The 57,671-nt window shown below is 39.2% G+C and carries 50 protein-coding genes, 4 pseudogenes and 1 riboswitch (2 of these 55 cut by a window edge); of the genes and pseudogenes, 30 read left to right on the top strand and 24 right to left on the bottom strand.

Annotated features, from left to right (window positions below):
• A protein-coding gene (locus KO530_RS13710; protein ID WP_216049004.1) for a DUF6731 family protein crosses the window boundary here: on the bottom strand, positions 1 to 600 show its 5' portion. The gene continues 255 nt to the left of window position 1, outside the view; the window shows 600 of its 855 coding nt (coding positions 1-600); it begins with the start codon at positions 598 to 600; its stop codon lies off the left edge, out of view.
• A gap of 279 nt (positions 601 to 879) precedes the next feature.
• Here KO530_RS13710 and KO530_RS13705 point away from each other — a divergent pair.
• Together KO530_RS13705 and KO530_RS13700 are read left to right on the top strand one after the other, a co-directional pair.
• Positions 880 to 1,329, top strand: a pseudogene (locus tag KO530_RS13705) (integrase core domain-containing protein); the annotation flags it as partial.
• 803 nt (positions 1,330 to 2,132) lie between these two features.
• On the top strand, positions 2,133 to 2,966 hold the full coding sequence (locus tag KO530_RS13700; protein WP_216049003.1) for a hypothetical protein: 834 nt from the start codon (positions 2,133 to 2,135) through the stop codon (positions 2,964 to 2,966).
• 472 nt (positions 2,967 to 3,438) lie between these two features.
• Here the strand turns inward: KO530_RS13700 and KO530_RS21995 are convergent, their stop codons facing one another.
• The 3 genes and pseudogenes from KO530_RS21995 to KO530_RS13685 form a co-directional block, all read right to left on the bottom strand.
• Complete coding sequence (locus KO530_RS21995) at positions 3,439 to 3,777, bottom strand: response regulator (RefSeq protein ID WP_289847905.1); 339 nt, start codon at positions 3,775 to 3,777, stop codon at positions 3,439 to 3,441.
• Between the two features lie 87 nt (positions 3,778 to 3,864).
• Positions 3,865 to 4,194: pseudogene (locus tag KO530_RS21990) on the bottom strand (ATP-binding protein); the annotation flags it as partial.
• A complete protein-coding gene (locus KO530_RS13685) occupies positions 4,175 to 4,771 on the bottom strand; it encodes a type I restriction-modification system subunit M N-terminal domain-containing protein (RefSeq protein ID WP_252729257.1) in 597 nt (198 codons plus the stop codon). The pseudogene KO530_RS21990 and the gene KO530_RS13685, both read right to left, overlap by 20 nt.
• Positions 4,772 to 5,086: 315 nt before the next feature.
• Here KO530_RS13685 and KO530_RS13680 point away from each other — a divergent pair, with 315 nt between their 5' ends.
• Complete coding sequence (locus KO530_RS13680; protein ID WP_216049001.1) at positions 5,087 to 5,920, top strand: HD domain-containing protein; 834 nt, start codon at positions 5,087 to 5,089, stop codon at positions 5,918 to 5,920.
• Positions 5,921 to 6,246: 326 nt separating this feature from the next.
• Here KO530_RS13680 and KO530_RS13675 read toward each other — a convergent pair whose 3' ends face one another.
• Entirely contained in the window at positions 6,247 to 6,483 is a 237-nt protein-coding gene (locus KO530_RS13675; RefSeq protein WP_216049000.1) for a hypothetical protein, read from the bottom strand.
• 233 nt (positions 6,484 to 6,716) lie between these two features.
• Between KO530_RS13675 and KO530_RS13670 the strand changes: the two genes are divergently transcribed.
• The 4 genes from KO530_RS13670 (at position 6,717) to KO530_RS13655 (ending at position 10,429) form a co-directional block, all read left to right on the top strand.
• Entirely contained in the window at positions 6,717 to 6,968 is a 252-nt protein-coding gene (locus tag KO530_RS13670; RefSeq protein WP_216048999.1) for a helix-turn-helix domain-containing protein, read from the top strand.
• Positions 6,969 to 7,433: 465 nt separating this feature from the next.
• The gene (locus KO530_RS13665) at positions 7,434 to 7,688 is read left to right on the top strand and encodes a hypothetical protein (RefSeq protein ID WP_216048998.1); all 255 of its coding nucleotides are present in this window, start codon (positions 7,434 to 7,436) and stop codon (positions 7,686 to 7,688) included.
• Positions 7,689 to 7,761: 73 nt separating this feature from the next.
• Positions 7,762 to 8,694, top strand: coding sequence for a hypothetical protein (locus tag KO530_RS13660; RefSeq protein ID WP_216048997.1), 933 nt, complete (start codon positions 7,762 to 7,764; stop codon positions 8,692 to 8,694).
• 304 nt (positions 8,695 to 8,998) lie between these two features.
• Positions 8,999 to 10,429: an IS1182 family transposase gene (locus KO530_RS13655; RefSeq protein ID WP_216048996.1), complete on the top strand. Its 1,431-nt coding sequence runs from the start codon at positions 8,999 to 9,001 to the stop codon at positions 10,427 to 10,429.
• Between the two features lie 365 nt (positions 10,430 to 10,794).
• Here the strand turns inward: KO530_RS13655 and KO530_RS13650 are convergent, their stop codons facing one another.
• Complete coding sequence (locus KO530_RS13650; protein ID WP_216048995.1) at positions 10,795 to 10,983, bottom strand: hypothetical protein; 189 nt, start codon at positions 10,981 to 10,983, stop codon at positions 10,795 to 10,797.
• Between the two features lie 268 nt (positions 10,984 to 11,251).
• Here KO530_RS13650 and KO530_RS13645 point away from each other — a divergent pair, with 268 nt between their 5' ends.
• The 5 genes from KO530_RS13645 to KO530_RS22140 all read left to right on the top strand — a co-directional run bounded on the left by KO530_RS13645 (position 11,252) and on the right by KO530_RS22140 (position 18,712).
• The gene (locus KO530_RS13645) at positions 11,252 to 12,943 is read left to right on the top strand and encodes an alpha-amylase family glycosyl hydrolase (RefSeq protein WP_216048994.1); all 1,692 of its coding nucleotides are present in this window, start codon (positions 11,252 to 11,254) and stop codon (positions 12,941 to 12,943) included.
• A 30-nt stretch (positions 12,944 to 12,973) separates the two neighbouring features.
• Positions 12,974 to 13,402, top strand: coding sequence for a hypothetical protein (locus tag KO530_RS13640; protein WP_216048993.1), 429 nt, complete (start codon positions 12,974 to 12,976; stop codon positions 13,400 to 13,402).
• A 5-nt stretch (positions 13,403 to 13,407) separates the two neighbouring features.
• A complete protein-coding gene (locus KO530_RS22145; RefSeq protein ID WP_216048992.1) occupies positions 13,408 to 17,958 on the top strand; it encodes an RHS repeat domain-containing protein in 4,551 nt (1,516 codons plus the stop codon).
• A gap of 9 nt (positions 17,959 to 17,967) precedes the next feature.
• The gene (locus tag KO530_RS13630; protein ID WP_216048991.1) at positions 17,968 to 18,318 is read left to right on the top strand and encodes a hypothetical protein; all 351 of its coding nucleotides are present in this window, start codon (positions 17,968 to 17,970) and stop codon (positions 18,316 to 18,318) included.
• Positions 18,319 to 18,577: 259 nt separating this feature from the next.
• Complete coding sequence (locus KO530_RS22140) at positions 18,578 to 18,712, top strand: hypothetical protein (RefSeq protein WP_289847895.1); 135 nt, start codon at positions 18,578 to 18,580, stop codon at positions 18,710 to 18,712.
• 1 nt (position 18,713) lies between these two features.
• On the opposite strand, the pseudogene KO530_RS13625 reads toward KO530_RS22140, so the two are convergent.
• The 5 genes and pseudogenes from KO530_RS13625 to KO530_RS13605 form a co-directional block, all read right to left on the bottom strand.
• Positions 18,714 to 19,685: pseudogene (locus KO530_RS13625) on the bottom strand (IS481 family transposase).
• Positions 19,686 to 19,748: 63 nt separating this feature from the next.
• Positions 19,749 to 20,234: a hypothetical protein gene (locus KO530_RS13620; protein WP_216048990.1), complete on the bottom strand. Its 486-nt coding sequence runs from the start codon at positions 20,232 to 20,234 to the stop codon at positions 19,749 to 19,751.
• Positions 20,231 to 22,312, bottom strand: a complete 2,082-nt coding sequence (locus KO530_RS13615; protein ID WP_216048989.1) for a tyrosine-type recombinase/integrase — start codon at positions 22,310 to 22,312, stop codon at positions 20,231 to 20,233. Before KO530_RS13615 ends, KO530_RS13620 begins: the two co-directional genes overlap by 4 nt.
• A complete protein-coding gene (locus KO530_RS13610) occupies positions 22,309 to 24,879 on the bottom strand; it encodes a hypothetical protein (RefSeq protein WP_303500493.1) in 2,571 nt (856 codons plus the stop codon). Before KO530_RS13610 ends, KO530_RS13615 begins: the two co-directional genes overlap by 4 nt.
• A 187-nt stretch (positions 24,880 to 25,066) precedes the next feature.
• A complete protein-coding gene (locus KO530_RS13605; protein ID WP_252729256.1) occupies positions 25,067 to 26,494 on the bottom strand; it encodes a tyrosine-type recombinase/integrase in 1,428 nt (475 codons plus the stop codon).
• A 144-nt stretch (positions 26,495 to 26,638) separates the two neighbouring features.
• Between KO530_RS13605 and KO530_RS13600 the strand changes: the two are divergent.
• A pseudogene (locus KO530_RS13600) lies at positions 26,639 to 26,887 on the top strand (PhoH family protein); the annotation flags it as partial.
• Positions 26,888 to 27,075: 188 nt separating this feature from the next.
• Here KO530_RS13600 and KO530_RS13595 read toward each other — a convergent pair.
• The 3 genes from KO530_RS13595 to KO530_RS13585 all read right to left on the bottom strand — a co-directional run bounded on the left by KO530_RS13595 (position 27,076) and on the right by KO530_RS13585 (position 31,378).
• The gene (locus KO530_RS13595; protein ID WP_216048985.1) at positions 27,076 to 28,029 is read right to left on the bottom strand and encodes a hypothetical protein; all 954 of its coding nucleotides are present in this window, start codon (positions 28,027 to 28,029) and stop codon (positions 27,076 to 27,078) included.
• Between the two features lie 81 nt (positions 28,030 to 28,110).
• On the bottom strand, positions 28,111 to 29,508 hold the full coding sequence (cysG, locus tag KO530_RS13590) for a siroheme synthase CysG (protein WP_216048984.1): 1,398 nt from the start codon (positions 29,506 to 29,508) through the stop codon (positions 28,111 to 28,113).
• Between the two features lie 142 nt (positions 29,509 to 29,650).
• Positions 29,651 to 31,378: a DEAD/DEAH box helicase gene (locus KO530_RS13585; protein WP_216048983.1), complete on the bottom strand. Its 1,728-nt coding sequence runs from the start codon at positions 31,376 to 31,378 to the stop codon at positions 29,651 to 29,653.
• Between the two features lie 320 nt (positions 31,379 to 31,698).
• On the opposite strand from KO530_RS13585, the gene prsT reads away from it, so the two are divergent.
• Positions 31,699 to 34,440 (top strand): XrtA/PEP-CTERM system TPR-repeat protein PrsT, encoded by a 2,742-nt coding sequence (gene prsT / locus KO530_RS13580; RefSeq protein WP_216048982.1) that lies wholly within the window; start codon positions 31,699 to 31,701, stop codon positions 34,438 to 34,440.
• 702 nt (positions 34,441 to 35,142) lie between these two features.
• Here prsT and KO530_RS13575 read toward each other — a convergent pair.
• Both KO530_RS13575 and tolC read right to left on the bottom strand, forming a co-directional pair.
• The gene (locus KO530_RS13575; RefSeq protein ID WP_216048981.1) at positions 35,143 to 35,985 is read right to left on the bottom strand and encodes an ion transporter; all 843 of its coding nucleotides are present in this window, start codon (positions 35,983 to 35,985) and stop codon (positions 35,143 to 35,145) included.
• A 125-nt stretch (positions 35,986 to 36,110) separates the two neighbouring features.
• The gene (tolC, locus tag KO530_RS13570; protein WP_216048980.1) at positions 36,111 to 37,448 is read right to left on the bottom strand and encodes an outer membrane channel protein TolC; all 1,338 of its coding nucleotides are present in this window, start codon (positions 37,446 to 37,448) and stop codon (positions 36,111 to 36,113) included.
• Between the two features lie 356 nt (positions 37,449 to 37,804).
• Here tolC and nudF point away from each other — a divergent pair, with 356 nt between their 5' ends.
• From nudF to KO530_RS13535, 7 genes are all read left to right on the top strand, one after another.
• Complete coding sequence (nudF, locus tag KO530_RS13565; protein ID WP_216048979.1) at positions 37,805 to 38,440, top strand: ADP-ribose diphosphatase; 636 nt, start codon at positions 37,805 to 37,807, stop codon at positions 38,438 to 38,440.
• Complete coding sequence (locus KO530_RS13560) at positions 38,427 to 38,873, top strand: DUF1249 domain-containing protein (protein WP_216048978.1); 447 nt, start codon at positions 38,427 to 38,429, stop codon at positions 38,871 to 38,873. Before nudF ends, KO530_RS13560 begins: the two co-directional genes overlap by 14 nt.
• Before the next feature lie 11 nt (positions 38,874 to 38,884).
• Entirely contained in the window at positions 38,885 to 39,640 is a 756-nt protein-coding gene (locus tag KO530_RS13555; RefSeq protein ID WP_216048977.1) for a metallophosphoesterase family protein, read from the top strand.
• Positions 39,641 to 40,216, top strand: a complete 576-nt coding sequence (locus KO530_RS13550) for a YqiA/YcfP family alpha/beta fold hydrolase (RefSeq protein WP_216048976.1) — start codon at positions 39,641 to 39,643, stop codon at positions 40,214 to 40,216.
• Between the two features lie 178 nt (positions 40,217 to 40,394).
• Positions 40,395 to 42,284, top strand: a complete 1,890-nt coding sequence (gene parE / locus KO530_RS13545) for a DNA topoisomerase IV subunit B (protein WP_216048975.1) — start codon at positions 40,395 to 40,397, stop codon at positions 42,282 to 42,284.
• A 47-nt stretch (positions 42,285 to 42,331) separates the two neighbouring features.
• Entirely contained in the window at positions 42,332 to 42,841 is a 510-nt protein-coding gene (locus KO530_RS13540; protein ID WP_216048974.1) for a pilus assembly FimT family protein, read from the top strand.
• Positions 42,842 to 42,969: 128 nt separating this feature from the next.
• Complete coding sequence (locus KO530_RS13535) at positions 42,970 to 44,289, top strand: hypothetical protein (protein ID WP_216048973.1); 1,320 nt, start codon at positions 42,970 to 42,972, stop codon at positions 44,287 to 44,289.
• Here the strand turns inward: KO530_RS13535 and KO530_RS13530 are convergent.
• Together KO530_RS13530 and KO530_RS13525 are read right to left on the bottom strand one after the other, a co-directional pair.
• A complete protein-coding gene (locus tag KO530_RS13530; RefSeq protein WP_216048972.1) occupies positions 44,284 to 44,619 on the bottom strand; it encodes a hypothetical protein in 336 nt (111 codons plus the stop codon). The genes KO530_RS13535 and KO530_RS13530 overlap by 6 nt on opposite strands.
• A gap of 190 nt (positions 44,620 to 44,809) precedes the next feature.
• On the bottom strand, positions 44,810 to 45,139 hold the full coding sequence (locus tag KO530_RS13525; RefSeq protein WP_216048971.1) for a hypothetical protein: 330 nt from the start codon (positions 45,137 to 45,139) through the stop codon (positions 44,810 to 44,812).
• A 122-nt stretch (positions 45,140 to 45,261) separates the two neighbouring features.
• Between KO530_RS13525 and KO530_RS13520 the strand changes: the two genes are divergently transcribed.
• The gene (locus KO530_RS13520) at positions 45,262 to 45,450 is read left to right on the top strand and encodes a hypothetical protein (protein WP_216048970.1); all 189 of its coding nucleotides are present in this window, start codon (positions 45,262 to 45,264) and stop codon (positions 45,448 to 45,450) included.
• Here the strand turns inward: KO530_RS13520 and epmB are convergent, their stop codons facing one another.
• Positions 45,451 to 46,476 carry an EF-P beta-lysylation protein EpmB gene (epmB, locus tag KO530_RS13515; RefSeq protein WP_216048969.1) on the bottom strand — a complete coding sequence of 342 codons (1,026 nt, stop codon included), beginning with the start codon at positions 46,474 to 46,476 and terminating at the stop codon, positions 45,451 to 45,453.
• 32 nt (positions 46,477 to 46,508) lie between these two features.
• Here epmB and efp point away from each other — a divergent pair, with 32 nt between their 5' ends.
• The 4 genes from efp (at position 46,509) to KO530_RS13495 (ending at position 49,937) form a co-directional block, all read left to right on the top strand.
• Positions 46,509 to 47,078 carry an elongation factor P gene (efp, locus tag KO530_RS13510; protein WP_216048968.1) on the top strand — a complete coding sequence of 190 codons (570 nt, stop codon included), beginning with the start codon at positions 46,509 to 46,511 and terminating at the stop codon, positions 47,076 to 47,078.
• Between the two features lie 52 nt (positions 47,079 to 47,130).
• Positions 47,131 to 48,108, top strand: coding sequence for an elongation factor P--(R)-beta-lysine ligase (gene epmA / locus KO530_RS13505; protein WP_216048967.1), 978 nt, complete (start codon positions 47,131 to 47,133; stop codon positions 48,106 to 48,108).
• Positions 48,109 to 48,282: 174 nt separating this feature from the next.
• Positions 48,283 to 49,422, top strand: a complete 1,140-nt coding sequence (locus KO530_RS13500; protein WP_216048966.1) for a GGDEF domain-containing protein — start codon at positions 48,283 to 48,285, stop codon at positions 49,420 to 49,422.
• Positions 49,419 to 49,937, top strand: coding sequence for a GNAT family N-acetyltransferase (locus KO530_RS13495; RefSeq protein ID WP_216048965.1), 519 nt, complete (start codon positions 49,419 to 49,421; stop codon positions 49,935 to 49,937). The genes KO530_RS13500 and KO530_RS13495 overlap by 4 nt, the downstream gene beginning before the upstream one ends.
• 23 nt (positions 49,938 to 49,960) lie before the next feature.
• Here KO530_RS13495 and KO530_RS13490 read toward each other — a convergent pair whose 3' ends face one another.
• Positions 49,961 to 50,560, bottom strand: coding sequence for a peptidylprolyl isomerase (locus tag KO530_RS13490; RefSeq protein WP_216048964.1), 600 nt, complete (start codon positions 50,558 to 50,560; stop codon positions 49,961 to 49,963).
• A gap of 12 nt (positions 50,561 to 50,572) precedes the next feature.
• The gene (locus KO530_RS13485) at positions 50,573 to 51,712 is read right to left on the bottom strand and encodes a methyltransferase (protein WP_216048963.1); all 1,140 of its coding nucleotides are present in this window, start codon (positions 51,710 to 51,712) and stop codon (positions 50,573 to 50,575) included.
• 24 nt (positions 51,713 to 51,736) lie between these two features.
• Between KO530_RS13485 and KO530_RS13480 the strand changes: the two genes are divergently transcribed.
• Positions 51,737 to 52,357 carry an alpha-ketoglutarate-dependent dioxygenase AlkB family protein gene (locus tag KO530_RS13480; RefSeq protein WP_216049205.1) on the top strand — a complete coding sequence of 207 codons (621 nt, stop codon included), beginning with the start codon at positions 51,737 to 51,739 and terminating at the stop codon, positions 52,355 to 52,357.
• Positions 52,358 to 52,497: 140 nt separating this feature from the next.
• Positions 52,498 to 52,821 carry a BolA family protein gene (locus KO530_RS13475; protein WP_216048962.1) on the top strand — a complete coding sequence of 108 codons (324 nt, stop codon included), beginning with the start codon at positions 52,498 to 52,500 and terminating at the stop codon, positions 52,819 to 52,821.
• Between the two features lie 67 nt (positions 52,822 to 52,888).
• On the opposite strand, the gene KO530_RS13470 is transcribed toward KO530_RS13475, so the two are convergent.
• The 3 genes from KO530_RS13470 to KO530_RS13460 are packed head-to-tail and all read right to left on the bottom strand — an operon-like array spanning position 52,889 to position 55,660.
• Entirely contained in the window at positions 52,889 to 53,797 is a 909-nt protein-coding gene (locus KO530_RS13470; RefSeq protein ID WP_252729255.1) for a cobalamin-binding protein, read from the bottom strand.
• 2 nt (positions 53,798 to 53,799) lie between these two features.
• Entirely contained in the window at positions 53,800 to 54,828 is a 1,029-nt protein-coding gene (locus KO530_RS13465; protein WP_216048961.1) for a FecCD family ABC transporter permease, read from the bottom strand.
• Positions 54,821 to 55,660: an ABC transporter ATP-binding protein gene (locus tag KO530_RS13460; RefSeq protein ID WP_252729254.1), complete on the bottom strand. Its 840-nt coding sequence runs from the start codon at positions 55,658 to 55,660 to the stop codon at positions 54,821 to 54,823. The genes KO530_RS13465 and KO530_RS13460 overlap by 8 nt, the downstream gene beginning before the upstream one ends.
• A 127-nt stretch (positions 55,661 to 55,787) precedes the next feature.
• A riboswitch (cobalamin riboswitch) is annotated at positions 55,788 to 55,940 on the bottom strand.
• Between the two features lie 113 nt (positions 55,941 to 56,053).
• On the opposite strand from KO530_RS13460, the gene KO530_RS13455 reads away from it, so the two are divergent.
• On the top strand, positions 56,054 to 56,593 hold the full coding sequence (locus KO530_RS13455) for a TRAP transporter small permease subunit (protein WP_252729253.1): 540 nt from the start codon (positions 56,054 to 56,056) through the stop codon (positions 56,591 to 56,593).
• Positions 56,593 to 57,671, top strand: partial view of a TRAP transporter large permease gene (locus tag KO530_RS13450; protein WP_216048960.1) — the 5' portion only. It continues 280 nt past the right edge of the window; 1,079 of the gene's 1,359 nt are visible here — the first part of the coding sequence; the start codon lies at positions 56,593 to 56,595; the stop codon falls past the right edge of the window. The genes KO530_RS13455 and KO530_RS13450 overlap by 1 nt, the downstream gene beginning before the upstream one ends.

Here is a 57,671-nt window from a genome sequence, read left to right as displayed (position 1 = left end):
AAAATCTAAAGCAAGTTGCATGTTGCTCTCTAGGTATGGAGCACAACTTAAATCTCGAATTAACTGGGGGGCATTTTCAGATACATCTGAAAGTGACGATGTTCCTATTTTAAAATGCAGACTACTGTAATCACTTATTTCAGTTAATTTTGAAAACTCTTTTTCTTTTGGAATAAGCTCTAATTTAATTTTACTTGATCTATTATTACTGAACTGTTCCAACAATGACGTTCCAACGCTTTTCAAGCTAACACTTGGCCCCGACGTAAAGCCGATAACAAGCTTTAAATTTGGTACTATTTTAAAAAAATATGGGTCACCAATAATACCTTGGTTTATCGCTATGGAGGAAATCTTACCATCGCTTGTGGCTTTTGTTTGCCATGTATTCCTTTCACGAACTACTGTTACTGGAAAAACATTTAGCTTGGTAGAGTTAAATGCTTTTACTAAGTGCTTCTTATTTCGAATGTTGATAATCCGAGTTTGATTATCGTTACTTTGATTAGCTTGGTAATTGGAAATAAACTCACTAAAAAAAGAGTTCTCAGCTTCAATTGAGAAAAACCTGACAGTAATGCTCTTTTTTAATTTGTTCATAATAATCCGTTATGTAATCAAATGTATTTAAATGCTTTGTACTATTGTAAGAGAATTTCTCATATTTATAAGAAAAAGTCCATAACAACTGTTTTAACATACAGTGTGTCATTATTGTAAACCTAACTTTAACTAATACTAAATAGGGTTAGCCTAAAGAAAGTAACTTTGCTCTATATTGTGGCATATATGTGACCAGTATATTTATGTTATCTCAGCCTACGGCTACAATCAGGGAAACTTTCTTTAAATGTGATCGATAAAAGGGAGGGTTACAGTACAGCTGCAAACACATTAGACTTTATTGACGCAGTGGTTGAAGAGATGACGTTTCCAAACAGATCGAGGTAGAGAGTTTTTTGCTGAGAAAGTTCAGAATCAAATGATGACACTAGGTATTAATTTCGTCCAAATAAACCGGCATCGCCACACTTAAATGGAAAGGTCGAGCGTTCGCAAAAAACGGATAGAGCCGAATTCTACGCAACTGTAGATATTGATTCTGATTACTTGGATAATCAACTCTCTGAATGGCAGCACTACTACAAGTGGAATCGTCCACACGGCGTGCATAAAGGTAAAACGCCAATGGAAAAGTATTTCATAGTCTCAAACGGAACACCTTTCTCAGATGAAGTTTTAGATAACTATGAAATTAGTAATGAAAAGATTCAGGATGCCAATTACAAACTAGATTTAGAGATCTCAAGATTGAAACGATCTCTATGAATCACACATTTTAGCTTTATCAAGTCGAAATGGACAACAAGCGGTGAAACAGATGCAAGGCATTATTACCGCTCTTAGCGAACATAATTATCGATCCTTTGGACAAAGATTTAAAGAAATGCGTTAGCAAATTTGCCCGCTATGCGGATGACTTGACTCTACTTGTGAACACGCCCCTGAGGGCATAAACGCGTCCTTCATGTAATCAGCAAGCACCTGATTCAGCGTTTAAAATTGTGGTTGTGACCACGACCAAAATCCACATTGCTAGCACCCGCTGAACACGAGATAAAGCCTCTTATGATTGGCTGTTGCAGTGCTTTAAGCAATCATCGAAACCGCCAAAACAATTGGTTTAGTTGTTATTCGGTTACCTAATGCACCTGCTGTCGCAGCCTATCAACTTAGAAATCGATATTGAGCAATTCCTGCCATGGTACGTGAAAATAGATTAGAAGGTTATCGTAAAAGAGGTACTTTAACCGTGCATTCAGTTATCAGTTACCTCGCGTACCTCCATCACCGAAAAAGGCGAAATTTAAACTGCTGTTAACAATTATTCCTTGTGTGTGGATATTTATGCTCTAGTAAAAAGTTTTGATGTAGAAGTATTTTTATCATTCGCCAATTCATTTGCTCCAAAGGGTGTATAAAAATATTACCTTTTATCACTGGTTTTAACATGATAACATCCTCACCCGAAATTTTAGGGCGGGTTCTATTAGCTCGATAATAAGGCACAAGAACGTACCCAAATATAAAATTTCTAAAATGGAATATAAAATTATTTAATTGGAGTTGTAATGAAATATATAGTTGTAAGTTTAGTAGTTATCTGTAGTTTTTACTCAAAATTGAGCTTAAGTGAAAATTTATTTAGTTATTGTGACAGTTGCGTTTCGGAATATGATTTTGAAACAAAAGCTAGGTTCGATGCCATAGACCACGGAGGTTCTATGAACACCGTTACGGTGGTTAATCGTCCTGCTGCTCAGCATAAAAAGTATAGAGTTATAAATATAATTACTCAAGAGCCAGGGGTTCCACCTTCTGTTCATATTATAACTCTCGTACCTACCACTGACGAAATTCAAAAAGTAAGTACATTGTTAGATTTGTGGGGGGCAGCTAAAATTAGCGCTCTTGATGTAACAATCCCAAGCGAAATCGCAGATAGTGCCTATGATGTTGTTAAATCAAATAAATCTAATGATGTTATGGATTATGCAATTGAAAATCGCACATTTGAGGATTATCTAAATTATCAAATCTATCAAATAATGGATATGTTTTATTTAACTAAAGATTACCCTTATATATTAGATATTACTTTTTCAGATGGTAGTACTGCTAAAATAAGCTTTGATAAAATAAGCTTTAATGGTAGCTTATCGGGGGAGTTTATCGAGATGGTTGATAGTCAAAATAACACCATTAACCAGACATCTACAGCTGTCGCATCTGGTGCGCCAGTTGAATTGTCCGGTGAAACTAACGTAAACAATTACTTAGAAGCGATCAACAGACTAAACATTCCAGTCACGATTAATGGTGGTGGTACAGGAAGTGGTATCTCTATGACTTGTTCATCGAAAGAGACTGAAACTGGTCTTACCGTTACATGTAAAGTTCACTAAGGAGCAAATGATGGGATCTATTGGATATGTTCAAGTATTGTTCGTATTACTGATAATTTTTTTGCCTATAGTCCTTGTTCTAATTTCGAATAAACATTCAGGAACAAAAAAAGCTTTATGGCTTTTAGGGACACTACTTTTTAGCTGGATAGGTTACTTTCTTTTTTCAATAGTATTGGAAAATAAAAAGTCTCTAGACAAGTGATTTATATCCTGTAGTAGAACGAGTTGATATTTTTAAAGCCAGCACTTTATGCTGGCTTTTAATTTATAAGTGAACTGTCTAATAAGAACTCTATTGCGGGCATGACAACCTTTCCGGAATTATAGGTGTCTTGTTTGTAGATACTCAATGGACTGAAGATTTTGGCGAGTGTGTCGATTTTTACCAATCTACTAACGAAAAAAATTCCGACATTGCCTACATTCACTGTTTCTCGAATAATAGTCGAGGTAATAAAACTCAAAATGCCTACACCAAAGTTTTAAGTGGCATAAATAACGCCTCTAGGTCTATAGGTTTACCAATATGATAATCAAACCCAACAGCTAGATACTTTTTTATATCCTGAGAAGATACATTGGCAGTTAGAGACACTAATGGTACATCTTTAGAAATTCGCCGAATAAGCTGGCAAGCTTCGATCCCATCCATCACAGACATTTGAATATCCAAAAATACAATGTCAAATTGTCCATTTTGGAATAAATCGACTGCCTGTTGCCCATCATTTGTTATAACCAACTCTGCTTTGGTTGCTTCAAGCATAGCTTGAAATACCATTTGATTGATCTGATTATCCTCTGCCAATAATATTCGTTTATTGCTCAAATTAGGTAATTCAGATCTGAAAGCCTGTTCGTTATAAATTGTTGTTTCTGCCCGTTCTAGCGGTAACGTAACGGTAAATTCAACACCTAGTTTTAGTTCACTAGAGACGGTGATATTACCTTGCATCAAATTCACTAAATTTTTGCAAATAGACATACCTAATCCAGTGCCGCCAAACTTTCGTGTTATTGAGGTGTCTGCCTAAGAAAAGCGATCAAACAACGTATCAATGGTTTCCTGAGACATTCCAATACCCGTATCTTTCACTGTAAATTCTAAAGCTTTAGCTTCTACAGATATTCTAATTTCTACTCTACCGATTAAAGTAAACTTAATTGCGTTAGATACAAAGTTAACCAAAATTTGTTTAAAACGATTACCGTTGATAAGGTTCAATCACTTCTGTGATTAGCTTTACTAATGCTGAGGGCGTGAAGAACTCACCACCACCTTGACCTTCTGTTTTAGCAAACTCATTAAGGAAGTATTCGTAAATTCGACCGAAAATATCAGAACCAAGGCTGAAGTCGATGTCGTTAAAGTTTTTAAGCAAGCTTTTGAGTATATCGTTTTCAAAGCGAGTATAAGTTTTAGGCAGGGCATCTTTAATTGCTTCGTTATCTGCTTCAAGTGCTTTCATGGAGTTGTTAACATTAATACCGATGTTTGAACCTTCTGGTAATGCCAATAAATTAGAGTAGAGTGCATCATCCGGCACATACATAGCGCCTTCTGCTTGAATTTTTGATTTAATACCATGACCAAATAAAGCCCCACCTCGACGCCGTGAACTGTTTTGCTCTTCAATCATACTTTTTGCGAGTGAAAAACGATATTCAGCATACTTAAGGAAAATTAAGCCTAGTATTGGTCGGGAATACTCTTGCGCTATTAAGCCTGTGTTGGCTCGAAGTGAGTCAGTTGCTGACCATAATCGTTTTTCTAATTCTTCTATCTTTTTAAAATCTGCCATTTTTATAATCCTTCTTATAATTTCCTTTATATAAGGGGTGATTGATTTACATTTGTTAATGGTTACCAACAGCTAAATGTTCTGATAGAGAGTTTTTCTTTGATATTTTGTCAATCATTTATTTTAAAAGTGTATTAAATACAAATGGTTACGTTTATTTTTCATTGACCGCTTATTTTTCATGAATTAAGATTCGGCTAAGTAACGGTAATAATGATGATATGAACTCACACTCCTAATTCTCCTATTCGTACATCAGGCTTGGCTACTTAAGTTAGATTCAGCGTATTAATAGAAAGCTAGACGGGAGAAATCATGGGGTACGATACAAGTCTTAAGATAGCGTTAAAAAATATTAGCAACTGGATAGCGGCTAAATCTCTTTATTACAGTCCAGAGCGCAAGAAATATTTATACGGATTCTATGCCGGCCTAGGAAATTTTGACGTATATGAGTTGCCAAGCGAATATCAATGCTTAATTTCAAATAGCAGTCTTAAAGGCAATGAACTACATGCTGTTGTCTTATCAACATTACCTATTGAGCATACCACTACAGATGAGATGAAACCCTATGAGACACTAATTCGCTGTGTGTTCAGCGCTAAATTATACGGATATCAGCATTCCTGCTCTCTACATTCTGCGATTAAATTTGCCTCACTACATCATGCGAACCAAAAATGTAAGAGTACTGGCGAGCCATATGTAAACCACTTGATTGAAGTGGTGCAACTCATCCAGTTTTATGAATCAAATAGCAATGAAAATATGTTTATAGCGGCAGTTTTGCATAACATTTTAGAAGATACTGAGGTTACCAGTATTGGTCTAAAGTACCTATTTGGAAGCGAAGTTTCAAAAATAGTTCTAGAGCTGACGTGCAACTCAGCGGAAAATTCTGATGATAAAAAAATAGAATTACTTAATCAGATTTCCATAGGGAGTAATGCTGCGCAATCAATCAAATTAGCTGAAGTAATATCTAACGTATCTTCTATCCCTAGCCAGTGGTCGCTTGAACGGAAGTTAGCTTATATAGACTGGTGCAAAAAAGTAGCAAAAGTATGCTCATCTTCATCTAAGCGGCTATATGATCAATTTAATTTAAAAGTACAATTATTAGAAACTGCGGTAAACGACGAATAACAAATAGTTTTAAAATTAACACATGGGCTGACAGTGACAAACCCGCCTCCAAATAGCACGAACCCGAACATATATTGGAGCTTAGCTGCACAGCTAAAGTTGCTGTAGCGCGGGTGAATATTTATGATGCTTTGAAATATATTAATACTATTGCACTTGGCGGTGTTGCTTAAGCTAAACAGCTCTTGAAACTCGGCCGCTTGAGGCCGAGATATTTATTCCCCTCTCTTCATCTCGGATTAGAAAGCAATATCCTTGGCTGGCTTGCGGCAGAGTTTCCCTTAATGCCACAACATCTATAACGTAAATCGCTATCGGTATATGCTTCAACCCCGCTCTTCCTTAGACCTCATCTCAACCCAATTTTTCGTTAATTTATCAAAGTCCTCACCTGCGATTTCAATTGTCAATTGGGAAGTGGTTTTGCCTGAGTTAGATGTGTCAACCCTTATGGCCAAATCTGTTGGGTTTGAGATAGTAATATGCGCTGAATGCAGACCGGTATCGTCCAATGTTTTGAACATTGTATATTGGCTATTCTTATTTCTATCTTCATTGCTCATGAAAAACACCTCGTGTTTATAGTTTAGATGCTAGATATTCATTATCATATTTTGCTGATGGACAAATATTTCAAAATAGGACAGCTAACTTCTTCTATTCAGTAGACTTAGGAATTCTAATCTCATTATCATTTTGAAATAGGCCAGCTAAAATCTGACACAATACTTCAAATTTTCAATCCATTCGTCCCTAATTTCGGGACATCGTACCATGTCGTCATAATAGGGACAAGATGAAAAAGTCCACCAATGACCAAAGTTACACCCGATTGCTTTCTTGGCTTAAAAATGAGCGTATTAAGAAGGGCATGACTGCGCGTGAGTTAGGCTTACTATTAGACGAGCCTTTCCAAACAGTCAGTAAAATAGAAAAAGGACAGCGAAAACTTTTTGTATATGAATATGTGCAGTACTGTGAAGCGTTAGGCTTGGATCCAAAACATGGATTGAAACAACTTAAAAACGGATCGGAATCTGATAGGTGATCATTTAATAGGCTCATAACAATAGGCATTTTGATAGAGTTTTATGGATGAGTAAAAATAAAAGTTATATGGAAGAAACAGCAACTGATGCAGTCTCAGTCTCCCTTGGTAATCACAATGAACAAGTGTACTAGTGTGATTACCAAGGGAAACTGTCGGTCTAATTACCGAGCGACTTTGTCGTAGACAAGATGTCAGTTAGTAATTTTTCTTTCAATTTGTATGACCGTTTTGAGGACCGGCCGTTCGAGTTACCTAATTACTTTAAAGTATGCGATGTTTTTGGTTAGTATTCCAATTACGGAAGATTGGCGACTAAGGACACATGAGAACCAAGAATTTCACTGACGCGAAGTGACGCAAAAACCGATTTATTTGATTACATATAAATACTCTATAACATAAGACGTCTTCATAGCCACCTTGTCGACCATAGACTGCTTTTAAAATCAAAAAGGTTCAAACATGTACCCTAATTACTTGATTGATGACCACCACTTTAGTGCGGCGTTATCGTTGCTAAAAGCAAATATTAAAAGTGAGCAATTAGAAGCTGCGTTGCAACGAAGTACAGCTAAACATGATACTGTTAGGGTTTTGGATCAAATAATCGAAGGTCGACTATCTCTAGATGAGTCAGAGCATTTGCCATACAACGAATACCAAGTATTTATGTGTAGAATTTACCCACATCTGATGCAAATTTTTTTTTGGCGCTAAACTTCGTCACAGCCAGCTATCTCTAGCGGACTTACCAGAATTAACACATTTCTTTTCAGCCACCGACGTATACTTGTTAAATCTAGGTGTTTCTTCCACCAAATTTAATTTTTTTGAGCAAGATAATAAACCAATTGAAGAGCGCAAAAAGTCCATCCTCAAAAGCTATAGCCACCTAACAACAAGTCAGCATGAAAATCAAATAGAATTAGCCGTTTTAAAAGCAATACTCACGACAGAAAAAAAGGCCGTGATTGCACAATGTAACAAGACCGGCTTTTCATTTACATCAGTAATACAGCTACTAGAAAAATCTCTCACTTGTGATACTCCGATGGAATTGTATTTTAGTTCCAAAAATGAAGATTTGGAAATCTATAATAATGTCGTCAGTCCGCTCAAAGAGGCATTTTATATTGGTTTACGAACTAAGGATGCATCTGAGCTGGCAGAAAAAGTCATTCAAAAGAAATATACTCAATGGACTGACATAGAACATGCAGTCGTGACAAATGCCCGACATTCAAATATTGAAATACCCGCACACATGCTAAAGCGCGATCAGCTTGAGTTAATTGCATGCCCTCCCAATTCACATGAGGCTTTCCTTAATTGGTATACAAAAACCGCTCAAGAGAAAGACCTTCCCTCAATATCGCCTACAAATAAAACCAAAGTAAATGAGCTAGTATTGGTAACGAATTTATGCGACAACATTACACGCTTCCCATTGCCTGGGGGCGGGGCGATGTTGTTGAATGAAACAGAGAACAACAACTTTTCTGCCCATTTAATTGGAATGTTCTACGATAAGATGGATTTATCCGTAAAGCGCCAACAAGTTTTTAGGAAGACTATCAAAGCATCCATCGTTGGTACTTCGAAATCCACTGGCAATGCGATATTAACAATTGGCGTAATTGGCGTAATTGGTGTGATCGTAGTCATTGCGATGACATTGTTGTCAATTGTTTCGTCAATGGGGGGAGGGGTTCTTCGACCATGACCTCACTGCTATGGCTTAAATCATATCTTGGTAGAAAACTCAACTCTTGGTAAATCGTTACTTAACGTGAACTTCAACGGTCGGTATTGGTACTCAACCTTGACCGACGGAAGTGAGCGAATAGCGGTAATTGGTTTCGTTGTCTTTGAACGACGGCTTACGACCGAGACTGTGTGAAAACTCTGTCTTGATCATCTTTTGGTCTAAGCAGCTTTTTCATATGATCAATCAGTCTAGTTAAGCCGCCAAAACTGTTTTGTCATAGGGTAAAATTAGTAGTATCACAAACATCAAGTGCGCTGCTATGTCTCATCACATTCAAGACCAAGGACGACAACAAACGACTCTATTTCCTGAAGCACTAGACGATTTTGTCACTGATGATAACCCTGTTCGTGTTATCGATGTATTTGTGGATGAAATCGATTTGGTTGAACTAGGGTTTGAACGAGTACATGCCAAACGTACAGGTCGCCCCGGTTATCATCCTGCAACCTTACTTAAACTCTATATTTACGGCTATCTGAATCGCATTCAATCTTCCCGTAGACTCGAAAAAGAGTCACATCGGAATGTTGAGTTGATGTGGTTACTTGAGCGCTTAACACCCGATTTTAAAACTATCGCTGATTTTAGAAAAGATAATGGCAAAGCAGTTAAAGGGGTCTGCCGTCAGTTTATCGAGCTATGTCGCCAGATGAACATGTTTTCCGAGTCACTGATTGCCATTGATGGTAGCAAGTTTAAAGCCGTCAACAATAGATCAAGAAACTACACATCTAGCAAAGTAAAGTTTCATATCACGCGCGTTGAAAATAGTATTCAAGAGTATCTTGACGGATTAGATAAGCAAGACAAAGACAATCAGCAAACTGAAGAAAAAGCATCATCATCAAAAATTAAGTGGTTAAGAAAACGCTTGGCAGAACTCAAAAAAATGGAGGAAACCGTTCAAGAGCATCCAGATAAACAAGTATCACTTACCGACCCTGATTCTCGATTAATGAAGTTACATCATCTGAACAGGCAAGTTTGCTATAACGTGCAAAGCGCAGTAGATACCAAACATCATCTAATTGTCAGCCATGACATTGTTCAATCTACCGACATGGGGTATCTCACATTAGTCGCCAAACAAGTTCAGGAAGCACTCAATAAACAGGACATCACCGTTATCGCAGACAAAGGTTATTTTAGTCGAAACGATATCAAGTTATTGGACGATATTGGTGTCACCGCACTTATCCCCCAAAGCGATACATCGGGTGCCAAACTCAAAGGCATTTTTAATAAATCGTTATTCAAATATGACAAAGAAAAGGATATTTATATTTGCCCTGCGGGAGAAGAGTTACAAAATCGAATGCGGGTCTTTGATAGTGGCCTAGAGCAAGATGTTTACTTCAATCATATTGCCTGTCGCGATTGCACTATTCGAGCAAAATGCACTACAGCTAAACGTGACCCCAGACGAATGAGGCGATGGGTGCACGAAAAACTAATAGATACGATGCAAACGACATTAGATGAGTCACCAGAAACGACGGTTCTGCGTAAACAAACCGTCGAACACCCGTTTGGCACAATTAAAATGTGGATGGGGTCGACTCACTTTTTAATGAGAAGGTTAAAAAACGTCAAAACCGAGATGAGCCTGCATGTGTTGGCTTATAACCTTAGACGAATGATATCGATATTTGGCGTACCGACACTGATACAAGCAATGAAGGCATAATCGCGGCTTTTTTTACCGTTAAGTTGCCTAATTAAGCCCAACAACCTGCTCACCACTTATTTTATTTTCGTATCAGCTACAATTCTTGATAAACCTGAAACTTAAAAAAGAAACTGCACATTAGTTTTGCAAAAAGTGGGCTAGATCCGGCAAAGACGCAGTTGCTTTAGTGGTTTTCACACAGTCTGGACAAAGAGCGGACATTTAAACTTGCCTCTAGAGTCATATTCCTCAGAATAGTTTAATCGGTTGAACAGTAAGTTTAACTGTTGGAAAAAACGAACGTTCAACTCTTCGGTTTTGAAATTATGTTATAGTCCCTCTTTAGATGAATCAGTAGGATAATGTCTGTTTCACATGATTCACTAATCTAGCTGAGAGCCACGCACTCCAATATTCTCTTCAAACCATGCCCTGATTGGTTCGGGCAGAAAACTGATGTCTGCATCCAGGTAGTAATAGACTGCATATAGTTCGGCAAGATACTCCGCCGGTGACATCACGGCATAAGCGTCAGGCACATTTGCCAGCGTTTGGATAGCAGACTGGTCCACGACCACCAATTCCTTGTAATAAAAGTTGTAGGCGAAAGATCTACCATTCACTGTGCCCGGGTACCAAGCATGTGTAAATAATCACGTAAAGTTTGAATGGGTCAAAATACTTGAGAATAATTTGGTTTATCTATATTGCTCCTTCGGATTAATGGTGATATTTTGGCTCTACGGTAAACATTTGTACCGAAATAAATTTAGTTATTCATAGCACGAGGAAGTCTAACTAAATCAAGGATTTTAAAACGCAGTCGAATGGACTCACTTTATGACTAAGCTTTCTCTTACCTTATTATGTTTATCTTTTTGCGTGTCTTGCCAGCCAAATATCGATGTCGATTTGGCTAAAAAAGATGTATCCGTAGTTAAAAAACAGCCTTTAGACCCTTCTTGGAAGAATAATGTCATCTATCACGTCTGGGTAAGGTCATTCTTCGATACCAACAATGATGGAAACGGCGACCTAAAAGGAATTACTCAAAAAATCCCGTATATCAAATCACTCAATGTCACGTCTATTTTGTTGAGTCCAATATTCGCGAGTCCTTCTAATCACGGTTACGATGTTATTGATTACAAATCGATAAATTTCGATTTTGGCTCAATGGAAGACTTCGATAAGTTGTTGAGTGAAGCGCATGCCAATGGATTAAAAATAATCTTAGACATTCCGTTAAATCATACATCTGACCAGCATCCTTGGTTTGTGAATTCATATTCTAAGGATGGCAGTTACCAAGATTTTTATAGGTGGAACGGTGAATTACCTGAAGATTATGGGCAACCTTGGGATGAAACATCTCCTGCTACATCTGTCTGGCATACCAAAAAAGAACGTGATGGGTATTACTATGGATTATTTGGCTATGCCAGCCCAGATTTGAATTTTAAGAATGATGAGGTTAGACAGCAAGTAAAGGACATACTTCACTTCTGGATTAATAAAGGAGTAAATGGTTTTAGGATTGATGCAGCAAGGCATTTGGTTGAAGAAGGTTCCAACCCACTACAAGAGGATACAGCTTCGAATTTTGCACTTATTTCTGAATTGATTGGCTATATCAAAGATATCGACCCTCAAGTATTTGTCATTGGAGAAACTTTTGCTGATATTGAAACAAGCTCTCAGTATTTGAAGATTGAGAACGGGTTCGATGCAGTCTTTAACTTTGAGTTTTTTAATGGGATTAGAGACACATTAAGTGAGGAGACATTAAAATTAGAAAGCCAAATGCAAACAGGCTCTCTCATCAATCAATCTATTCAGAGCGATTATAAAATGCTTTTGGACTTTAAGCCCAAAGATAAGCAAATTTATACGTTTTTGAATAATCACGATGTCGTCAGATACAAAGGATTGACGGTAAACAATGATGGCGAAGAAAAAATAATCGCGGCCTTGAGCGTGTTTAGTCCGGTCAATATTTCTGTATATTATGGTGAAGAATTGGGTATCTCGCAACGCAATATAGGCGAGCATATATACAAGCGAGGGATCATGCTTTGGGACAAAACTCAGAACGCTGGTTTCAATTCTGGTCATACGCCTTGGATAGATGAAGTGACGCTTGACTGGAATAGAAGTTATCTTCCTTGGTTTGAAGACGCAGTAAATTTAGACAAAGATAAAGATGCTGATTCCCAACTTCAAGACACTAATTCTCTCTTACGTTTCTATCAAGCAGCTTTAGAAGTCAAAACTAATGATACCGTAATGTCTGCTGTTGAATCTGTTTCTATCGAAGACGATTCTGCTCGAGCCATTTATTTAAGATATGAAAACAAAACTGAGTTCAGATTGCTGCTGGCAAATCCCTATCCCAACCACGTTGTTGAAATCGAAATGGGTACTCACACTGGTAAATATGGACTTGAGCTAATCTCAGGCCAAGAAATTCAAATTCCGCAAACAATAAAATTGAATCATGGCGATGTCATGCTTCTGGATATAGCACGCTAAAAGTCAAGTAACCATGGAGCTGATATTACTATGACAAGTACAATTAAATTATTATTCTCACTATTAATCACTTTATCTTTTTTTCCCGTTAATGGGGCAGTGCTAGCACCAACCATTGATGACAATGGAACGGTTAAAATACAGTGGACCAATACAGCAGATGTTAGCCGTTGTTCAAATTTAAACAGTTACAAAATATCAGTTAGAAGAAACGGTCAGCTTATTTCTACTCTCTATCAGCGTTGGAGCTATATCAAGTATAAATACATCAATAATATTACTGTTCCTGCTACTTATCACTTCGGTGTTTTTTATCGTCAATGTACATCCCCGAGCTCCTCAAGTTGGCTATATGCTGGTCAAGCTAGGGTGGATATAGAAGAAATCGATCCAAATACTAAAGTTATTTTTATTCACACGGATTTGTTAGGCAGTCCTGTCGCTGAGACTTTGGAGTAATAACAGTGAAAATTAGCATCGTACAAACAAATACTTATAAGAATGCCATCTTTAAACCACTTTTAATTGCTTTGGCGCTCTCATTTTCTGTAGCGGTTAAAGCGGATGATCCAATAATACCACCAGACTCTTCAAGCGAAGAAGGGTTTGGATCCGTTTTCAAAAGCAGCTACAGCGACCTGCCTTCAGAATCAATTAGCATTCAGGATTTGAAATTAAGGCATACATTTGAAGTGGCTAGCATTCCTTTCTCAAATGGCTCGAAAGTGCAAGTTGGCTATGAAGTCAAAGGGTTCAGTGGTGGCATAGTTGAGCCATTTTTAATGCTGAATGGGCGTGATACGAGACTTCAACTAAGAGGCAGTTCTTCTACTGGAGGTTACTTCAGTTTGAGAGGATTTGGTTGTCTAGGTAACCTCAGCCAGCTTGGGTTAAGAAAAAGCTCAGTAGGTCAACCTCAATACTCAAAACCATTAGGATATAATACTGGAGATATGCCTCAAGGTTCTTTAGCACTGTTTAAAGATAATGGTGTTCTTACATGCGAATCTGCACTACCTGTTATAACCTATCCAGATGGAGTCAAGTTTAAATTTGGAGCTAAACAGTCTGCAAGTGGCACTTCAAACTATTTCACTTGGTCATTGGCAAGTGTATCTGATAAAGATGGGAATATTGTTGATTTTTCCTCTGGTACTTTACTTGCAAATGGTGTTGAAATTCAACGAGTCATTTCTAACGGTAGATTGGATAAATTAATTTTAAAGTCTAGCGAAAAAGACTATGAAACAACTTTCCACTACAACGCCAGGAAAGAAATAGAATCCATTACTGACCCAGATGGTAATATTACAAAATATACTCATACTGGACCTTTCACGGGAGCACCGACATCCATAGAAAGCATTACTTTTCCTTCAAAGTTAAAAGTTGAATACTCATATCAAGGATATTGGGAAGATAGTAGAAACAGCTTAACCGTTAGCAGCAAAACTATTTCCGGTCCAGATATAGCCACGCGACAGTTCACATATACATTGACATCGCCTGAACTTAATTACCCTGGATTTCAAGGACATCGTTCTGTTGTATATGAATACAATGTAGATGATCAGAGCAACGCTTTAACGCAGGTTAACTATATACACAGCAGTGCTGATTTTATGGGAGAAATATACAAACGAGAAGTGTACTTAGGGGAGCTTTTATCAACTGGGTGGGTGTTCAATTCTCGATGGGAAGAGGGAGCTTTGTTGGTCAAGAATGAGGTGCAATGGGACTCATACAAACTTGGCACTTCTGGTTGCCATAAACAGTTAAATTCTCCAAACTACAGTTCAACACCTCATTGCAGAGATGTGCGGAAAATAAAAGAATTCACTAGCTACAAAGCCGATAACGGTTACGATACTTATTTTAAAGAATACATTGATTACTCTTCTTACTTCGCAATATCTAAGTATAAAGAGACTTTTTCAAATAGCACTTCGCTTCCGTCAGATAGAATTGATGAGATCAGTAGCATTTCTGGAAACTCAAGATTCACTCTTAATCAATACCAGCACAATAAAGACCAATGGCTTCTTGATAAATTACAGCAAAGTAGTATCTCGGAAACTGATTCTGGATTTAAGGTCACTGATAAATATGTTTTAGACAACACAACTTTAAACACCAAAGAAGTATATAAAAATGGCTTTAAGACTAGTAGCTTTGAATATTTTAATTCAGGAAATAATAAAGGAGCACTTAAAAGCATCAAATCAAGTATAAATCGAATTAACAGTAGTGAACGCAGAGAAGTAAGTTATAGCGACGACTATAATGCTGATAAGCCATATGAATCAAAAACATATAATCGTACTAAAGAAGAATTTATTACTTCATATCAAGAGGCTGATAGCTTTGGGCGTGTGACTAAGAAAATTGATTATGATCAAGTAACTACGCACTTTACTTACGATAATCTTGGACGACTAATATCTAAAGACATTGCAAATGATAGTCTATTCAACAATTCATGGTTGGATTTGCTGACTGTTTGGGATGATGTTGCAAATACCAAAATTGTTTATTTGTGTACTCTAAACGCAACTAGGAATGCTTGCTCTGATTCTCCTAGTTTCAAAACAACTGAGTTTTATGACGCACTAGGAAGACTTGTATCTAGAAAAACTGAAGATCTATTGAGTTCAGATAGTAACACCAAAGTACGATATGAAAATTTTGAATACAACACTCGTAATCAGGTCACATTTTCATCTTTTGTGAGTTTCGATCCCAATGAAAACAAAGGGATCCGCACGGAGTATGATGTTTTAAATCGGAAACAGAAGGTTATAACTAGTGGGCAAGGCACTATAAGCTACGCATATCTTACTGGGAATGAAATACAAGTAAATGATGGCGAAAGTAACGTTACTACAACTACCTATCAAGCGTTCGGGAGCCCAAGCTTCGAACTCGCAACTAAAATAGCTTCACCCGAGGGAGTCACAACTGACATCGAAATAGATGTATTTGGGTTGACAAAAAGCGTCACACAGTCTGGTCATGGTAAGTCTTTTACCGAAACTCGAAAATACGATACATCAAATCAATTGTGTTTAATTCAAAGAGCTGATGTTGGAAACACAGTATTTAAATACAATCCTTTAGGTGAGCTTGTTTGGCAGAAGCACGGTGTAAGTGATAACCATTGCGTAGCTTCTGCTCCATCTGGTAGCACATATTTTGTTTATGATAACTTAGGTGACATGTACAAGATAAATTATCCAGGTTCTGATTTAGATGTAACATACGAACGAGACAACAGGGGCAATGTTACAACCCTGACTGCTGGAAACATTATTCAAGAGTATAGTTACAATAACCTTAATCTTCTTGAAGATGAAACTCTAACCATTGGAGCGGAGGGCACTTTAGAGGTCGATTACACGTACAATAATCTTACGCATATTGACAGTGTAACTTATCCTGACGGTACTCAAGTGAATTTCAAGCCCAATGGCTTTGGCTCACCAACTCAAGCAATAAGCCCTCAAATGCTTTTTGCAGAAGATGTTAAGTATCATGGCAATGGAATGATTCACACATTCACTTACGGAAATGGTGTTAAACATACAACGTCACTAAATTCTACCAGTTTATTGCCTAGAGAAATTAAAGACGTCAGAGGAAATGGAAACATTGTTAATCTTAGTTACACATATGATGATAACGGTAATCTAAAATCAATTACGGATCGACAAAATACCTCCTACAGTCTAACCAACTTGGCTTATGATGGTTTGGATAGAGTGACAGGTGTGACCGGTGGCTCCAGTATTGGTAACAGCAGTATCAGCTACGATGCACTTGGCAACATTAAAAATTACACTAGTAAGGGGCGCTCGCTAAACTACTCTTATCATAGTTCAAATAATCGCCTGACATCTGTCACTGGAACTGGCACCAATGGGAAATACGGCAATATCCAATATGATGATCGAGGGAACATTAAGCACAACGGTACATTTGGACTTACCTTTAATGCTGCCAATCAGTTGAGTTCTGCAAAAGGAAACAGTTACCTTTACGATGGTCACAACCGGCGAGTAAAACAAGTTGACGGAAATGGCACTCGATATTCTATGTATAGCCAAAGTGGGGTTTTATTATATCAAGAAAAAGAAACCTTCGTTGGAAATGGGACAAGCAATATATATCTAGGGAAAAAATTAATAGCAAAATATGGCGATGTAACACCACAACCTCTATCGAATAGTCGCCAACATTTTCGACCTTTCGGAGAAACTATAGAGACTCCTAAAGATGACATAGGTTATTCAGGCCATAAATTCGATACTGATTTAGGTTTAAGCTACATGCAAGCACGGTATTACGATCCTATGATAGGACGCTTTTATTCGAATGACCCAGTTGGATTTACAAACGTTCATACATTCAACCGTTATGCATATGCTAATAATAATCCATACAAATATGTCGATCCTGACGGCAAAGCGGCAGGGACTCTCAATAAGCTGTGGGAAAAGATGAAAGGAATTTTTACAGTCGGCCCTGTTGATGCTTATCAGGTAGGGATTGGAAAACACAAAGATTTCGCAGTATCTGTATCAAATCAATTTGTGAAATCCCATGGAAATGGTTTGACAAAAGCTCAAAAAGAGCGATTGAAAAATGGAATTCGCCATGTTGCTTGGCAAGCGAGTATTACTTTAGAAGAGGGATTGGAATCAGCAGTTGAGATTGGTAGGCTTCACGAGCTAGGTGAAACTGAAAGCAAGGACAGTAAAATAGATCAACACAATAACATAGTTGGCCAATCAATTGGACAGAACTCCAAAGACTTGGATGAAGTTGTAAGTTCAATTGCAACTGAATTAGCAACAGGTAGTATCATAACAACTTGGACCGATCCAAGAATCAATCAATCTTTACCGAATTTCGTTGGCTCAAATAATTCTTCTTATGGTGGTTCAGGAAGTGACAGTAGTGGTGGCAGCGATAGCAGTACAAGCAGTTGCAGTAGTGGTTCTTATCCTAATTGTTAGGTGATAAAAATGAAAATTCGATTCAAAACATTAGTAATTTTTTTAGTGACATTTATTATATCGAGTGGGTGTAGTGATTGGAAGCAAGAGAATATTGATGAAACAATTAATTTGGGAAATAAATTATCAATTACTTTAGAGAAATATAGAGAAACTGAAGGCAGTTATCCAATGAAACTTACTGACCTCACTCCAGCGTACTTGAAGAACATCCCTGAACCAATGGTCGGCGTAAAAAAATGGGATTATGTAAAAGAAACCGATGGCTTTTATCTTGGTGTTAATGGAGCAGACGAAGATTTAGATCCTGTACTTTATCGAACCAATACCAGTGAAGAGTGGTTTATGGACACAAGATAGCTACTAGAAGTATTTATTACTGGGAGCTCTAGGATTTACATACTTTTTGAAGTATACCACAAACCCGTAGTGATTCTGGTATCCGAGAAGGTAGTCTAAAAGCCAACGACCGCTTTACGTACAGGCTGTGTGAAAACTATTGATCACCTTTTGGTCTAAGTATGTGTTTAATATGAGCAATCGGTCTTAAGTATCGATCCTCAATTAGGGTGGTAATTGGTAAAATGAAACTATCAAAAAGCTGATAGGTTTCATATACATGTCGAGGTTTATCGAAGGCCAAAGCAGAACGCAAAGCACGATGTTTCCCGAAGTTCTGGATGACTATATCCATGAAGATAACCCAATTCGTGCCATCGATATGTTTATCAATTCTTTGGAGTTATCTGTGTGATTCATAGAGATCGTTTCAATCTCGCGATCTCTAAATCTAGCTTGTAATTGGCATCCTGAACCCTTTCATTCTTGACTTTATAGTTGTCTAAAACTTCATCTGAAAAAGGTGTTTCATTTGAGACAATGAAATACTTTTCCATTGGTGTTTTTCCCTTGTGAGCGCTATGTGGTCGGTTCCAATTGTAATAGTGCTGCCATTCAGACAGTTGGTTATCCAAATCTTTAGATTCGATATCTACAGTTGCATAAAATTCAGCTTTATCGGTTTTCTGAGACCGCTCAACCTTTCCATTGAGATGTGGTGAAGCTGGTTTGTTGGGACGGAACTTGATGCCCAAAGACATCATTTTTTTCTGAACCTTTTCAGCAAAAAACTCTCTGCCACGATCAGTTTGAAACCGCTGGATAGGAAACGGCATTTCTTCAACGACAGCATCAATAAAGTCTAACGTATTTGCAGCAGTGCGCCGCTTGTAAAGCCTCAGAACTCTATATCTAGTGCAATCGTCAACGGAAGTGTATTGATAAAGTCCAGGACCTATTTTACACGTATCCATTTGTACTCTATCGCCAGGCAGAGGTCGTTCATATCGAATGTAATCAACCTTTCGCCTAAATTTTTGAACGGGTTTAACTTAGTACTTCTTCAGAACTTTGTGAATTGTCGCGAGAGCTAGCGAAGTATTGTGAAGTCTAAACAGCTCACTTTGAAGCCTTCTAGCACCGAGGTTTCTCGTAGCCCGTAATTCTAAAATCAGTTTCGCAACCTTATCTGTAGTTTTAAGGTTTGGTGACGAATGAGGCCGTTTACTAAGACCAACCAGACCATCTTGTCCTAGCTCTTGATAGCGTCGCCACCATTTACGAAGAGTTGGTCTAGTGATACCACATTTACGGCAAACTAACCCCGCGTCACCTGAAGATTCAGGTAACTTTATCCAGACTAATTTTTGTTGAATTTCATCGTTCATAACACCCAAGTATAGTGAAAGGATGTCTATGAATCACACAAATTAAGTTCTGGTTCATAAAATTCATTCATTACGCTTCGTACTTGAAATTAATTCAATAATTTCTCCTGTAGATTCATCCATTCTTATTTCTCTCTGTTGCCCTGAGTGAACTAGTTGATTTTGTAAATCTGCATTTATTAGTTTTAGCTTATCTATCTCTGCATACATTTCTTGCAGTAATACCAGAAATTTCTCTATTTTTTTGTCATAAACTTTTGGATCAATATCACTTTTATGCTTTTCGTTTGCCAGTTTACTTTTGAGATTAGATACGTGGGCTTTGAGCTGCTGGATTAATTCATCCTTGTTAGTTTCTTCCTTTTTTTCCTCCCACCTTGTTTGAGCATCTTCGATCTCTACTCGTAAGTTTATCCATTTTTCTTCTATTTTCGACAGATTTGCAATATTCCTTTTTGCTCTAGTAGCAACAGCATTTTTGGTAATTTTGCTACCATCTGACTCCATTTCATCAAGGGCTCGTTTGATATCGTCGTAAGCGCTACTCATGCTCGTGCCCCTTTGTTATTCTTATATGCGTCATCAAGTACATAATCGGCTGCTGCTATGTTGTTTTTCCAGTGAATAGCAAATAGCTCGTACTCTTCTTGCTCCTCTTTGGATGATGCAGCATATGCCTCTAGTTTGTCAGTTGCCTCTTTTTTTATTATTTGCCAATTCACCTTATGGCGTTTACTGATTATTTTACTTCCGCAATAAACGCACCCACTAGGGATTCCCACTCCTTTTATCTTACAGCCTTCTCCTGCCGTACAGTAACCTGTAGGCAAGCCGCGAATGTTTTGAATATTTTTCACAAGGAATTTTTTCAGTTCTTCTATAGAACTGAAATGGATCTGCTTGATGACATTTGAATCTTTGTTTTGACTATCTGTAATTCCTATTATGAGATCTTTTGAAGTTTTATTAATTTGTTCACCAGCACCACCTTTCAAAGATTGTGACTCTGCTTCATCAATTAATTCTTCAGCTACACGCTCGATTAAAATCTCACTAAATTCTTCTGTAGTTTTAATTAAAGTTGTTGAAGCTAAAAATGCTCTTCGCGTGTATACGAATGTCATTAGACTAGTTAAATGTTTAAATTGATATCTAATGTCATCAAGCTCGCCTAACTTATTTGCTATGACAAAATACGCTAATGTATGTCGAAACATGTGGGCTGTTAGTCTTAGTGTTTCTCCTTCTTCGTAAGGAACTCCTCTTTTATCACCTCTAATTGCTTTATAGTTAGATTCAAGGCGCTCAAGCTCAGCTATGTCTTCATTATCTACTGTTAAATTAAAAAGCTCAGCGTGTTCGCTATTTTTGATTTCGAACTTTGTAAATCTTCCAGAGTTACTAAAGCTAACACTGCCGCTACTATGTGAAACACCAAAGAGTCGATTTTTCTTCAACCCCTCCTTTAAATTGTGGGCTTGACTGTTTTTAATATTGGCTCTGCATGAGGAAAGGACAGCTTGTGCTCGTTCTTGCATACCTATTACATATTTTTCATATAATTCAATAGACTCATATACTTCAGCGTTTGAAAACCACTCCATCTCGACCTTACTGTTGTCAGTTTTGGTCATTGTTGCCGTTAAGTAGTAAATATCACCTTTATGATTGGCACAACCAATCTTACAAGTGAGCGCCTCGTTATACCTCATACCTGTATAGGCTAGAATGTTGATATACGTGGCTAACTTTAAATATTCCAATTCTTCAGATAATTGAAAGAATTCTTCTTCATGAGGCAAGTTTCTGATGTGCTTTGCGATTAGCTCGAATGTGTCATTTTTTGGAGGAGGTTCTATCAAGCCTCCATGTAAACTCTCAATTAAACGTGCATTTAATTCGAGCCATCGGTCGATTTTTTCTTTCAAGCTTTCAACCACTTTGGCTGTAAACTTTAAAATATTCTTCATTACTTTAGTAGGAATGACAGGATGTGAGTATGTTACAGGTCTCGGATGATGAAGGTTATTTAAATGCTCAAGTACATTAAAGAAAATACTACACACTTTGGGACCAAATAACTTGAAGCTTCTTCTTACATCAAATAGCTTAGTAAATGAGTGACTTTGGTTATATAATGCTATCTTAGCAATTTCATATAGATAGTCTTTAATCAAGTTTCTGATAACTAAATCAGATTTAAATTCTAATTCATGAAAGGAGTGGTAACCTCTCTCTCTGATGAAATCAGCTATTAAGTTTAAATAGGTTACATCATTTTGGAGTGTAGACATTTTAAGGGGCTTCCCCCCTACGACATCACCATGTGTGAGCTTAAGTAGTGAATAAATACGAATTTGATACGTTAGTTCATCTTCACCGCTAAAAGTGACATTTCTTTGTGCTTCTTCATAACTATGCCATGTCTTATCACCAAAATGAACCGTGCCATGCTTGGCAATATTTAATGCTTTGTTTTCCCACAAAGGGATATTAATGAACTCGCTAGAGTCACTAACTTTAAGACCTTCCAATACTTGAGCTAAAGGTTTTATAGTGATGTGCCCTTTATGTGTTTTACCTACAGCATGGTCTAATAGTATTGTTTTAGTTATCTCTGTTGTCATAGCAAACCTGTGTCTTTCCAATGAGGGTGTAGACCCGCAGTTCTCAATAGATCTTTTCCATCAATGACTGCCTGTGCATTTAGCTTCGAAATATCATTTAGTACTTTATTTACTCGACTTTTTAATTGCTCGATGTTTTCCAATTGCTCAGTAATAGTGTCAAATGTTGCGGCAGAGTTTTCCATATCAGCAACAACAAAGTCCCGATATGACAATAGCTTCCATACATGCAGTGCGTCAGCAACACAGCGATAAAACGGACACCAAAGACATGCGTTAAAATCTGCACATGCTCGTTCGTCTGCTCCTCGCTGGTCTAATAATTTTCTGTTTTGCGATTCGAATGCTTTTACTGCTGATTCATCTTTAGAATTGACGCATACGCCATTAGGGACTTTTTTACCGTCGTCTGGTGGAGTCAGCAAAATAATTACATTGTCGGAAACATCGCGAACAAAATAGTCGGCCATTGTTTTTGTCGCTCTATTGATTGTCATTGCAACATCTTTGTTATCCTGCATTAAATAATGACGTAAGAATGTTTCATAAGAGTGTTTGCCTGCTTTTTGATACCACTTGAATTCTTTAGAGACCTTCCGATATATATAATTAAGACCTGTTTTTCTGACCTTTTGTGAATTAAACGAGATGTCACAACCGAGATTAGATAAAATCCTCGCTATATTCATTGAGAAACGACCAACTGTTAAAACTAGTACATCTTCTTTTCCAATACTATTTGTTTGGGGATATACAAAAACTCTTTGGGATAACTCCTGAATAGAGGGATGGTATGAGGTAGTTAGCTTTATCGCGGATTTAATGTCAAAAATAACAGGAGCAACTTTGTAACCAGTCAATACTCCTTCTTTTTCTAAGTCTTTATAATCTATCTTGAATTTATGCCATTGAGTTTGATAGTCAGCTCTGCGTTTAAACAAGCGAATAGCAGGTGTTTTGCTTAAATGTAGTGGCGCATCTAAGAAAAATAAGTCGTTAGTATCTAGTTCTAGGGTAGGGGTTAGGTTCCAGCCTGTTTTCAATATGACTTTTGCTGCATACAGCGTAACTTTATCTTTAGTTGCTAGTAAGGTGTCAGAAAGTCCTTTTTCGATAAAATAGGCTAGTTTGACGGCTTCTTTGTACGAGTATAGTTTGTCTTGATTTTGCGAAAGTTGGTTCTGGTGTTGTGCTCTTAACTCAGTGCTAACAGGAAAGCTGATTATTGTATCTAGACCATAAAAGGTCAGTAGCTTATCAACTGCACTCTGATAATGTTTAGCTAAAAAAATCGATAAATCGTCTTGTTTTGATTTTAGCTGGATACCTTCTCTTACAGCTTTTAATATTTCAAAATCATTTTCTACAAAAGCGTGAATCCCATTAGTTGCAATGAGTTTCATTTGTCCTTCAGTTAGTGATGACGAGGTGTATTTTAATACCGAAGCCATACTGCCTATGTAGCTCTTGAGAGTGCTAATATTTATGCTTTCACCATCAATGCGCTTTGTAAAAACGTCATGGTATTCGACTAGATTTTGATAAAATTTATGAGCATTATCATATACCCATTCATGTTTCTGCCATTCCGTAGTATTACTCTCTTTGAAGTAGTACCCCAATGAGTACGGCAATAAACTATCTTTAACAATTTTTTCGCCAGTTATGAAATGGTAAAGATCTAACGCAGCGTTTAGTACCAGTATAAACTGCCTTTTATTTTGAGTACTTTCCTCTTGGTATAGTTTACAAAGGTATTTAAATCCTTGATGGTCATTTGTTACTAGCCCTGAAATGCCATACTCACGGAGTAACTCGACTATTGGGTAAGCAACATTACCACTATTATGTAACCATCTTGGAAAAGTTAAAGTCACAGATCTAACTCTAAATTTTTGGGCTTCTGGAGTGTTTGCCAATTGGTTCTTCAAAAAAGCATCCACTTCTGCGCCAAAATTTGGGGATACTCTATGAGCGCACTTCATAACTTCGGCTTCAGTTCTAAGGTGATTACCTCTAACTATTCCCCATACGTCTGGTAATAAAAATTTTAAAAAAGTGCGGAAATTGTGATTGATTATAAATGGTGAAATAAATGCTCTATCTTGTAATATTTCTACCAAAGGTAGTTTGGCGCGTTCAGCTTCTTTAAGGCTATCGTGCTGAAAAAGGCTTATAATAGCCGCAGATGTTTTGAGAATGTTGTCTCTAATTGTAGAGTCTTTAATATTTAACTCAGGTAATACAAGATAATCTAGATATCCCTTTAGTGATTCACGAACCTCTTTAAACTGATGAAATTTTAGTGCGTGCAATTTGATAATATCAATTGAAATAGATTCATTAGTTAGCCTAAATGGGGCGTTGATTTTGTTGTTTTTAAGGTGAAATTGAGCGAGGTTTTCTAGAGCTTCTTCTATACGCGTAGCCCAAGTAGGTAACTTGACATTGTTTATTTCATTAACGCAGAAGTATTCTAATTCTTTCCAAGTTTCAAAGTCTAATAGAGCATTTAATCCCGAAGTTTGAATTGATGTCGCTGTATCAGCACTTACTTTATTTAGCACGAGTGGAAGAATGTGCTGTAAACTGACACAGGCATTCCGCAAGCGACTCATTGAAATTGCAGTGTCGTCTCCTGTGCTAATGTTGTTTGCTTTGTCATACGCTCTATTAAATAGCTCTTCTAACTGTTCGGCTAGAACAGTTGAGTAAGGGATGAACCTAGCTGGAATGCGATTGGATTTACGCTTTTTAATTTGCTGTAGCATTTTCAGCCTCACGCAATAGAAGTTCATCAACGTCACCGTAGATGTCTTGAACCCACTCAGACATTGCACCGTTTGAGTCGCCACCAACGCTCTTAGCAAAATCGATGTAACGCTTGGTGGTTTTGAAGCTCTCATGGCTCATCAATGTCATCAATATCTGCCGAATCGAACTTTCGGATTCACCCTTCTCTATTAGGTATTTGGCTATATAGGTTGCGAAAGTAGCGCGTAAATCATGAAATGTGCGCGATAGTATTTCTAATTCCCGCTCTCTTTGCTCTTTTCTGACAATGGATATAGTGTTTCCCGGTGTTTCTTCATTTATCCGTTCTCCTGAGCTATTCATAAACAAAGGGAGCGGATGTTCGCTATTGTTCATACCGTATGTGGTTTCGTGTTTTGTACGATGCTTCTTGTTCTCTGGCAGCAGAGTGTGAAGATATAAAAGCTTCATCAATACTCTGGCTATTGTCAGTCTTACAGGTTTATGCCCCTTGCGAACAATGTTTAATTTCGGGATGCGTTTTTTGTTTTCTATTTTGTCTGGATCAAAAATATCACTCTGGTCAATTGCAGAGACTTCAAAGGAACGTAATCCACCCAATAGCGCACACTGTAAGTAGATTTTGTAAGAATTCCTTTGTGCAGTAACTGTCTGTAATAGCTGTTTAAGTTCTTGCGGTGAGTATGGTTGAAGCTCTTTGTCAGGTGAATCTTCTTTTTGTTTTATTGTTCTAGGAATGCTCAGGTTACTGACCCATTCCCATAAACCACCTGAACGTGTTGTGCTAGTTGGTAATTGAAACAACGAGCTTTCACTAGGCTTAGCTTTGGATTTTATACGTACTTGCTTATATTCAAGTGAAAAAGGAAGGCTATCTATAGCGCCTCGTTTATGACTCCAAATATAAAATGTTTTTACAGCTCTTATTCGCTCTTGAGCCGTGTTGTAACTTAGCCGTTTGGTTTTATCATTAGTGGCTACTCGATCACATAAGTATTTGTGATAGCGCCAAACAGGCAATTGTGAAATATCATCGTCTACGGATTGTCTAGAGAGTGGGGCTGCTATGACTTCAAAGTAAGAAGCTCCATCTTTGACTAACCAGTCTAAAAAGGCTTTTAAATGCTTAGCTATACTATGAACAGTTTTTACGTCTAACTTTTTTCCCGGTTGACTTGCATAGTAAGCATCACTGAAAGCTTCGCTCTCTTTTATGTTCTTCTTGAGGCAGAAGTGACCTTCGAATCGGTGCATTAAGAACAAGTTCATTTCTTGGCATTCGGTAATACGATCTGGGTGATAAAGTAGAGAGAAATTAGGCTCTACTTTATCATGACGGTATGAATGAGTTCTGATGCCCTCTTCAGTGTTAATAGGTTGCCCAGATTGATCTAGGTGAAAAGACATCCCTTTTCCCAAATTGACCTCTGTTTTTATTATTTTAGATTTTGTTAGTACTACCATATCAATTCACCTCTAATAATATCTTATTTGTAAAAACTTTTTTAATCAAGTTTCTTAGGGGTATGATAGTAAGGTAGCACTTCGGGGGTGATTTTAGACGAATCACAGAACCTCACAGCTTCTCAACTAAAAACCATCATAACCCGATGCGGAGAGGGCACTAAGCTGATTTGCGGCGGAAACTTGGCGCAAATTGATAGTAATTACCTAAGTGCAGTTACTTCAGGATTAACTTATTTGGTGGAGAAATTCAAAGATTTCTCAGGTAGTGCAACTATCAACCTAGATGGCGTTGTGCGTAGCCGTTTGGCTGAATTTGCGGAAGAGAATTTATAGAACTAGTTTACTCAAACAGTCACTAGATTAATTAAAAAGAGATGTTTTCACATCTCTTTTTTTATTCGTTTTTATTTATCACGTTTACCTGCAACGTAAAGAGCCAAGTAAATCTCGTATTGGTATAGATTATTGGGTTTCAATAATAAGCCGAATGTGTGCTTGAGTGGTTTCTAACTGATTCACAGCTAAGGGATTGGCACAACTCGAAAAGTGCCATTTGCAATATGTCTGGCGGTGTCATCTGAAATTTTTCCAATGCTCACCATTGCAGGCCCTGTCGGTTCAATTAAAACATGTAGGGCACCACGAATATCGATGGCTTTTTCGTCTGGACGCTCGCCCAAGTTTACGGCTAGAAGAGCATGATTGGGCAGGTAGACCATTGCCATGCTGAGATCTGGCAGCAAAGAGCGCATCAAGGAGGCTGTTAATGTGGCTTTGCTATCGCAATCTCCTTTATTGTTATTGAGCACCTCTATCGGTGTGAAGAATCCCGCGCCGTTGGAATCTATGCGACTAGTCAATTCGTTGTAGGGAATTGTTTGAATCCAGCCTAGCATCAAGTTCACGTATGTTCGCGTGTCACTTCCTTGTTCTAATTGCTCGTATATAGCTTGAGCTGCGGGCAGTAAAATTTCTCTGCTTTCCTGGATATAACGAATATGGTCGGGAATGACGCCTTCTTGTCCCAAATGGTTGACGAAGCGAGTGTAGTGGTTTGCAAATAAATAATCATCAAATGCACTATCTTGCTTTTCAGACATAAGTGATTTCCACTTGTCTAGCATTTCTTGATATCGGCTAGTCACTTCAATCTCTAAACGATTACCGCGTTGCTGAATGAGGACGCGGGCTTCTTTAGGATCGACCCTTTGGGCCTGTTTCATCAGTTCAATGTAAACATAGCGCTGAGCAATTTCTGGTTTAAATACGGTTTGATTTTGATACTGATCTTGGGCTGCAGATTTGTCGAGTGAAAATTCCAACGTCTTAGTTTGGTTTGACTGGTCAATCCATTGATAGTTGAAAACGACGTTTTCTCCATCAGAAGATTGGTTAAATTGTAACTGTTGCGCGTCAACCGCAAATATCGAGGCTGCAGAAAATAATACACACAAACTTACTAATAATCGTTTCATTGGAATTCACCGTCTCTTTGTCTTAAGCATAGTAGCGAATTTCAGAGTTGAGGTTAAATTTATGGGCAACGAATTCTGAGATTATTTTGTTGTTTGTTCAGTAAGAAACCAATTTAGTTTGTCTCGCAGGGTAACTACTGTGCCAATAATGATAAGTGAAGGTGGTTTAATGTCAGCTGCTGCGGCAAGCTCTTGAATGGTAGCTAAACTGCCTGTCACAACTTTTTGTTTATCAGTGGTGGCAGATTGCACCATCGCTATTGGCATATCTTTGGGCATACCATGTTCAATGAGCTTGTCACGGATAATAGTTAGGCCAGTTATCCCCATATAAAAAACGATAGTTTGATTTTTTTGTACTAAAGCAGGCCAATCTAAATCAATAGTATTGTCTTTTAAATGGCCGGTTGCGAATACTACTGATTGCGCATGGTCGCGATGGGTTAACGGGATTCCTGCATAACTTGCCGCCCCTGTTGCTGCGGTGATCCCCGGCACCACTTGGAATGCAATATTACGACTCACTAGGGTCTCAATCTCTTCTCCACCACGTCCAAAAATAAAAGGGTCTCCGCCTTTGAGTCGAACCACTCGTTTTCCTTCTGCGGCTAAATCGGCAAGTAAAACGTTTATGTCTTGCTGGGGCAGAGTATGTTGGCTTTTAGCTTTCCCCACATAAATCTTTTCAGCATCTCGACGCACCAACTCTAGAACTTCTTTGGACACCAATCTATCGTAGACCACAACATCCGCTTTTTGCATTAACCGCAGGGCTTTGAAGGTAAGCAAATCTGGATCACCAGGACCCGCACCTACTAAGTAAACTTCACCATGGACTTTCTTTTGCTGGTGGTTTTCCAATGACTCGGCAAATAACGCCTCTGCTTTTTGTTGATTACCGTTAAACACCTGCTCTGCTACAGGACCATCAAGGATATCTTCCCAAAAAAACCTACGGGCAGTTACCGTCGATAATTTCTGCTTTACCAACTCTCTAAACTTTTCTGAAAATTGCCCTAAACGAGCTGTTTTTTGCGGGATGTAAGATTCTAACTTTTGGCGTAAATAGCGTAATAAAACCGGTGCAACGCCACCACTGCTCATGGCGATCACAATTGGCGAACGGTCGATAATCGACGGGGTGATAAACTTGCACAAAGGTGTGTTATCAACCACATTAACTAAAATATTGGCATCACTAGCCAGTTTATGAACTTGTTGGTTCACTTCGCTGCTATCGGTTGCCACAAAAATCAGGTCTCGCTGCGTAATATCGTCATGGCTAAATTCTCTTGAAATGACGGTGATTAAGCCTTGTTCTGCAAACTGCGCTACTGTGTTACACATCCAAGGTGCTACTACTGTAATTTTTGCTTCGCTTTTAAGTAGCAATTCTATTTTACGGGCAGCCACTTCCCCTGCTCCTACTACTAAGCAGTTTAACTTTTGAGTATCAATAAAAATGGGGAAATAACGCATATCGGTTGCCTATAGTAGTAGTTGAGAAATAGATTCTGCGTGAAAATCCATATAGAACAAAAGTATTAAAAGCTAATTGATAGTTCTTTTGGTTATTTAGAATTTGAATCAAAAAACCCGCCTTGTGAGCGGGTTTGATATTTTATCGTTTATCGAATTTCCGTGATTTACGTTTCGGTGGCTCTTCGCTCCACTCACGAATGGCTAAACGCTGTCCTGCTACACGTGTCTTTTCAAGTACACCAAAAGTGTTAGCCGGCATGCCTTTTGGCAAATCAACGGTACTGAAGTTATCAAATATTTCAATAGCACCAATATTTTTACTGCTAATATTTGCTTCGTTAGCTATAGCTCCAACGATATTACCAGGCTTGGCACCGTGTGTATGACCAACATCAATTCTATAACGTTGCATACCTTCATCGGGTTTGCTGCTGCGGCTACGTTTTGGTCCACGATCATCTCTTGAACCACGTTCTCTGCCGCCGCTACGAGGTGCTCTTTCCCGATCATTATAAGCAGGTTTTGCATTTAAGTCAGGGCGGTCGCCTTCTTTAAGAATTAATGGCTCATCACCTTGCGCAATTTTAGCTAAAGCGGCCATGATTTTCTCTGGAGCTGCTTCAGTTTCTTTTTGAATTGATTCAACAATTGGAATTAAGCTCTCAATTGAATCATCTTGAATGGCTTCGATTACGCTGGTTTTAAAACGAGATAGTCGAGTTTCATTGATTTCTGAAATCGATGGAATCGGCATCTGTTCAATGCTTTGTTTGGTTGCTTTCTCGATAGAGAACAACATGCGCTTTTCACGATGTGAAATAAATAAAATCGCATCGCCTTGGCGTCCCGCACGACCGGTACGACCAATTCTGTGTACGTAAGATTCGGTATCATAGGGAACATCGTAGTTGATAACGTGGCTGACACGCTCAACGTCCAATCCACGGGCTACTACGTCGGTGGCCACAAGAATATCAATTTTACCTTGTTTAAGGCGATCAACCGTTCTTTCTCGTGCGTTTTGCGCGATGTCACCATTTAATGGTTCAACATCGTAACCACGGGCTGATAATTTATCAGCTAATTCTACGGTAGCGGTTTTGGTACGTACGAAAATGATGACACCATCAAATTCTTCCACTTCCATGATACGGGTTAAGGCTTCTAACTTATGATGTCCAGCAACCTGACAAAAACGCTGTCTAATGGTACTTGCGGTACTCACTTTGGACGCAATTTTTACATGTTTAGGATTATTCAAATAACGTTCAGTTATTTTCTTAATTGGCGCTGGCATTGTCGCTGAGAAAAGCGCAGTTTGGCGAGTCGCTGGCGCGTGGCTTAAAATCCATTCCACGTCGTCAATGAATCCCATACGCAACATTTCATCGGCTTCATCTAGTACCAAGAAGCGTAATTTGTCTAGTTTAAGCGTGCCGCGTTTAATATGGTCAATAACACGCCCTGGCGTACCTACCACTACCTGAACGCCACGTTTTAACTGACGAATTTGATTGTCGTAAGATTGGCCACCATAGATAGGTAGAACGCGGATTTTTTTCGAAAAGCTAGCATACACTTGAAACGCTTCTGCTACTTGGATAGCTAATTCGCGGGTAGGCGCTAAAACTAATAGTTGAGTGTAATCTGCGTCAATGTCTAGATTGGCCAACATAGGAAGTGCAAACGCACCGGTTTTACCTGTACCTGTTTGTGCTTGGCCAAGAAGGTCATGCCCTTGTAATATTAACGGTATACTCTCAGCTTGAATTGGAGAAGGCTTTTCATAGCCCACTTTTTCAATCGCTTGCAAGAGTGCTTCAGGTAGATTAAGTTCTTTAAATGTTATATCTGTCGTACTGGTCATTCATGATCCCTGGTTACCGGATAAGTAATTAACTGACATCAGCTAATTACAGCTAAACAGGCAATCTTGAAAAGTGCCTAAAGGCCGGTATTGTTTAAAGGCGTAGTATATTAGATAACCTTATTTTAAGCCAACAAAGGTCTCATTTCAGGTGATATTTTTTGGTTTTTTAACTGGTAGTTAACGGTGAATTAACATAAGAGGCATAATTTTAATAAAATCAGTGTTAGTCTAGGCGTTTTTAAACAAAAACTTACTGTTAAAAAAATAACAAGCCTTGTAGCATAGAGCTAATTCGACATTAAGGAAGAGTTAACAATATGAGAACATTACTAATAGCATTTAGCGTTAGCCTCATTCTAGGATGCACTCAAAAAACAAGTGAGGAACACTTAACGTCCGCGCAAGAATTCGTTGAACAGAATAAATTTAATTCTGCAGTTATTGAACTGAAAAGTGCCGTTCAAGCTGACCCTAAAAATCCTAAAGCGCGTTTCGAACTTGGAAAAGTGTACTTAAGACAAAAACAATATGAAAGTGCAGAAAAAGAACTAAATCGAGCATTAGAATATGGTCAACCTGCTTCAGACGTCATTCCTTTATTATCTCAGGCCTATCAAAATTCCGGTGCTTATGCAGAATTGAGTGAAATTGACCACTCAGAAGCAGGGATGACACCTGAGCAAGAGATAGAAGTGGGCTTCTTTAAATTGCAGTCGCTGGCCCAATTAGGAAAAGAAGCAGATGCGAAATTATTATTAGAACAACTTAGTACCATTAACGCTGATACTGTTTATAGCGGATTAGTTGAAGTCTTTGGTTTAGTGTTAAATCAAAATATCGACGAAGCGATAAATAAAACCGATTCGTTGGCGCAAAAGTATCCTGAAAATGCCGATGTACTTAAGTTGCAAGGTCAATTGTATTTACGTACTCAACAGGCTGATAAAGCAGCTGAGGTATATGAAAAGTACTTAGCGTTATATCCAGAAGATACACAGATTGTATTTGTCTTAGCAAAACTTTTAGTTGATAACGGAAAAATTACCCAAGCAGAACCATACATTGATCAATTATTAGCGATCAACCAAGATAATGCCTTACTTAATCAATTGAAAAGCGTCGTCAGTGCAGCCAAAAACGAGCATGAAAACGCGCAAAAATATGCTGAAAAAGCAATTCAAAGTGGTCGCGGTGACCCAGTTTTGAGATTGATTGCAGGGCATGCGGCATACGTGCTCAAAGACTATGAAGCGGCGAATACTCACTTGTCTTATATTGCCAGTTCTTTGCCAGCTAACCATCCAGCGCTAAAAATGTTGGCGGCCAGTCAATTGGAGCTGGGGTTATCTGAAGATGCTAGCAATGTATTGGAAATGTTCAGTGAAGTGACCGAGCAAGATGCTAAGCTGTTTTCCAAAGCCGGATACGAGTTAATTCGTGCTGGCAATCTAATCGATGCCAAAGAAGTCGTTGCACGCTCAGCAGAGATAAGCCGTTCTGCGGAAGACCTAACTAGATTGGGCGTATTAAGACTCTCATTAAATGATGTCAGCGGCATCATAGACTTAGAAAATGCGCTTGAACAAAGTCCAGATATGGATGTAACAAGAGCAACCTTAGCAAATGCGTACCTTGCAACTCGACAATTCGATAAGGCACAAGAACTTGCTGACGAATGGATTGCCTCTAATCCAGAAGACTTTAAAGCCTATATGCTCGCCGGAGAACTGGCGATTAAGCAAAGTGATTTTGATAGTGCATTGGCTATGTATAAGAAGGCCGAAGCGCTAGATCCTGAAAATGGTTTGATAAAGCTAGCTATTGCCAACTTAGACATAGCCAAAGGTAATCGTGATTCCGGGCATGAAAAATTACTGGCTATTTTATCTAAGAAACCAAGCTTTATACCCGCTTTAGCATCCTATTACCTTTCTCATCGTCAATTGAAAGAAAGTGCCAAAGGTATGCAGCCGGCGTTAACAGCTCTACGAAATGAACCGCAAAATACAGACTTGAAGCTGGTAGTAGCTCGAATGTATTTAACTGAACAAGATTGGAATCAGGTTTTAACAACCCTTGAGAGTATCCCTGAGAATGATTCTATACCTTCATCTTTTTGGAATTTAAAAGGTAAAGCTTTGCTTGGAATTGGCGGTATAGCAGATGCCAATCAACATTATGATAAATGGCTTGCCAGTTATCCAAATAGTAGAGATGCCAACTTAGGTAAAATGCTATTGCTTGATGCCAAAGGAGATTTCGCCGAAGGTGCCAAACTAAGCAGTCGTTTTCTTGAAGCTCGTGATGATTTAAGTGTAGAGGTGTTGAGAACACATTTCTTAGTTATGTCCAGACAGTTTGAAGAAGCTAAGGCCGCGCTTGCAAAGTTACCAGAAGCCACTCAACAATTGCCTGTAGTCAAAGGCTTCAAAGCCCGCATTCAAATGTCCGACCAAGAATATGCCGATGCTCTGGTTAATTCTGAAGCCGTATATGAAGCAATACCCAATAGTCGAAATGCAGTGTTGCTTGCGGTGAATCTAGAACGACTTGATCAAAAATCTCAAGCGCTCGCGCTGCTGCAAAAACATGCTGAAAAGTATCCCAATGATATTGCGGTGAAAATGATGGTTGCAGAACGTCAAATAAGCGGTGATGAAGAAAAAGCCATCGCCACTTATGAGAAAACCTTAGAGTTAAACCCAAATAACTTTGTTGTACTGAATAACTTGGCTTATTTGTATGCGCAAAATGGACGTTTAAAAGAAGCCGAAAAATATGCGAAGCAGGCGGTTGAACAACATCCTAACAACCCTGATGCGGTGGACACCTTGGCGCAAGCTTTGATGAAACAGGAAAAGTATGAGGAAGCCTTAAAATATTATGACCGTGTGATAAATGATTCGATGGAGAATAACGAGATCTATCTTAATTATGTAGAAGTATTACTGGCAAGTGGTAACAACAGCTTAGCGAGAAGAAAGCTTGTGGAGCGCACTTTTACGGATGAAAATACCATCGCACGAGTCAAAAGCCTAAAAACGCAGTATGGAATTTAATGAGTGCAACATGCTCACCTCAATGAAGTGGCTGTGCGCTTGGTAAATTGAAATTAACAAATTGAGACATAAAAATGGGAGCGGACGCTCCCATTTTTATTTCGGTTCAGAAGGTTAGGAAAAAGTTCTAATCCTTTTTGAAATTCTTACACTTTTGGGAAATAGGAAAATTCACCACATTGTTCAATGGCACTGTGGGTTTTTGGTTTGAACTTTCCTTATTCAAATCTATACAAACTAACTTAAAAGACTTACCAGCCAAGTGCTTAAATGGTTCTGAGACTCTTTTAATACGCATAATTTTATTCCATTTGAGATTTTAACCGTGGTCAAATTAATTTCGGCCACTGGTACAATCATTGTTAGCTATCATTTTGGTTTCACTGCTTTAATTATTACTAAGCGAAAACAATGCCAGCTTTTAAAAATTGAATAATACAACTTTTACTGTCTTTACGGTTATTTAATTTACCTAATAGTTATGGTTAGCTATACTTTTGACGCTTAATCCCTTAAAAAACGTCCAAACGTCAATAATTTTTTGACGCTATACCTTTATAGTGCAATTAGAGCGGCTTTACTCTCATTTGAGATGAATAAATTAACAAAGCAGTGAGCATAAATGTTTACATTCGTGGGGGAAGTTGACCAATCCGCTGACTGCACTCTGCGCCTTTTGCCAACACAACGGATTGGTGATGTTCAGTTACCTTCTGATTTTACAGATATTTTTTGTTGATTGTTTTTATTAAGTTGTTGAATCTGCTCGTGAATGTCATTTAATTGTTTGGATAAGTCAGCAATTGTCGGTTCGCCTAACTCCAACATCTTATCATTTCGTGCTTTTTGGTTTTCCTGTTCCATGACATTAACCACAATACCTATCACCATGTTTAGGAAAGCAAAGGCACTTAAAAATATGAAGGTTAAATAAAATATCCAGCTAAGTGGATAAACCTCCATGGTTTCATACATCACGTCAGTCCAATCTTCAAACGTCATGACCCTAAATAGAGTTAACATGGAAATTGTAATATCACCCCATAGCACAGGGTTAATTTCTTCAAATAAGGTGCTTCCAATTGCTCCATAAATATAAAAGATTATAAACATTAATAACATGACATAGCCGAGTTGGGGCATGGCTTTGACCAATGATGTTAACAGTAGGCGCAGTTCAGGAATAATAGAAACCATTCTGAGCACCCTAAAAACCCTTACCAAACGGGCTATTATTGCCATGTCGGTGTTGTCTGCAGGAATAATACTTACCAATACAATTAAGGTGTCAAATATATTCCAAAGACTTTTAAAAAAGTCTCGTTTACGAGGTTCCGCAAAAAAACGAATGGTTATTTCAGCGAAAAAGAAAAAGGTAATAAACCAATCCAAAAAGGTGGTGACCGATATTAGAGTCGGTGACATTTCATAAGTTTTCGCGCCAACTAGTAAGGCCGAAAAAATAATTACCGAAATAACCACAAGTTCGAAAATTTTGTTAGACCGAATCTTTATAAATTTAGCTTTTATTGCAGACGCATTCATGTCAGTTGGAGTCCAAAGAAAGAGTTAAACAAAGCGCCGATATATTATCAAACAGCATGACAAGGTGAACATAAAAAATCCGCTAGCGGCAAAGCCGGTAACGGATTTTTTGCACGTTAATGGGGTTAAGAAGCGGGTCTTAACCCTCGGTTAATATCTTCTAAGTCTTGTTCTGTTAGGTTACCTGCAGAACGTTTCAAGGTCATTACTGCGGAGATGAAATCATAACGTGCGCTGGCAAGATTCCGACGCGCATCAAACAGGTTACGAGTGCTGTTAAGCACATCAACTATGGTGCGCGTACCTACGTCAAATCCTGCTTCAGTGGCTTGGAGCGCACTTTGTGCTGAAATAACCGCTTGTTCAAAAGCGCGAATCGTTGACGTTGCTGCCACTACATCATTATAAGAACTGCGAATAGAGCGAACAGTCGAACGATGGGTCAACTCTAAATTTTCACTGGCTGCAATGAAATTGTATTTTGCTTGGGCCGTTTGCGAGCTCACACTGCCACCTGAGTAAATAGGCACATTTAAGCTTAGGCCTATCGAATCATTGTCTCGTGCCGGTAAGTCAATACCAAGAACTTCGGTATCATCACTGCCAATTGAGGCCGTGAGGCTAACTGTTGGATAATGGCCAGCTCGAGCGTGTTTAATGTCATCTTTGGCTATTTCAGTTGCCAATTTACTCACCATTAAATCCAGATTCTTTTCTTCGGCGATGGAAAGCCAGCCATCTACTCGCTCTGGAATGGGTCTTGAAGCTGAAAAGCTTTCAGTATTGAGTACCGACAAGTTATCGTGATACTTGCCAGTGATTTCTCGCAATTCTTCTAATCTAAGTTCAACTAAATTTTCAGCCACAATTTCTTGTGCAACCGTATTATCGAAATTAGCTTGAGCTTCATGCACATCAGTAATTGCAGTTAATCCTACTTCAAAGCGTTGTTTAGTTTGTTCTAACTGACGTTCAATCGCGCGCTTTTCTGCTTGCACAAATTCTAAGCCATCTTTGGCACGAAGTACCGCCAAATAGGCAATCGTGGTTCTAACAATAAGCTCTTGTTTGGCCAATGCAAAAGTGGTGTCACTTTGCTGAGCAATTTTTTCTGCTCGATTTAGACCAACCCAATTCTTATGGTCATATACCGACAACGAAAGGTTGATATCCCAACCCAAATTGGTTGTGTCAGTGGTAATTATTGATGGCGACGAACTGTCGTTTGAATAATTAAGTGATTCCTGAGAACTTTTACTATAGCTAATAACACCAGAAACTTGAGGCAATAAGTTCGCCCGACTGATTGATATGCCTTCAAAGGCTGCGTCGCGATCAGCTTTCGCTTTATTGATCGTGGGATCTTGTTCCAGTGCGCGTTGATACACCTGATAAAGATCATCTGCATAGGCTTGAGTGGCCACGCTAAAGCCAATAAGCAGAGACAGAATTGATTTTTTCATTTGCTTTCCTATTTATGTTCCGTAGTGTATTGCATGATGCTAGTTTATTCGATTATTTTTATTTCGATTCAAAGTGTAAGTAAATCAAGCGTTAACCGAAATCGATAAGTGGTAACAGTATCCCTTGAAGTGTAACAGAATATGTTAGCTAGAACCTATGCTCTGTTGCCATTTTACTTCGCTTTTGTACTTTGCTAAGCAAGCTCGCGTATTTTCCCCAATGTTTTGTGCAAAATATCGGTACTTTCTTGGGAAGCAAAGCAGCAGCGAAATTAATAATGCTATTAGGCTATGGGATAGGTTGTATATCAAGGTAATTGAACTGATAAATTAGCAGATCTGTATTAAATTTGGGGATGAATAAATTGAAGCCTTTTCCAACGTTTACTAAAAACGATGTAAAACTAACTAAAACTGCACCACTTTATAGTGGCTTTTTCGAACTGATCGATTATCAATTTAGCCATCGTTTATTTGATGGCGGGTGGAGTAGTTCAGTTAAGCGTGAAGTGTTAGAGCGAGGACATGCCGTTGCTGTCTTATTGTTTGACCCAATTCTAGATGAATTTGTTTTTATCGAACAATTTCGTATTGGGGCTTATGCCACTAGTGAATCGCCATGGTTGATTGAGATTGTTGCTGGCATGATTGAGAAAGATGAAGCCATCGAAGAGGTATGTCGTCGTGAAGCTTTCGAAGAAGCGGGTGTTACCATAAAACGTCTACACAAAGCATTGAGTTACCTTTCAAGCCCCGGTGGGACCACAGAGCGGATTCATATTTATGTAGGTGAAGTGGACGCGTCAACTGCCCATGGTGTACACGGACTCGATCATGAAAGTGAAGATATTTTGGTACGTCGCGCGACTAAGTTAGAAGCAATTGATTGGCTAAACGAAGGGAAAATCGATAACGCTGCTACGCTTATCGCGTTACAATGGTTTCTTATTAACGAACAAAAAGTACGTAATACTTGGCATGAAAACACTTAGTCGACAACGCAAATATGTTCCAAACTTACCGTCATTGCTGGCGGTGTGTGAGGCTAATTATGCGCGTTTGCTGCGTTTGTTACCTGACTGTGACACTGTGACACTAAGTTATACTTTTGAAATTAACGATGGTTTGTATTATCGCGTAAAAATTATTGATAGTAGTCGTTATACCAGTACTGTTGAGTTAGCCCAGTTGGCGGATGGCGTGCCTGCTTTTTTACGTCCAGTGATGCAGATTCGGCTATATCATGACGCCAACGTAGCGGAAGTACTCAGTGCGCAACACATTGGCTCACTCAAACCCAGCTATGCCTACCCCAATACTAATATGCACCAGCCCAACGAAAAAGAAATGACCAACCGATTTCTTGCTGAATGGTTATCGTTTTGTTTGCGTCACGCTGAATCAATAGGCTCTTCAGAGATTTAGCGTAAATTATCATGGCAAAGATAGTCCAACTAAGTGATTGCCATTTGTTTAAAGACAAAAACAAATCTGGCTACAATAATATTAATCCCTACCAAACCCTCAAGTTATTGTTGTTACGGGTTGAGCAACTCAATCCCGACGGGATAATAGTAACCGGTGACATTTCAGGTGACGATAGCGAGCAAAGTTACCTGCACTTTTTGGATTTGATGGAACAGTTTAACCTATCCCACAACCTAAAAGTTATTGCTGGTAACCACGATCAAACTGGTTTATTTGATAGCCTGTTAGGCCAATTTGATTTAGCAAAGGGGCAACCTTGGCGACAAGACAACTGGGTTATTCATGGTTTAGACACTCGTCATCAAGGGACTTTGGGACAGGTTGGTGCTGCAGATTTACAAAGTTTGATAAATAAGTTGCAGAATCACCCTGACGATTTTCATATGATTGTTTGTCACCATCACCCGATTGAGTGTGGTGGTTGGATGGATAAACATGAATGGCTCAACCGTCACCAATTTGTTCATCAAATAAAGCAACTGCCGCAAGTGAAGTTAGTCGCATACGGACACATTCATAATGATATACAACAAAATCTGCATGGCTGTTGTTTTCAATCTAGTCCGTCTACTTGTTGGCAATTTGCGAATATGGCTGATTTTGCATTAAGCGAGGAAATGCCGGGTTTCAAGGTTTATCAATTGCATAACGATGGGACTTTCGATAATCAAACTATCCGCTTGCAACAGGAGCAATTAGGTTAAATGGAAAATGTACTAATTTATATTCACGGTTTTATGAGTTCGCCGCAATCTGTTAAAGCTCAACAAACTCTAGCTTATGTGCGTCAACACCATTCAGAATTGACAATGGAAGTACCGCAAGTACCCAACTATCCGCTAGATGCAGCTCAAATGTTGGAAGCCTTGGCACGCAAATATGAAGGTAAAAAGCTAGGTTTTATTGGCAGTTCTATGGGCGGGTTTATGTCCACTCATTTGGTTGAAATGTTTGGTGGCAAAGCCGTGCTGATCAATCCTGCGGTGCGTCCCTTTGAGTTATTGAAAGGATTTTTAGGCACTCATATCAATCCCTACACTGCTCAAGAATTTACCTTACAAGAACCGCATATTCAGCAGCTTGTTGATTTAAACACAACTGAATTAAAGGATCCGCAGGCGTATTGGGCACTATTGCAAACTAATGATGAAACCTTAGATTATCGTCAAGCAGAACAAAAATATGCGAATAGTCGCCTGACCATTGAACAGGGAGGCGATCATAGTTTCCAAAACTACGGCGATCATTTGCCAGAAATATTTGAATTTTTGCTGACATAACTTAATTCATCTGCCCCTAGTCTTTCTTTGTCTTATTGGGAGGAAAAATTGAATGTTATTTTTGCCTAAAGAAAAACACAATATGTTGATTGCTCAGTGCATCTTGAGTTGGTAACATCAGTAGCAGTACAGGTGTGACCAATCACCTCCTTTTGGCAACAAAAATCGAATAAAAAGCATGTCAAACCAATATAATTCTGATGCAATTGAAGTCCTTAACGGATTAGATCCAGTTAAACGTCGTCCGGGGATGTATACGGACACCACTCGCCCTAACCACCTTAGTCAGGAAGTTATCGATAACAGTGTCGATGAGGCCTTGGCTGGATTCGCCAGTAATATCAAAGTCACTTTGTTTGAAGACCAATCAGTGGAAGTGGTTGATGATGGTCGTGGTATGCCGGTGGATATTCACCCTGAAGAAGGGATTTCAGGTGTCGAGCTGATCATGACTAAATTGCATGCCGGTGGCAAATTTTCCAACAAGAACTATCAGTTCTCTGGTGGTTTGCATGGTGTGGGAATATCGGTTGTGAACGCATTATCTACCCGTGTAGAGGTAGTGATTCGACGAGACGGTAATGTTTACAGCATGGCGTTCGAAAATGGCGAAAAGGTCGAAGATCTCAAAATAGTGGATACCTGTGGTAAACGTAATACGGGAACTGGCCTAAAGTTCTGGCCTGATCCAGTGTATTTTGATTCCGCTAAATTTTCAGTTACCAAGTTATTGCATATTTTGCGTGCCAAAGCGGTTTTATGTCCAGGCCTTAAAATTAAGTTCGACAATAAAATCAGTAAAGAAAGCCATGAATGGCATTATGAGGACGGCTTACGGGACTATTTATACCAGTCAGTCAGTGAATATATCTCATTACCTGAAGATGCACCTTTCGTAGGTAAACTGGCAGGTAATCATGAAGCCGCAGATTGGGCGGTGATGTGGTTGCCAGAAGGTGGCGAGTTAGTGACTGAAAGTTACGTGAACCTGATTCCAACAGCGCAAGGAGGTACTCACGTAAACGGACTGCGACAGGGGCTGCTTGAATCCATGCGAGAGTTTTGTGAATACCGAAACTTATTGCCTCGTGGTGTGAAATTATCACCAGAAGATATCTGGGATAGATGTGCGTATATCTTGTCAACAAAAATGCAGGACCCGCAATTTGCTGGACAAACTAAAGAGCGATTGTCCTCTCGGCAAGCCGCAGCCTTTGTTTCAGGGGTGGTTAAAGATGCCTTTAGTTTGTGGCTGAATCAACATACTGACGTGGCAGAATTGCTGGCTGATATGTGTATTAACAATGCCCAACGTCGTTTACGTCAAAGTAAAAAGGTCGCTCGTAAAAAGGTCACTCAAGGGCCAGCGTTACCGGGTAAGTTAACCGACTGTACCAACCAAGATATTGAGCGCTCAGAATTGTTTTTAGTGGAAGGTGATTCCGCTGGTGGTTCAGCTAAGCAGGCTCGAGATCGGGTTTTCCAAGCTATCATGCCGCTGCGCGGGAAAATACTGAATAGCTGGGAAGTTGATTCTTCACAAGTGCTGGCATCCCAAGAGATCCACGACATTTCGGTTGCTTTAGGCATAGATCCAGACTCAGAAGATTTAAGTGGGCTACGTTACGGCAAAATTTGCATACTTGCCGACGCAGACTCCGATGGATTGCATATTGCAACACTACTGTGCGCTTTATTTGTGCGTCACTTTAGAACGCTAGTTAATCGCGGGCACGTATATGTTGCCATGCCGCCGTTGTTTAGAATAGATGTGGGTAAAGAAGTTTATTACGCCCTCGATGAAGGTGAGAAGCAGGGGATATTGGACCGTATCGAGGCTGAAAAGAAACGCGGTAAGGTTAATGTGCAACGATTTAAGGGGCTGGGTGAAATGAACCCTATGCAACTTAGAGAAACAACAATGGACCCCAATACTCGTCGTTTAGTCCAACTTACTGAAGGCGATGCTGGTCAAATGATGGAGCTAATGGATATGTTGCTTTCCAAAAAGCGCGCGCCAGATCGGAAGGTATGGTTGGAATCTAAAGGCAATATGGCTGAGGTTTAAGTAATCATAATTAGCTACAAAAAAGTGACAAATAGACAGGTGAATGTGTGAATTTAGTTCAACGTGGTTTTACGCTGATAGAGTTGATTTTAGTTATTGTGATATTAGGTATCCTAACGGTGTTTGCTGCACCAAAATTCGTCGGAATTTCAAGTGATGCAAAGATTTCGGTGCTAAATGGTATTGCTGGAAATATGCGTACCACCGTTCGTTTAGTGCAAAATAAAGCCAGAATCCAAGGGCTTGAAACGTCTACAGTGAATCCTGGTGATGGTCAATCAGAGCTGATTGTTGATTTTGGCTTTGCGGAGACTGAACTCTACTTTGGGAATCTTTGCCCGGAAGCCGAATCTGAATTAGGCGATTCTGTGGATTTCTTCGAATTCATGGATATTTCATCAGACGAAGATTTAGAAACGCGAACCACTAATCAATACGCATTAATAGGTTACGCTGTACCTAGTTCAGGTGTTCCTACTGACCAAGGTTGCTACGTGATCTATGATTCTTTTGCAGAGCCTGACTGTACTATAGAAGTCGTCGACATAGACTGTTAAAAAGTGACTTATAGTTCAGGCTTCAAGCAGAATACAGAGTTGGTTTCCCATCACATAAATTAAGTAAATCGGTAAAACAAGTATGAATTTTATCAGCTCGGTGTTGCAAGTTGTTTGGACGTCACCTTATGTCAAAAATCATTAAATTATGCAAAGTACTATTGCTAACTTTAGTTGCATGCTTAATTATTTTAACGGTGTTAATTGTTGAATCAAAGCCCATTGTCGTTGCTAACGCATCTGTACAAGTGGATGATGCAGACACCATAAATTTACTGCTTTCTCAAGCACGACAAGTCACTCGTAAGCGCTACATTCCCCAAACCATTGTTATTTCCAAAGCGCAAATGAACAGTATTGTAGGCTTTTTACAACGCGCTGTTCCGGAGTTCTCAGGGCAAATAGACACAAGTAAACAAAAGCTAGGCGTTAAATTTAGCTATAAAATTCCCATCAACTGGCTAACAGCTTATGTTAATTTCGAAGGTGAGTTAGTCCCAGCTCAGGGCATTAAAGTGGCTAATGTACATTTAGGTGATTTACCCATTTCAGGGGACTGGGCTATTTCGATGATGACGTTTATTATCAACCGCTGGACCAAAAGTGATTTGGGAGACTTGGCGTTAAATCAAGTCTCTGAAGTGACTGTTTCTGCTGATGAACTAAACGTTAGGCTAATTCCTATTCATGAGTTTTTGGTTAGTTTAAATGAAATTAAAAACGGTCTGTCAGGCAGCGGTGATGAGGAACTTAAACAAAGAGTTAGCTATTATTTGACGTATTTAGACGGATTGAGTTTTTCTCAACATCCAGCAGGGTTACAATTAGCAGATTACATCAATCCCTTATTCAAAAAAGTAAAGGTTAGAACGGCTAAGTCGTCAGCGGTACTAGAAAATGAATCGGCTTTACTAGCCCTAGCGATTTATGTAGGTCATCACCGCATGGCCAATTTTATTGGTGACGTGCAACCATATCAAAACAAAGTGGTTATGCCTTATTATCGGCCCCTTTTAAGAGGGCGTAGTGATTTAACTCAACATTTTGTTATTTCCGCAGCAATCAAAATTTTAACCCAACAGGGGATAAGCAATGCTGTGGGAGAGTTTAAGGAGTTGATGGATAGGGCTGAAGGGGGATCAGGTTTTAGCTTCGCTGATTTAGCCGCTGATTTGGCCGGTATTAAGTTGGCAGTTATGGCGATAGATCCCCAATATGCGGAAGCATTGCAAGATGCTTTGGCACAAGTCCAAAGTGAAGATCAGTTCTTCCCTATCATTGATAACTTACCCGAGGGATTGAGTAAGGACGTTTTCAGCCGGCAATATGGCAATGTCGAAAGTGAGGAATACAAGGAGGTTGTGCGCAGTATTAACCGGCAGATCGAAAATCTTCCCCTGTACCAAGATCTTACTATCAAAGAAAGTGACAGTAATAACCTGCTATAGAAGATCTTGAATAGAGCGGTAGACTTCTGTGGCTTTTTCGGTAGTCAGATTATTGCGAGCAGCTGAACCAACGCTACTGGAAACGCGAATAAATTCAGTACCAGAAAGTGCCTCGGTTTGGTTACTTTGACTGTTCATTTGGGCACTTTGGTTTCGTTCATTTTGTGTTTGCTCGTTTTGTTGTAAAATCCGAGCCTGAGCTGACAGTTCAACTTCAGGTTTGTTGGCATTCCCAATGCCAAATGCATTCACACTAGACTCTCTACCGTTAGCAGCACTAGAAAGAGATTTAGATAGATTATTCAGGCTGTTACCTGCTGTAATTTCCATACTCATACCTCCAAATATTAAACATGCAAAACATTTATGCTCAGTTTATTTAATTTGCTTTTTATTGGTGAGAGATCCCTTTATTTATTATGGTCTAATATGCTCAAAAAACAACCTATCTTGTTGGTTGTCAGTTACGCCATTTTGATAGGGGGCTCGGTGATTATTAAGCTATGGGAACAACCAGCACTTACAAGGTGGTTTTTAATTGGCTCAAGGTGCTCAATAATAATTCCATTTTTTTGACAATCTCAGGCAGCGAACTTTCAAATTGCGCTTGATCCGCGGTTTCCAAGCTGGCTACCTCAGCGGCGAGTTCTTTAACGTAGGGCATGAAACGTTTGCTTTGAACTGCAAAGCCGGCATCTTCAGCAAAGATATGATTAAACTTGCCTTTTCCAGATTGTTGCAATTTAGATAATGCTTCATCTGCATCTATCGACTTACGATAAATGAGCTGCATATTTTCGGTTAATTTTTCAAATAACGGGCGAAGTGTACTGTTCGATTGTGCGGACATGAAAAATGATCTCAATAAAGTGAAAAAAAATACTCAAGGAAGTTTTTTGTGGGCCGATAACGACCGTGGACGGGTAATTTTGCCTGTTTTTTTAAATTGCTACAAGCAATGAGGTAATTGGTATGGAACTTCAGGGTGTAAATACATCTGGAACTACCGGTGCGTCCCTTGAAACAAAAGCCTTGCAACTCGCGAAATCAAATCAAGAGACACAAGGCCAGGCGACGCTTCAGTTGTTGGAATCAGCGGCTGACGTACCAAAAGTTTCTTCAAATCCTGCACTTGGGTCGAACGTAAATACATTCGCCTAATTAAGGATGAAGATGTAAGTCTAGAGGTGTCTTGCCAGGTTGTCCGCCAATTTCTCTAACGAGTTTTGGGACAAGAAATCCTGGCAAGCGCTTTATCATTTCAGCCATGATTTCCCTTGCCTGATTTTCGCTCACATCAAAATGCGAAGCACCTTTTACTTTATCTAGCATGTGCAGATAATAGGGCATCACCCCTGCTTCAAATAGGCGTTCACTTAACCCTATTTGACTCTCCGCAGTGTCATTCACCCCTGCGAGCAAAACGGATTGATTCAACAGTGTTACCTGTTTTTCCCGGAGTAAATTTAATTTTGCAATCAAATTTGAGTCTATTTCATTAGCATGGTTAACATGCAGTACCATAATTACTTTTAAACGAGACTGTGAAATCCAACTGGTCAATTGAGAGTCTATTCTATTGGGAATCACCACGGGTAAACGTGTGTGTAATCTTAGTCGTGTAATATGGGGAATTTGTTCAATTTGATTGGTAAGCCAAGCCAAAAAGTCATCTTTAGCCATTAACGGATCACCACCGGAGTATATAATTTCATTTAATTTTGAATCTTGCGCAATATAATCCAAGGCTTCCAACCATCCTTGTTTATTTAAACTATTTTGCTGATATGGAAAATGCCGGCGAAAACAATAACGACAATTGACTGCACAGCCACCACGCACCATCAGCAGAGCTCTGGTTTGATATTTGTGTAGTATCCCTTGCTGTGGGGTTTCTTGCTCTTGCAACGGATCCACAGTGTATCTGGGGTCTTCAAGGAATTCCTCATATAATGGGAAGACCTGCTTAAACAACGGATCTTGGGGATCTCCTTTGCTCATTAAACGAGCAAAGTGTTGTGGGACACGCATGGGAAAAAGTGATCTAGCCTTAATATTTTCGATCTGTTTTTCCACTGGAATATCAAGATATTCCAGCAGTTTTTGCGGATCATTAAAACTAGTTGCCAGTTCTTTTTGCCAGTTACTCTCTACAGAGATGGATTTTTTAGGTATTATCAGCGCCAAACGAGTACTCAATCGATTAATTTAGAGGATTTATGGCTAATTACAGCACAAATGAATTCAAAGCGGGCTTAAAGATAATGCTCGACGGCGAACCTTGCAACGTTCTTGAGAACGAATATGTTAAACCAGGTAAAGGTCAGGCCTTTAACCGCGTTAAAATTCGTAAACTTATTTCCGGTAAAGTGTTAGAAAAAACATTCAGATCCGGTGATAGCGTCGAAGGTGCAGACGTAATGGACACGGAACTTACGTATTTGTATAACGATGGCGAATTCTATCATTTTATGAACAACGAAACTTTCGAACAGATTGCCGCTGACGAAAAAGCAGTTGGTGAAAATGTGAAATGGCTAGTCGAGAACGACAATTGCACAATCACCTTGTGGAATGGTAGCCCAATTGTTGTTACGCCTCCAAACTTCGTTGAACTAGAGATCACAGAAACTGATCCTGGTTTGAAAGGTGATACTGCAGGTACAGGTGGTAAACCAGCCACTTTGGTCACCGGTGCAGTAGTTAGGGTACCTTTGTTTGTACAAACTGGCGAAGTGATAAAAGTTGACACTCGCAGCGGTGAATACGTTTCACGGGCTCAAAAGTAGTCTACCTTTCTAGAGCCCAATCTCAATTGGGCTCGCAATTTATCTGGTTTTTATGAATTCATCAGTTAACTGGCGACCAACCGCGTCTATTCAAACTTTGAAAAAACGGGCTGAGATTAACGCTCAGATCCGCCAATTTTTTGCACAACGTAATGTATTAGAGGTGGAAACGCCTGCGTTAGCCCACGCCGGTGTCACTGATATACATTTGCACGCATTTAACACTCAATTCAATAGCCCTCTGAACCCAGAACCCGCAAATTTATTTTTGCAGACATCCCCAGAATTTGCCATGAAACGACTTTTGTGTGCAGGTAGCGGCTGTATCTTTCAATTGTGTAAATCTTTCCGCAATGAAGAGGCTGGCAAGCAGCATAATCCAGAATTTACCATGTTAGAGTGGTATCGAGTGGGTTTTAACCATTTGCAGTTAATCGACGAAGTCGATGCGCTATTACAACTCGTACTCAAAACAGAACCACTTGACAGGTTAAGCTATCAGCAGGCGTTTCTTACATACTGTGATATCGATCCCTTGACCTGCAGTTTAGCGGAGTTAAAACGCAAAGCAGAATATTTTGGCTTTGCTAATATCGCCCAAGTAGAGAATTCGAAAGATGTGTTGTTGCAACTGCTTTGTAGCCAAGTTGTCGAACCTAAAATTGGATGTTTAAGACCTGTGGCATTAACCCAGTTTCCCGCATCACAAGCTGCATTAGCGCGGTTGAATAAAGATGATCCACGAGTTGCTGAGCGTTTTGAAATTTATTTCAAAGGATTAGAACTTGCCAATGGGTACCATGAACTGGCCGATGTGAAGGAGCAACAAACACGATTTGAACGGGACAATCAAGCTCGTATACAAAATGGATTAGGAAAGATTTCTTTAGACCCGCACTTTATGGCTGCTATGGAAAGTGGTTTACCTGATTGTTCAGGCGTCGCGCTGGGAGTTGATAGGCTAATTATGCTTGCGTGTGAGCTCAATAATATTGAACAGGTAATGAGTTTTTCCATTAATAACGCCTGATTCAGGAATCTGAACTTATATTTAGTGGTTTGGATCGACAAAATACGTGGTATGGCATCCAATTTTTGTTAAACTAGAAGTGATGGATTTTTAATCGACGCACTAACAAGTATTGCTTTGTTTGTTCTCCAATAAAATGAAGTACACATAGGTTTCGATTTTACGAGTGGATTGATGTCACGACTTTTTCCCAAACCAAAACCTGCTTTTCTGGCAGATTATTTGGTTCACAGTAATTCCAATAACATTCAGTATGCCATTTACTTTTCTTGTTTGGCATCTGTGGTTTTCGGTATTCAATTATTAAATCACCTTCGCCTTGGTGGTGATATGCTCTTTGCCGCCAACATGCCATATACCCTGTTATATATGGTTTCTTTTGTTTTCGCAGCGTGTAATGTTTTGATGTTACGCAAGTTAAAAGCACTCCCTAGGTTGTCATCATTTGTCAACGCCATTGAAATTCTGTTTACTGTGTTTTTTGCCAGTGTAGGTGTTTTCTGGTCGCTACTGAGTGTCAATGATGGACATGGCATAGCGCCTTTTATTTTTATCATGATGCTACTGTGCTTTTCGCTGCAAGGGCACCTAAGTTATTTGTTGAGCATTCTCGGTTTTGCCTTTCTAGGGCTTATTATCGGATTGCTTGTAAATAGTCTAAGCCGTGATATTTGGTTCGATATAAGTCTCGGTTTTAGCAGTACGCTAGTGTGTTTTGCAGTGGCTCATTTAATTGAAAAAAGTAGATTGAAAAGCTTTGAAGAGATTTCTAAATTAAGCAGTACAAACCGGCAATTACGCACCCTTACTCAACAGGATCATCTGACTAAACTGCTTAATCGCAGAGCTATTGATAGTGCGCTAAAAAGGGAAATGGCCAGAAGTGAACGTTTTGATCATCCGTTGTCTCTGTTAATGATTGACGTGGATAACTTCAAACAAATTAATGATGGGTTTGGTCATGTTTTTGGTGACCAGATACTTATAGATATCTCAAGAAGCATCAAAAAACACGTCCGTGATGTTGATTATGTAGGAAGAATGGGCGGCGACGAATTTTTGGTTATCTTGATAGAGACTAATCCAAACAATGCGTTGCAAATTGCAGATAGAATGCGAAACGAAGTGCGGTCGATAAATAGCCAAATATTAGAATGTAATATTTCAATCAGTGTTGGTCTCACAGCTATGCAGGGGGAGAGTGTTGTCGCCTTGCTAGAAAAAGCCGACAAAGCACTATATTTAGCTAAAAAAGCCGGCAAAAATAAAGTCCGTAGTGTTTTCTCGCAAACCAATGAAATGACCAATTTATGAATTGTAAAGGTACCCTAGTTGCGCAGACAGAACGTTTAAATATACGCAAAGTCACTTTAGCAGAAGCTTTCTTCATATTAGAATTAGTGAATGATCCAGATTGGATTCGGCACATCGGTGACCGCAACATTCACAATCAAGCTGATGCCCGTGAATTCATTGAGAATGGCCCTTTTGTGTCTTATCAGCAAAATGGCTACGGTTTGTACGTATTCTGTGATAATCGAAAAAACCGGCCTATGGGAATTTGCGGTATGTTAAAAAGACCCTTCCTAGACCACCCTGACATTGGCTATGCAATTTTGCCCGCGTTTAGGCGCAGAGGCTTGACACTAGAAGCTTGTAACGGTGTATTACAAGCCGATTGTAAACGTTTAGGCTTAAAAACCGTGCACGCTATGATTTCAGCAGAAAATACACAGTCAATCAATCTAATTGAACGCTTGGGTTTTAAGTACACCAAGATCGTTCAACACCAAGCAGAAGACACTATGCTGTTTACCTATTCAAAATAGCGCTTAACTCTAAATTTGAATAACTACAGTGGTGGTAAAATTGTCACTTTGTTTAATATTACCGGTTCTATTGGTACATCGGCCCAACCTATAATGGCGTCATATTGGGTTTCTACCTGAGAAATAGCATCTAAAATATCTGTGCCTTCAGTGACATAACCAAATACGGCATACCCCCACTTCCTACCAGGATCTAAGCTCTCATTGTCACTGAGATTAAAATAAAATTGACGATTTGCCGAGTGAGGATCATTCGAACGCGCCATAGCTATGGTATAGGTTTGATTTTTTAGACCGTTTCCAGCTTCGTTGTAAATATCCGGAAACTTGGACAAATCTTTGAAGTCTTTATCATAACCTCCACCTTGCACAACAAAGTCGGCGATGACCCTGTGAAAGATAGTCCCTTCAAAGCTGCGCTTATCCACGTAGCGTAAAAAATTGTTCACTGTGATGGGGGCTCTAGATCTATCAAGCTCAACGACAAAGTCGCCCATGGTCGTATGCATCATCACTCTTGGGTAATAATTATCAGGTTGAATTTGTGAACCATCGTCTTTGGGTTTTGCGTGGGATAAAAACGTGACTAAGATGAATGTCAGCGTTAACAAACAGTTTTTCATGATAATTACTCTCTACTTCAACGAAGATAAAATACTAAATTTTTTGTCACTTGAAATAACATTATAGCCACCAAATAAGCGCTTTAATTTTTGCGGATATTCTAAATGCCTATTGCCGATTATCCGTAACTCACCACCCTTTTTGAGTTTTAAGTGCGCATCTTCAAACATTTGGGTCGCAATGTGATCAGTGATGGTATTCAGTTGATGAAACGGTGGATTACAAATTACCATATCAATTTGTGTTTGATTTTCCAATTGTTCAAGGCAGTTGCTAACGATAAAACGTGCTCGGTGCATCTGTGTCGGCAAGTTATTTTGCACATTGAGTTTAGCTGATGCGACAGCCATGTATGATTCATCTATAAAAATGACTTCTGCATTGTCATATCGTTTTAATATGCATAAGCCTAAAACGCCGTTTCCACAACCCAAATCAACTACGGTTTTAGCTGTACAATCCGGTAAATTATCAATTAATAAACGAGCGCCAATATCAATTTGTTGACGAGCAAACACATTTGCATGATTGTTAATGGTAAAAGGTTCTTGGTCCATTTTCCAAACAGTAGGATAGGGCGACGGCTTTTGCTGTAATCCAAGATTAGGTTCACAAAAGACTAAGCGAGCCTTTTTCTTCGCTAAGGATGTATGAGTTTTTCCGAGGTACTTTTCAAACAGTGATAAGGTCGATTTTTGTATCATCTTAGCTTTAGCTGCAGCCACTATTTTAGTTTTTGCTGAAACCACGCTTTGTAACTGAATTAACTGATGTTCTAGCAGCGCTAGCGTTTTGGGTATTTTGATGATTACCCAGTCTGGCTGTTGCGGCATTTGCGCTAAACTATCAATATAGGTGATCTGGGTATTGTCTAAGTTATTTAGACTAATATTTTGTTTACATGCCATCTGGGAAACTAGAGAATCACTCACATGGTGAATGTTGGCGTCGTGCAACCAGCAGCTTAGCGCGCCAAAATCATCATTCAGGATAACAATATTGGTTTGATCGATATTGTCTTGGTTTTGTTGAATATGATCGAGGATCAATTCGTCTGCGGCATCCCATGCTTGCCAACTAGGGTGAGTAAATCGCTTTGGATAGCGGTATAATTGCAGGGACTTTCCTAAAAAGTTAAAGCTAGTGTTCATTTCAGCAGGATTCACGTGAGTTATATGCAACAGGATTTATTTTCATCCCACCAAGCAGGCCTTACTCAAATGCCGATGAAAGATGCAGATGTGCATTATCAGGCAGATTTTTTGGAGCAGGACACTGCCACTGAATTGTATCAGAAATTACAGACTAAATTAGCTTGGCAACAAGATTCAATTCAAATCTATGGACGAACGGTGGCGATTCCGCGTTTACAGGCATGGTACGGAGATCAAGAGGCTACTTATCAGTATTCAGGTTTGAGCATGCAACCTAATCCTTGGATCAGCGAGTTGCAACAGCTTAAAAAGACTTTAGAGCAAGTTTGTGAAACCCATTTCAATTCTGTTTTGGCAAATTGGTATCGCAACGGGCAAGACAGCATGGGTTGGCATGCCGATAACGAAATAGAACTAGGTAGACAACCGATTATTGCCTCATTAACTTTAGGTCAAACCCGTGATTTCGATTTTAAACATATGCAAAGCGGTCAGAAAGTGAGATTTCCACTGCACAATGGCAGTTTGTTAATAATGGCTGGAAATACCCAACAATTTTGGCAACATAGCCTTCCTAAACGCAGTCAATTAATGGCAGGACGCATAAATCTGACATTTCGCAAGATATTTCAACAAATTTAGTCGTTATAAGAATAGCCGAGTCATCGACCGGAAATTATATCTATCAGACTCAATCACTTAGTCGAAAACATGAAAAAATAGTTTTTTAATTTTTCCCGAACAGGCTAAATTTATAGTTAGACACACAGAGGGACCACATCATGAATATCCAAAATAATATTGAAAAGAAGTTGCTGTCGCATTTCAATCCAGCACATTTGGAGGTTATCAACGAAAGCTTTATGCACAATGTACCTAATGGCGCTGAAACCCACTTTAAAGTGGTTTTGGTCACGCCTGAATTTGCTGGTAAGCGTTTAATTAATCGCCACAGAGCGGTAAACGCAGTCCTCAAAGAAGAGCTTGCGGAGCAAATACACGCTTTGGCGTTACATACTTACACTGGTGAAGAGTGGCAGAGTTTGTACGGTAACTCCCCCGATTCACCTAATTGTTTAGGCGGCTCGAAACAAGCGGCATCTTAATCTGAGATAACTTAAGGAGTGTCTCTTAATTATAGGAGCGCTCCATTTTCTAAAATTATGGATTACTTCAGCTTTGCTGCTGTTGATAGTATCTCCTAGCCAGTTGAATCTGCTCACAGATAACCTGAACTTCATCCAATACTCGTGTCGTCATTCGATATAGCCTGTCTGCATCAGGGCGAAATACAAAATCGTTTTTTACCGCCGGCAAAAAATCAAATTTCTGCCAATCATAAAGTCTACTTGCTAATTGTTTATTTGCTTTAGGTTGAATAATAACCTGCGGCATTTTACTAATTACTTGCTCTAGCGACACGGAAGGGTAGTCATTCGATAAATCAGCAAAGATGTTTTGTGCGCCGCAAATATTTAAGTGTTGCTGTGGCCATGCATTTCCCGCAATGGTTTGTAGTGGCGCTGACCATATTTCGAAAAAGACTGAAATTGGAATTTGATTGGCATATTGCTCGCGCAATTTTTTCAAGCCCATTACAAAGGTGTCGGCTCGCAACCGGGCTAACGTTTGTCTACCCGTCACTTCGCCAAACATGAGGAGTTCTTTAGCGACATCTTCTAATTGTTTGGGGTCAGAATAAATAACGGGAATGCCAAACTGTTCTAGTCTGGCTAAATCTTCCAGTGGGTTTCCACTTCTCCAAGCAATCACGATATCGGCTTTCAACTTCAATATTTTTTCGATTTGCAAACGACTATGATCTCCCACTCTGGGCAGTGTTTTAGCTTGCTCTGGATAGTCGGCATATGAACCAGTAGCTATTATTTGCTTGCCAGCACCTATGTCAAATAGCAGCTCTACAATATGTGGTGCCAAGGCTATTATTTTTAAATTTTGTTTATCCGTTTGTAATGACTGCTCAGTACCTTGCGACGCTAAACAAATCGAAGTAGAGAGTAGGGCGCAGGCTAAGGCAAAGAGCCCATAAATAAACCTGACTTTGATGATTTGAAAAGGCAACTTTAACGTCCTCGGTTTTTTTGTAGGGCAAATAAGAAAAATAGGCTGCCAATTGCGGAGGTGATAATCCCAATGGGGATTTCTTGGTTGTCGACTATCACTCTGGCGACAACATCGACCCAAATTAAAAAACTACCGCCAACTAGTACACAGCCAATTATTAAATTTCGGCTAGTTACCCCAAACCAACCTCGGACAATATGCGGGATCATTAATCCAACAAAACCAATTCCGCCGCAATAGGCCACTATGCATGAGGTGAGTGCTGCGCAAATGACTAAAACCATTAGACGCAATGAGTCTACTTTAATTCCTAATGTTTGTGCATTTTCATCACCTAACAACATTGCGTCTATGTGACGACCGAAAAGCCACAATAAAACAACACTAATAGTGACGATGGGGAGCATAATCCACACGAACCACATTTGTGCATTGGCTAAACTTCCGAGTAACCAAAAAATGACTTTATTGGCAGCAAAGGGCTCAGCCATGAATAATAAAAAATGACTTAAAGCGCTTAGCATAAACGAAACGGCCACACCGGCTAAGAGTAGATGTTCGGTGCGATTTCCAAATAATTTACGGGATAGTATCTGAACAATAGTGACAGCTAGAAAAGCCCCTAAAAAGGCAGCTAAAGGCAATGCATAAGTAAAGGGGATTTGCGCTAGAAAAGCAAAAGTTGAAGAGTATGAAGCTAAGCTACCATTGAATAGTAGGGTCGCAATACTTGCTCCTAACCCCGCTCCTGAAACCACTCCGAATAAATAGGGATCCGCCAATGGATTGCGATAGACATTTTGTAATGTTGCCCCGGCGACAGCTAAACCTGCTCCAACTAAAAAACCAACAAGCACGCGAGGTAGTCGAACTTGCCAAAATATAACGTCATCAACCTTAGCTGGGCAATTATTTAGCACAGATTGAAATACGGTGAGCACATCAAGGTTTGCTGCGCCAAAAAACAATCCACAGAAAATACTCAGTAAGCTGAGGCTGGTAAGAATCCCCCATTTACTCTTAGACATCGACTGAGCCTCTATTCTTCTCATAATCGTCAAAATCAATATCAGGAGGATAAAACTCGATTCTTATTTTATTCGCACTTGGCTTTTCAATAATTTGACAGGGGGTTTTGAAAACCTGCTGCAATCGCTGTTGGGTCAACACATCTTTAGGATAGCCAAAGGCTAATAACTGACCTTGAGCTAAAAGCGCGATTTTGTCACAGTAATCGGCCGCGTGATTTAAGTCGTGCAGGCTCATGACTATAGTGACTTTGTTTTGTTTCGCTATTTTGCGCAATAAGGATAATATTTGATGTTCATAATACACATCTAAGTGGTTTATCGGCTCATCTAACACAAACAGTCCCGCACCTTGAACTAACGCTCTGGCAATTTGCCCTCGCTGTTGTTCTCCCCCCGACAACGAACTAAATAGTTGATGACTTTTCTCCCTTAAACCAACCTGTGCGATTGCTTCAGTAACCCTTGCTTTTTGTTCTGAGGATACCTTGGAAAATATAGATTGATGAGGAAGTAAGCCCATACTAACTATTTGTTCAAGGTTTAGATTGAAAACACTCGCATTGAATTGATTCACTACTGCTATTTGTTTAGCTCGGGTAATTGCGGAAAGGTTTTCGAGCGCTTTTGAGTGCCAAAATACCTGTTGCTCAGAAGGATATTGACCAGAAATTAATTTTAGTAATGTGGTTTTACCCGCACCGTTTGGCCCTACCACAGCAATTAGCGCTCCCTCTTCTACCTGAAACCCAATATCAGATAATATTTGCGTATCAGCAATATAGTAATTGAGCTTATTCAGTTTGAGCATTGGTGTGACAGTCTTTCCCATTTTGTTTTATCGAAGGGATGTTAAGCGATGTAACAACCTATTCGATGTTTAAAATTATTGGTATTTAGGGAAATCGCAACGAAATGATTATGCAAGTCGATCGTGTATTCCCGCACGCTAGAAAAAAGGTATAAGTAAAGATGCGGCTGGTATCTGACTCTCAATCGGCAAGAATGCCAATTAATTACAGTTGCGGGTACAGTTTTGGATTTACACCAAATTCCCATTTTGTTTTCACTGAAGCGCAGGAAATAAAACTACCCTGTGCGTAACTTGGAGTGAAAAACCGAATCTATTATATAGCCAAAATATAGCAATCTTTGTCCTTGTGCCCTAGCGTTATTTGCTAAAAAAACGTTTAATATCGTACAAATAGAATAATAAGACAGGTATATGGGAATGTTTAACGCCGCTTCGCTATCGCGGACCATTGACGTTATTAACGATAATATATGCAAATTAGTTAGCTGGTTTACTTTGTTTATGGCGTTAATCACATTGCTTATCGTGATATTAAGGTATGGCTTCGATATTGGCTGGATTGCGATGCAAGAATCTGTAATGTATTTGCACGCTTGTGTGTTTTTATTAGGTAGTGCCCATACGTTGCGGGTTAATGAGCACGTCAGAGTCGACATATTTTACAGTCGATTCGATACCGTTAAAAAAGCTAAAATAGATACTTTTGGTACATTATTTTTTATGCTGCCGGTTAACTTATTTATTTTTATTATTTGTTGGGATTACGTGGCATCTTCTTGGAATATTATGGAAGACTCACAAGCAGCTGGTGGCTTACCAGCGGTGTTTCTACTCAAAACCTTCATACTTTTATTTGCCGCGCTCATGGTTTTGCAGGGAATTTCAGAATTAATTCGCAATATCAGCGTTTGTTTAAATCACCCTAAAAACGTGATTATTGAGGATAAATAATGGAATACCTCTCTCTGATCATGTTCTTAGTTGTTTGCTTCACGTTGTTACTGGGCTATCCAGTGGCATATACGTTAGCTGGAACCGCTTTAATTTTTGCGGGTGTGGGTGCATTATTTGGTGTTTTTGATACCGCTTATTTGCAAGCGGTACCTAGCCGTCTTTATGGCATAGTGACAAATCAAACTTTAATCGCCGTGCCCTTGTTTGTTTTTATGGGGATCATGTTAGAAAAATCCAAAGTCGCTGAAAATTTATTAATTGCCATGGGCCAAGTATTTGGACGGTTGAACTCCGGTTTGGCAATTTCAGTGGTGTTGGTTGGTATGTTACTAGCCGCGAGCACCGGTATTGTAGGCGCAACAGTGGTCACTATGGGCCTGTTGTCACTACCGACAATGTTGAAACAAGGATATTCACCTTCATTTGCCACCGGAGCAATTTGTGCCACAGGCACATTAGGGCAGATTATACCGCCTTCCATCGCGCTGGTTTTGTTAGGTGATGTGTTATCTAGTGCGTTTCAACAGGCACAGCTTAACATGGGGATATTTTCACCTGAGTCTGTATCGGTAGGGGATTTGTTTGTTGGAGCCTTAGTACCCGGCATGATTTTAGTGGCGATGTACCTGCTATACGTGGTGGTGTTTGCCAATAGACATATCGATAAAACGGTCCGAAACGAACAACGAGAAACACAAGCTGAGGTCAGTCTTGCAGGCGCTTTATTCCCACCTTTGATCTTAATATTTGTGGTGCTAGGGTCTATTTTAGGTGGCTTCGCAACACCCACTGAAGCTGCTGGGGTCGGAGCTGCTGGAGCTCTGGTACTGGGTTTGGCCAAGAAACAGTTTAGTTTAGAAAAATTGAAAGAAGTGATGTTGGGTACTACTCGTGTCACTGCGATGGTCTTTTTGATTCTTATTGGTGCTTCGATATTTTCATTGGTTTTCCGCGGCTTTGGTGGTGAAGAGTTGATTGAACACTTCTTTGAACAGCTTCCCGGTGGTGCTTTTAGTGCGGTTTTACTGGTCATGGTTGTTATCTTTTTACTCGGATTTATTCTTGATTTTATTGA

The organism is Aliiglaciecola lipolytica, assembly GCF_018860635.1.
Classification (GTDB): Bacteria; Pseudomonadota; Gammaproteobacteria; order Enterobacterales; family Alteromonadaceae; genus Aliiglaciecola; species Aliiglaciecola lipolytica_A.
This window is presented reverse-complemented; position numbering and strand designations above follow the sequence as displayed.

Bases quoted from the DNA above. Each gene is read 5' to 3' on its own strand.
- KO530_RS13630 (WP_216048991.1), top strand. From the start codon at position 17,968: ATGAAAATTCGATTCAAAACATTAGTAATTTTTTTAGTGACATTTATT.
- KO530_RS13675 (WP_216049000.1), bottom strand. From the start codon at position 6,483: ATGAGCAATGAAGATAGAAATAAGAATAGCCAATATACAATGTTCAAA.
- KO530_RS13685 (WP_252729257.1), bottom strand. From the start codon at position 4,771: ATGGCAGATTTTAAAAAGATAGAAGAATTAGAAAAACGATTATGGTCA.
- KO530_RS13465 (WP_216048961.1), bottom strand. From the start codon at position 54,828: ATGTCTAAGAGTAAATGGGGGATTCTTACCAGCCTCAGCTTACTGAGT.
- KO530_RS13670 (WP_216048999.1), top strand. From the start codon at position 6,717: ATGAAAAAGTCCACCAATGACCAAAGTTACACCCGATTGCTTTCTTGG.
- KO530_RS13535 (WP_216048973.1), top strand. From the start codon at position 42,970: ATGTCAAAAATCATTAAATTATGCAAAGTACTATTGCTAACTTTAGTT.
- KO530_RS13475 (WP_216048962.1), top strand. From the start codon at position 52,498: ATGAATATCCAAAATAATATTGAAAAGAAGTTGCTGTCGCATTTCAAT.
- KO530_RS13460 (WP_252729254.1), bottom strand. From the start codon at position 55,660: ATGGGAAAGACTGTCACACCAATGCTCAAACTGAATAAGCTCAATTAC.
- prsT (WP_216048982.1), top strand. From the start codon at position 31,699: ATGAGAACATTACTAATAGCATTTAGCGTTAGCCTCATTCTAGGATGC.
- KO530_RS13605 (WP_252729256.1), bottom strand. From the start codon at position 26,494: ATGTCTTTTCACCTAGATCAATCTGGGCAACCTATTAACACTGAAGAG.
- KO530_RS13700 (WP_216049003.1), top strand. From the start codon at position 2,133: ATGAAATATATAGTTGTAAGTTTAGTAGTTATCTGTAGTTTTTACTCA.
- KO530_RS13645 (WP_216048994.1), top strand. From the start codon at position 11,252: ATGACTAAGCTTTCTCTTACCTTATTATGTTTATCTTTTTGCGTGTCT.
- KO530_RS13490 (WP_216048964.1), bottom strand. From the start codon at position 50,560: ATGAAAAACTGTTTGTTAACGCTGACATTCATCTTAGTCACGTTTTTA.
- KO530_RS13585 (WP_216048983.1), bottom strand. From the start codon at position 31,378: ATGACCAGTACGACAGATATAACATTTAAAGAACTTAATCTACCTGAA.
- KO530_RS13620 (WP_216048990.1), bottom strand. From the start codon at position 20,234: ATGAGTAGCGCTTACGACGATATCAAACGAGCCCTTGATGAAATGGAG.
- tolC (WP_216048980.1), bottom strand. From the start codon at position 37,448: ATGAAAAAATCAATTCTGTCTCTGCTTATTGGCTTTAGCGTGGCCACT.
- KO530_RS22140 (WP_289847895.1), top strand. From the start codon at position 18,578: ATGTCGAGGTTTATCGAAGGCCAAAGCAGAACGCAAAGCACGATGTTT.
- KO530_RS13530 (WP_216048972.1), bottom strand. From the start codon at position 44,619: ATGGAAATTACAGCAGGTAACAGCCTGAATAATCTATCTAAATCTCTT.
- KO530_RS13615 (WP_216048989.1), bottom strand. From the start codon at position 22,312: ATGACAACAGAGATAACTAAAACAATACTATTAGACCATGCTGTAGGT.
- KO530_RS13555 (WP_216048977.1), top strand. From the start codon at position 38,885: ATGGCAAAGATAGTCCAACTAAGTGATTGCCATTTGTTTAAAGACAAA.
- KO530_RS13480 (WP_216049205.1), top strand. From the start codon at position 51,737: ATGCAACAGGATTTATTTTCATCCCACCAAGCAGGCCTTACTCAAATG.
- KO530_RS13680 (WP_216049001.1), top strand. From the start codon at position 5,087: ATGGGGTACGATACAAGTCTTAAGATAGCGTTAAAAAATATTAGCAAC.
- KO530_RS13520 (WP_216048970.1), top strand. From the start codon at position 45,262: ATGGAACTTCAGGGTGTAAATACATCTGGAACTACCGGTGCGTCCCTT.
- KO530_RS13500 (WP_216048966.1), top strand. From the start codon at position 48,283: ATGTCACGACTTTTTCCCAAACCAAAACCTGCTTTTCTGGCAGATTAT.
- cysG (WP_216048984.1), bottom strand. From the start codon at position 29,508: ATGCGTTATTTCCCCATTTTTATTGATACTCAAAAGTTAAACTGCTTA.
- KO530_RS13595 (WP_216048985.1), bottom strand. From the start codon at position 28,029: ATGAAACGATTATTAGTAAGTTTGTGTGTATTATTTTCTGCAGCCTCG.
- epmA (WP_216048967.1), top strand. From the start codon at position 47,131: ATGAATTCATCAGTTAACTGGCGACCAACCGCGTCTATTCAAACTTTG.
- KO530_RS13495 (WP_216048965.1), top strand. From the start codon at position 49,419: ATGAATTGTAAAGGTACCCTAGTTGCGCAGACAGAACGTTTAAATATA.
- nudF (WP_216048979.1), top strand. From the start codon at position 37,805: ATGAATAAATTGAAGCCTTTTCCAACGTTTACTAAAAACGATGTAAAA.
- KO530_RS13560 (WP_216048978.1), top strand. From the start codon at position 38,427: ATGAAAACACTTAGTCGACAACGCAAATATGTTCCAAACTTACCGTCA.
- KO530_RS13655 (WP_216048996.1), top strand. From the start codon at position 8,999: ATGTCTCATCACATTCAAGACCAAGGACGACAACAAACGACTCTATTT.
- KO530_RS13665 (WP_216048998.1), top strand. From the start codon at position 7,434: ATGTACCCTAATTACTTGATTGATGACCACCACTTTAGTGCGGCGTTA.
- KO530_RS13485 (WP_216048963.1), bottom strand. From the start codon at position 51,712: ATGAACACTAGCTTTAACTTTTTAGGAAAGTCCCTGCAATTATACCGC.
- efp (WP_216048968.1), top strand. From the start codon at position 46,509: ATGGCTAATTACAGCACAAATGAATTCAAAGCGGGCTTAAAGATAATG.
- KO530_RS13640 (WP_216048993.1), top strand. From the start codon at position 12,974: ATGACAAGTACAATTAAATTATTATTCTCACTATTAATCACTTTATCT.
- KO530_RS13455 (WP_252729253.1), top strand. From the start codon at position 56,054: ATGGGAATGTTTAACGCCGCTTCGCTATCGCGGACCATTGACGTTATT.
- KO530_RS13550 (WP_216048976.1), top strand. From the start codon at position 39,641: ATGGAAAATGTACTAATTTATATTCACGGTTTTATGAGTTCGCCGCAA.
- KO530_RS13575 (WP_216048981.1), bottom strand. From the start codon at position 35,985: ATGAATGCGTCTGCAATAAAAGCTAAATTTATAAAGATTCGGTCTAAC.
- parE (WP_216048975.1), top strand. From the start codon at position 40,395: ATGTCAAACCAATATAATTCTGATGCAATTGAAGTCCTTAACGGATTA.
- KO530_RS13525 (WP_216048971.1), bottom strand. From the start codon at position 45,139: ATGTCCGCACAATCGAACAGTACACTTCGCCCGTTATTTGAAAAATTA.